This is a genomic window from Paenibacillus sp. FSL F4-0100 (assembly GCF_037993005.1).
Classification (GTDB): Bacteria; Bacillota; Bacilli; order Paenibacillales; family Paenibacillaceae; genus Paenibacillus_AQ.
The window spans coordinates 1,526,372-1,584,042 of sequence record NZ_CP150303.1; the positions used below are offsets into that span (position 1 = coordinate 1,526,372).

Annotated in this window: 54 protein-coding genes (1 of these 54 cut by a window edge); 40 read left to right on the forward strand and 14 right to left on the reverse strand. The window is 51.3% G+C overall.

Annotated features, from left to right (window positions below; all coding sequences use genetic code 11):
- Positions 1-342: 342 nt before the first annotated feature.
- From MHH48_RS06660 to MHH48_RS06685, 6 genes are all read left to right on the forward strand, one after another.
- On the forward strand, positions 343-1,386 hold the full coding sequence (locus MHH48_RS06660; RefSeq protein WP_076322823.1) for a BMP family protein: 1,044 nt from the start codon (positions 343-345) through the stop codon (positions 1,384-1,386).
- Between the two features lie 69 nt (positions 1,387-1,455).
- The gene (locus MHH48_RS06665) at positions 1,456-2,949 is read left to right on the forward strand and encodes an ABC transporter ATP-binding protein (protein ID WP_076322824.1); all 1,494 of its coding nucleotides are present in this window, start codon (positions 1,456-1,458) and stop codon (positions 2,947-2,949) included.
- The gene (locus MHH48_RS06670; RefSeq protein WP_076322825.1) at positions 2,949-4,016 is read left to right on the forward strand and encodes an ABC transporter permease; all 1,068 of its coding nucleotides are present in this window, start codon (positions 2,949-2,951) and stop codon (positions 4,014-4,016) included. The genes MHH48_RS06665 and MHH48_RS06670 overlap by 1 nt, the downstream gene beginning before the upstream one ends.
- Positions 4,000-4,923, forward strand: coding sequence for an ABC transporter permease (locus MHH48_RS06675; protein ID WP_076322826.1), 924 nt, complete (start codon positions 4,000-4,002; stop codon positions 4,921-4,923). The genes MHH48_RS06670 and MHH48_RS06675 overlap by 17 nt, the downstream gene beginning before the upstream one ends.
- Positions 4,924-5,014: 91 nt before the next feature.
- A complete protein-coding gene (locus tag MHH48_RS06680) occupies positions 5,015-5,689 on the forward strand; it encodes a sulfite oxidase-like oxidoreductase (RefSeq protein ID WP_076322827.1) in 675 nt (224 codons plus the stop codon).
- A gap of 1 nt (position 5,690) precedes the next feature.
- Positions 5,691-6,422, forward strand: coding sequence for a nucleoside phosphorylase (locus MHH48_RS06685; RefSeq protein ID WP_076322828.1), 732 nt, complete (start codon positions 5,691-5,693; stop codon positions 6,420-6,422).
- A 115-nt stretch (positions 6,423-6,537) separates the two neighbouring features.
- On the opposite strand, the gene MHH48_RS06690 is transcribed toward MHH48_RS06685, so the two are convergent.
- On the reverse strand, positions 6,538-7,008 hold the full coding sequence (locus MHH48_RS06690) for a DinB family protein (RefSeq protein ID WP_076322829.1): 471 nt from the start codon (positions 7,006-7,008) through the stop codon (positions 6,538-6,540).
- A gap of 246 nt (positions 7,009-7,254) precedes the next feature.
- Here MHH48_RS06690 and MHH48_RS06695 point away from each other — a divergent pair, with 246 nt between their 5' ends.
- The 16 genes from MHH48_RS06695 (at position 7,255) to htpG (ending at position 27,659) form a co-directional block, all read left to right on the forward strand.
- Entirely contained in the window at positions 7,255-7,773 is a 519-nt protein-coding gene (locus MHH48_RS06695; protein ID WP_076322830.1) for a TetR/AcrR family transcriptional regulator, read from the forward strand.
- A gap of 130 nt (positions 7,774-7,903) precedes the next feature.
- On the forward strand, positions 7,904-8,899 hold the full coding sequence (locus MHH48_RS06700; RefSeq protein ID WP_076322831.1) for an NAD-dependent epimerase/dehydratase family protein: 996 nt from the start codon (positions 7,904-7,906) through the stop codon (positions 8,897-8,899).
- A gap of 208 nt (positions 8,900-9,107) precedes the next feature.
- Positions 9,108-9,575: an RNA polymerase sigma factor gene (locus MHH48_RS06705; RefSeq protein ID WP_076322832.1), complete on the forward strand. Its 468-nt coding sequence runs from the start codon at positions 9,108-9,110 to the stop codon at positions 9,573-9,575.
- The gene (locus MHH48_RS06710; protein WP_076322833.1) at positions 9,572-10,780 is read left to right on the forward strand and encodes a hypothetical protein; all 1,209 of its coding nucleotides are present in this window, start codon (positions 9,572-9,574) and stop codon (positions 10,778-10,780) included. Before MHH48_RS06705 ends, MHH48_RS06710 begins: the two co-directional genes overlap by 4 nt.
- Before the next feature lie 21 nt (positions 10,781-10,801).
- Entirely contained in the window at positions 10,802-10,999 is a 198-nt protein-coding gene (locus tag MHH48_RS06715; protein ID WP_076322834.1) for a hypothetical protein, read from the forward strand.
- 170 nt (positions 11,000-11,169) lie between these two features.
- Positions 11,170-11,787: a TetR/AcrR family transcriptional regulator gene (locus MHH48_RS06720; protein WP_076322835.1), complete on the forward strand. Its 618-nt coding sequence runs from the start codon at positions 11,170-11,172 to the stop codon at positions 11,785-11,787.
- Positions 11,762-12,454: a hypothetical protein gene (locus MHH48_RS06725; protein ID WP_076322836.1), complete on the forward strand. Its 693-nt coding sequence runs from the start codon at positions 11,762-11,764 to the stop codon at positions 12,452-12,454. Before MHH48_RS06720 ends, MHH48_RS06725 begins: the two co-directional genes overlap by 26 nt.
- A 278-nt stretch (positions 12,455-12,732) precedes the next feature.
- Entirely contained in the window at positions 12,733-14,439 is a 1,707-nt protein-coding gene (locus MHH48_RS06730) for a trehalase family glycosidase (RefSeq protein ID WP_076322837.1), read from the forward strand.
- A gap of 338 nt (positions 14,440-14,777) precedes the next feature.
- The gene (locus MHH48_RS06735; protein WP_256720546.1) at positions 14,778-16,580 is read left to right on the forward strand and encodes a sensor histidine kinase; all 1,803 of its coding nucleotides are present in this window, start codon (positions 14,778-14,780) and stop codon (positions 16,578-16,580) included.
- A complete protein-coding gene (locus MHH48_RS06740; protein ID WP_083659670.1) occupies positions 16,558-17,733 on the forward strand; it encodes a response regulator in 1,176 nt (391 codons plus the stop codon). Before MHH48_RS06735 ends, MHH48_RS06740 begins: the two co-directional genes overlap by 23 nt.
- 141 nt (positions 17,734-17,874) lie before the next feature.
- Complete coding sequence (locus MHH48_RS06745) at positions 17,875-19,152, forward strand: sugar ABC transporter substrate-binding protein (protein ID WP_076322839.1); 1,278 nt, start codon at positions 17,875-17,877, stop codon at positions 19,150-19,152.
- 23 nt (positions 19,153-19,175) lie between these two features.
- On the forward strand, positions 19,176-20,183 hold the full coding sequence (locus MHH48_RS06750; RefSeq protein ID WP_076322840.1) for a sugar ABC transporter permease: 1,008 nt from the start codon (positions 19,176-19,178) through the stop codon (positions 20,181-20,183).
- A complete protein-coding gene (locus MHH48_RS06755) occupies positions 20,180-20,992 on the forward strand; it encodes a carbohydrate ABC transporter permease (RefSeq protein ID WP_053489640.1) in 813 nt (270 codons plus the stop codon). The genes MHH48_RS06750 and MHH48_RS06755 overlap by 4 nt, the downstream gene beginning before the upstream one ends.
- 148 nt (positions 20,993-21,140) lie before the next feature.
- On the forward strand, positions 21,141-24,239 hold the full coding sequence (locus tag MHH48_RS06760) for a glycoside hydrolase family 2 TIM barrel-domain containing protein (RefSeq protein ID WP_076322841.1): 3,099 nt from the start codon (positions 21,141-21,143) through the stop codon (positions 24,237-24,239).
- A 53-nt stretch (positions 24,240-24,292) separates the two neighbouring features.
- Positions 24,293-25,534: an MFS transporter gene (locus MHH48_RS06765; RefSeq protein ID WP_076322842.1), complete on the forward strand. Its 1,242-nt coding sequence runs from the start codon at positions 24,293-24,295 to the stop codon at positions 25,532-25,534.
- Between the two features lie 247 nt (positions 25,535-25,781).
- Entirely contained in the window at positions 25,782-27,659 is a 1,878-nt protein-coding gene (gene htpG / locus MHH48_RS06770) for a molecular chaperone HtpG (RefSeq protein WP_076322843.1), read from the forward strand.
- Between the two features lie 112 nt (positions 27,660-27,771).
- Here the strand turns inward: htpG and MHH48_RS06775 are convergent, their stop codons facing one another.
- From MHH48_RS06775 to MHH48_RS06790, 4 genes are all read right to left on the reverse strand, one after another.
- Positions 27,772-28,398 carry a DUF3298 and DUF4163 domain-containing protein gene (locus MHH48_RS06775; protein ID WP_076322844.1) on the reverse strand — a complete coding sequence of 209 codons (627 nt, stop codon included), beginning with the start codon at positions 28,396-28,398 and terminating at the stop codon, positions 27,772-27,774.
- Between the two features lie 245 nt (positions 28,399-28,643).
- Entirely contained in the window at positions 28,644-29,795 is a 1,152-nt protein-coding gene (locus MHH48_RS06780; RefSeq protein ID WP_076322845.1) for an MFS transporter, read from the reverse strand.
- A gap of 49 nt (positions 29,796-29,844) precedes the next feature.
- On the reverse strand, positions 29,845-30,390 hold the full coding sequence (locus MHH48_RS06785; protein WP_076322846.1) for a PadR family transcriptional regulator: 546 nt from the start codon (positions 30,388-30,390) through the stop codon (positions 29,845-29,847).
- A 449-nt stretch (positions 30,391-30,839) separates the two neighbouring features.
- Positions 30,840-31,226: a helix-turn-helix domain-containing protein gene (locus MHH48_RS06790; protein WP_076322847.1), complete on the reverse strand. Its 387-nt coding sequence runs from the start codon at positions 31,224-31,226 to the stop codon at positions 30,840-30,842.
- A gap of 243 nt (positions 31,227-31,469) precedes the next feature.
- Between MHH48_RS06790 and MHH48_RS06795 the strand changes: the two genes are divergently transcribed.
- Both MHH48_RS06795 and MHH48_RS06800 read left to right on the forward strand, forming a co-directional pair.
- Positions 31,470-32,015 (forward strand): NAD(P)H-dependent oxidoreductase, encoded by a 546-nt coding sequence (locus MHH48_RS06795; protein WP_076322848.1) that lies wholly within the window; start codon positions 31,470-31,472, stop codon positions 32,013-32,015.
- Positions 32,016-32,197: 182 nt separating this feature from the next.
- The gene (locus MHH48_RS06800) at positions 32,198-32,728 is read left to right on the forward strand and encodes a GrpB family protein (RefSeq protein WP_076322849.1); all 531 of its coding nucleotides are present in this window, start codon (positions 32,198-32,200) and stop codon (positions 32,726-32,728) included.
- 13 nt (positions 32,729-32,741) lie between these two features.
- Here MHH48_RS06800 and MHH48_RS06805 read toward each other — a convergent pair whose 3' ends face one another.
- The 4 genes from MHH48_RS06805 to tnpA form a co-directional block, all read right to left on the reverse strand.
- Positions 32,742-33,803: a response regulator gene (locus MHH48_RS06805; RefSeq protein ID WP_076322850.1), complete on the reverse strand. Its 1,062-nt coding sequence runs from the start codon at positions 33,801-33,803 to the stop codon at positions 32,742-32,744.
- Positions 33,781-35,649 carry a sensor histidine kinase gene (locus MHH48_RS06810; RefSeq protein ID WP_076322851.1) on the reverse strand — a complete coding sequence of 623 codons (1,869 nt, stop codon included), beginning with the start codon at positions 35,647-35,649 and terminating at the stop codon, positions 33,781-33,783. The genes MHH48_RS06805 and MHH48_RS06810 overlap by 23 nt, the downstream gene beginning before the upstream one ends.
- 184 nt (positions 35,650-35,833) lie before the next feature.
- Complete coding sequence (locus tag MHH48_RS06815; protein WP_076322852.1) at positions 35,834-36,889, reverse strand: RNA-guided endonuclease TnpB family protein; 1,056 nt, start codon at positions 36,887-36,889, stop codon at positions 35,834-35,836.
- A 4-nt stretch (positions 36,890-36,893) separates the two neighbouring features.
- Positions 36,894-37,292, reverse strand: coding sequence for an IS200/IS605 family transposase (gene tnpA, locus MHH48_RS06820; protein ID WP_076322853.1), 399 nt, complete (start codon positions 37,290-37,292; stop codon positions 36,894-36,896).
- Positions 37,293-37,615: 323 nt separating this feature from the next.
- Between tnpA and MHH48_RS06825 the strand changes: the two genes are divergently transcribed.
- From MHH48_RS06825 to MHH48_RS06875, 11 genes are all read left to right on the forward strand, one after another.
- Positions 37,616-38,977 (forward strand): sugar ABC transporter substrate-binding protein, encoded by a 1,362-nt coding sequence (locus MHH48_RS06825; protein WP_076322854.1) that lies wholly within the window; start codon positions 37,616-37,618, stop codon positions 38,975-38,977.
- A 29-nt stretch (positions 38,978-39,006) separates the two neighbouring features.
- The gene (locus tag MHH48_RS06830) at positions 39,007-39,972 is read left to right on the forward strand and encodes a sugar ABC transporter permease (protein ID WP_076322855.1); all 966 of its coding nucleotides are present in this window, start codon (positions 39,007-39,009) and stop codon (positions 39,970-39,972) included.
- Between the two features lie 60 nt (positions 39,973-40,032).
- Entirely contained in the window at positions 40,033-40,857 is an 825-nt protein-coding gene (locus MHH48_RS06835; RefSeq protein WP_076322856.1) for a carbohydrate ABC transporter permease, read from the forward strand.
- Between the two features lie 61 nt (positions 40,858-40,918).
- Positions 40,919-41,785 (forward strand): sugar phosphate isomerase/epimerase, encoded by an 867-nt coding sequence (locus MHH48_RS06840; protein ID WP_076323158.1) that lies wholly within the window; start codon positions 40,919-40,921, stop codon positions 41,783-41,785.
- Complete coding sequence (locus tag MHH48_RS06845; protein ID WP_076322857.1) at positions 41,782-42,792, forward strand: Gfo/Idh/MocA family oxidoreductase; 1,011 nt, start codon at positions 41,782-41,784, stop codon at positions 42,790-42,792. The genes MHH48_RS06840 and MHH48_RS06845 overlap by 4 nt, the downstream gene beginning before the upstream one ends.
- A gap of 54 nt (positions 42,793-42,846) precedes the next feature.
- Positions 42,847-43,875 carry a Gfo/Idh/MocA family oxidoreductase gene (locus MHH48_RS06850; protein WP_076322858.1) on the forward strand — a complete coding sequence of 343 codons (1,029 nt, stop codon included), beginning with the start codon at positions 42,847-42,849 and terminating at the stop codon, positions 43,873-43,875.
- A gap of 17 nt (positions 43,876-43,892) precedes the next feature.
- Positions 43,893-44,684 carry a glucosamine-6-phosphate deaminase gene (locus MHH48_RS06855; protein WP_076322859.1) on the forward strand — a complete coding sequence of 264 codons (792 nt, stop codon included), beginning with the start codon at positions 43,893-43,895 and terminating at the stop codon, positions 44,682-44,684.
- Positions 44,677-45,840 carry an amidohydrolase family protein gene (locus MHH48_RS06860; protein WP_076322860.1) on the forward strand — a complete coding sequence of 388 codons (1,164 nt, stop codon included), beginning with the start codon at positions 44,677-44,679 and terminating at the stop codon, positions 45,838-45,840. The genes MHH48_RS06855 and MHH48_RS06860 overlap by 8 nt, the downstream gene beginning before the upstream one ends.
- Positions 45,841-46,500: 660 nt before the next feature.
- A complete protein-coding gene (locus tag MHH48_RS06865; RefSeq protein WP_076322862.1) occupies positions 46,501-47,154 on the forward strand; it encodes a response regulator transcription factor in 654 nt (217 codons plus the stop codon).
- Positions 47,151-48,548, forward strand: a complete 1,398-nt coding sequence (locus tag MHH48_RS06870) for a HAMP domain-containing sensor histidine kinase (protein ID WP_076322863.1) — start codon at positions 47,151-47,153, stop codon at positions 48,546-48,548. The genes MHH48_RS06865 and MHH48_RS06870 overlap by 4 nt, the downstream gene beginning before the upstream one ends.
- Before the next feature lie 83 nt (positions 48,549-48,631).
- On the forward strand, positions 48,632-49,525 hold the full coding sequence (locus MHH48_RS06875; protein ID WP_076322864.1) for a hypothetical protein: 894 nt from the start codon (positions 48,632-48,634) through the stop codon (positions 49,523-49,525).
- Positions 49,526-49,607: 82 nt separating this feature from the next.
- On the opposite strand, the gene MHH48_RS06880 is transcribed toward MHH48_RS06875, so the two are convergent.
- Positions 49,608-50,555 (reverse strand): YafY family protein, encoded by a 948-nt coding sequence (locus MHH48_RS06880; RefSeq protein WP_076322865.1) that lies wholly within the window; start codon positions 50,553-50,555, stop codon positions 49,608-49,610.
- Positions 50,556-50,666: 111 nt separating this feature from the next.
- On the opposite strand from MHH48_RS06880, the gene MHH48_RS06885 reads away from it, so the two are divergent.
- The 3 genes from MHH48_RS06885 to MHH48_RS06895 all read left to right on the forward strand — a co-directional run bounded on the left by MHH48_RS06885 (position 50,667) and on the right by MHH48_RS06895 (position 52,272).
- The gene (locus tag MHH48_RS06885) at positions 50,667-51,155 is read left to right on the forward strand and encodes a DinB family protein (RefSeq protein WP_076322866.1); all 489 of its coding nucleotides are present in this window, start codon (positions 50,667-50,669) and stop codon (positions 51,153-51,155) included.
- 44 nt (positions 51,156-51,199) lie between these two features.
- Positions 51,200-51,439, forward strand: coding sequence for a Type 1 glutamine amidotransferase-like domain-containing protein (locus tag MHH48_RS06890; protein ID WP_076322867.1), 240 nt, complete (start codon positions 51,200-51,202; stop codon positions 51,437-51,439).
- A gap of 164 nt (positions 51,440-51,603) precedes the next feature.
- Positions 51,604-52,272 carry a DUF4097 family beta strand repeat-containing protein gene (locus MHH48_RS06895; RefSeq protein WP_076322868.1) on the forward strand — a complete coding sequence of 223 codons (669 nt, stop codon included), beginning with the start codon at positions 51,604-51,606 and terminating at the stop codon, positions 52,270-52,272.
- Positions 52,273-52,432: 160 nt separating this feature from the next.
- On the opposite strand, the gene MHH48_RS06900 is transcribed toward MHH48_RS06895, so the two are convergent.
- From MHH48_RS06900 to MHH48_RS06910, 3 genes are all read right to left on the reverse strand, one after another.
- Complete coding sequence (locus tag MHH48_RS06900) at positions 52,433-53,884, reverse strand: erythromycin esterase family protein (protein WP_076322869.1); 1,452 nt, start codon at positions 53,882-53,884, stop codon at positions 52,433-52,435.
- Between the two features lie 162 nt (positions 53,885-54,046).
- Positions 54,047-54,244: a helix-turn-helix transcriptional regulator gene (locus tag MHH48_RS06905; RefSeq protein ID WP_009594955.1), complete on the reverse strand. Its 198-nt coding sequence runs from the start codon at positions 54,242-54,244 to the stop codon at positions 54,047-54,049.
- 25 nt (positions 54,245-54,269) lie between these two features.
- Complete coding sequence (locus tag MHH48_RS06910) at positions 54,270-54,785, reverse strand: DUF6773 family protein (RefSeq protein ID WP_076323159.1); 516 nt, start codon at positions 54,783-54,785, stop codon at positions 54,270-54,272.
- Positions 54,786-55,215: 430 nt separating this feature from the next.
- Between MHH48_RS06910 and MHH48_RS06915 the strand changes: the two genes are divergently transcribed.
- The gene (locus MHH48_RS06915) at positions 55,216-56,112 is read left to right on the forward strand and encodes a putative RNA methyltransferase (RefSeq protein WP_083659671.1); all 897 of its coding nucleotides are present in this window, start codon (positions 55,216-55,218) and stop codon (positions 56,110-56,112) included.
- A gap of 111 nt (positions 56,113-56,223) precedes the next feature.
- Complete coding sequence (locus MHH48_RS06920; RefSeq protein WP_076322870.1) at positions 56,224-56,649, forward strand: VOC family protein; 426 nt, start codon at positions 56,224-56,226, stop codon at positions 56,647-56,649.
- Between the two features lie 85 nt (positions 56,650-56,734).
- Here MHH48_RS06920 and MHH48_RS06925 read toward each other — a convergent pair whose 3' ends face one another.
- A protein-coding gene (locus tag MHH48_RS06925) for an S-layer homology domain-containing protein (protein WP_076322871.1) crosses the window boundary here: on the reverse strand, positions 56,735-57,671 show its 3' portion. 113 nt of this gene lie beyond the right edge of the window; only the last 937 of its 1,050 coding nucleotides appear in the window; the start codon falls outside the window, past its right edge; the stop codon is at positions 56,735-56,737.

Genomic DNA, 57,671 nt, shown 5'->3' on the forward strand with positions numbered 1-57,671 from the left:
CGGATCTTAGAACATTTCATATATTTGCAGGGGATGCCTTTAGGCATCCCTTTCTGCGTGAATGAAAAGGAAAAGCAGCATATAAGCTGCCGAAAATTTGAAATTAATGCGTTTTCATGCTGATCTCGGCAGAAAACGCTTGCTCAAATGTTGGCAATTTCCGAACATTCTCGACATTTTGATAAGGTAATGTTCTGTGATATCGGCAGTTTTCCGCCAAGTTTTTGCTAAAAAACACATTAAACTACATAAAACGCTAAAATTTTTGTTTTGACATCTGCTTGTCTATACCATAGGATAATAGTATAAAAAAGTGCTCATCTAGGAGGATAAGGTCAGGAAATGAAAAAGACATGGTCAATTCTATTAACACTCGTATTATCCGTTGGATTGCTTGCAGGTTGCGGCAATAATGATAAGTCTACTGACAATGGTGCAGCTAATGGCGGTTCAGAAGGATCTCAAGATAAGAAACGCATTGCACTTGTTCTCCCTGAGAAGATCGGCGTGAATCCTTTCTTTGCATTGATGGACGAAGGATTGCAGAAGGCCGCTGCCGATTTCAATGTCGAAGTGAAAACGATTGAATCAACAGACCCGGCTTCGATTGAGCAAAACCTGCGTACGGCGGTTGCTGAAAAATATGATTTGATTATCACATCCACCTTCCAAATGGAAGATGCACTGAAGAAGGTTGCACCGGAGAATCCGGACGTGCCTTTTGCCATTATCGATACGGTAGTGGATTTGCCGAATGTCCGCAGCGTCGTATTCCGTGAACATGAAGCAGCTTACCTGCTTGGTGCAGCAGCTGGATTGGCTACGAAGACCAACAAGGTTGGCAACGTGGTTGCAGACGACATTCCGATTATGCATAAATATATGACCGGCTTTGCAGAAGGTGCAAAATCGGTAAACCCTAACGTTGAAATTTTCGTTAACTACGTCGGCGGTTTCACAGATCCGGCTAAAGCGAAGGAACTCGCACTCCTGCAGAACTCCAAAGGTGCCGATTTCGTTGCAGGCCTTTCCGCTGTTGGTGATTTGGGCGTATTCGAAGCCGCGAAAGAGAAAGGCTTCTATGCTTCAGGACAAGATACGGATAACACGGGCACGGATCCCGAGCACGTTGTGCTTGCTCAATTGAAAGGTACAGACGCTGTTGTCTACGAAACGGTTAAAGACTTTGCAGAAGACAAATACTCATTCGATATTCGTGATTACGGTCTGAAAGAAGGCGGCGTGGGTCTTACTTACGTAACCCATGAGAGCAAAACACCGCTTAACCCATTTATTGGACAAGACATCGTAGATCAGCTTAAGGTGATTTCCGACGATATTATCGCCGGAAAGATTAAAGTAACCAACGCATTGGAACAAAATTAGTTCTCACCTGGACCGGCTGCACATGAGCAGTCGGTCTTTCATTCAGAAGCGAAAGGAAGGCATGACTCGATGCTACTCCAGATGGACAATATTACGAAAAAGTATGGCGAGTTTAGCGCAAACCGCGGCATTGATTTTTCGCTGCGTGCGGGTGAAGTTCATGCGATCGTCGGGGAGAATGGTGCAGGCAAAACAACGCTGATGCGGATATTGTACGGGATGGAGCAGCCAACCTCGGGTACGATTCGGCTGAATGGCAAGGAAGTTTCGTTTGCAAGCCCGCTTGACGCGATTCAGGGCGGCATCGGTATGGTGCACCAGCACTTCATGCTGTTTCCTACGTTTACAATCGCTGAGAATATCGTGATCGGCAATGAGCCGGGATCAGGTGCCAGGTTTGACCGCAAGCAAGCCGTGAAGATTGTTGAGGGGCTTTGTGATCAATACGGAATGAAGGTGGATCCCCGCGCAATCGTAAGCAGCAGCGCGCCTGGCGTGCAGCAGCGGGTTGAAATCTTGAAGGTGCTGTATCAGGGCGCCGAAATCATTATATTGGATGAGCCAACGGGCGTGCTGACGCCGCTCGAGGTACAGGAGCTCCTGGATGCCATTAAACAGCTCTCCAAACAGGGAAAGAGCTTTATTCTGATAAGTCATAAATTGAACGAGGTCCTTGATGTGGCCGATCGCATCACGGTGCTTCGTGACGGCGCCGTCACGGGCGTTGTGGAGAAGGGGAATACCGATGCCCATCAGCTTTCCCGTCTCATGGTCGGACGCGAGCTCATGGAGCTGGATCGTAAGCCGATCACGCCAGGTGAGAAGGTGCTGGAAGTCTCGGACGTTTCGATCCGCGGAACGAAAGGAAAGCCGGTTCTGGACGAAGTGAATATTGAAGTCCGTGCGGGCGAAGTTGTCGGGATTGCCGGTATTTCCGGCAACGGGCAGTCAGAGCTACTTCAGGTAATTTCCGGTCTGGCTCAGCCGGACAGCGGGCGGATTGCCGTTTCGGGCAAGGACGTAACCGGTATGTCGACAAGAGAAATACGGGAGCACGGATTAGCCCATATTCCGGAGGATCGCTATGTATGGGGTGCTAATCGAACGGCAACCGTGATGGATACCGGGCTTATGGGGCACCACCGCCGCTTGCAGAAGGGCGGCTTCCTTAATCTGAAGGACATTCGTTCGTTAGTTTCCGGATGGGTTCAGAAGTTCTCGATCAAGACGGGCTCTCTGGAGACCAGCACGCAGTATTTATCCGGCGGCAATCTTCAGAAGCTGATCGTCGCACGGGAACTGGAGCAGGGAACCCCGTTCCTGATCGCTGCCGAACCGACGCGCGGCGTCGACATCGGGGCCATGGAGACGATCCATGGCGAGCTGCTTAAGCGGCGTGAAGAGGGGACGGGAATTCTGCTGGTATCGTCGGAATTAACGGAAATTTTGAAGCTGTCCGACCGGGTTCTGGTTATGTTTGAAGGCCGGATCGCAGGCGAACTGTCAGCGAAGGAAGCGACAGAAGAGAAATTGGGACTGCTGATGGCGGGAGGAACCTTGTAATGAATAAATGGACAAAATTTACGCTTCCGCTGCTCCAGCCGATTGCGGCCATCATTGTAGGGCTGCTCGCCGGAGCCATTGCCATCATGATTGCTGGTGGCGATATCCTGCAGACTTACGCGGAGATGTGGAAGGGTGCCTTTGGGGGCATGTATTTCTTCACGAATACGTTGTCCCGGGCGACTCCGATTATTCTGATTGGTCTGGGTGCGGCGTTTGCATTCCGTGCAGGGTTCTTTAACCTTGGCGCGGAAGGTCAGATGGTGTTTGGCGCGCTTTCTGCCGCATTGGTCGGATTGTACATGCCGGGTCCGGGCTGGCTGGTGTGTATCGTTGCCATCCTTGCCGGTGTGATCGCAGGCGGATTATGGTCGGTGATGGCCGGATATTTTGATGCCCGGTTTCGGGTTAACCTGCTGATTTCTACTCTGCTGCTGAACTATGTGGCCGTGTTGTTTGCGGGTTATCTGGTCGCCTATCCGCTGAAAGACCGTTCAGGTTCGGCGGCGATGGCGCAATCCGAAATGCTGGATAACAGCGTCTGGCTGCCGAAGCTAATCTCCGGTATGCCGCTGCATGTAGGCTTTGTGCTCGCGGTGCTGGCCGCATTGATTATATTCGTACTGTTGAAGCGCTCCGTGATCGGTTACGAGGTACGGATGCTTGGCGGCAATCCGCTGTTTGCCCTGTTTGGCGGCGTTAAGCGCGGACCGATGATGCTTGGCGCCATGTTCTTCAGCGGCGGCTTGGCCGGTCTTGGTGGCGCCGTTGAAATTCTGGGCTCCCAGTATCGCTATATCGATGGTGCATTATCTACGGCCGACTATGCCTGGACGGGCATTATGGCTGCATTGTTGGCAGGATCGCATCCGATCGGCACGCTGATTGCCTCGATCTTTTTGGCCGCGCTGCAGACAGGCGGTATGGGCGTGGAACGGAATACGGAAGTGCCGCTTGAGGTAGGAGCGATTATCCAAGCCGTGCTGATTCTGTTTATCTCCGCCCGATTCACTTACAGCTTCCTGAAGCGCAGAAAGGGGAACAAATCCGATGGAACAGCTGTTTGATATTGCCTTAATCAACTCGGCCCTCCGGGTGCTCACTCCGATCTTGCTTGCGGCCCTCGGCGGTGCCCTGTGTTCGCGCGTCGGACTGTTCAACGTCGGTTTGGAAGGCTTTATGCTGCTTGGCGCTTTTTCCGCCGTGGTGGGGAACCACTTCTTCGGCAACGTCTTTTATGCGATTTTGTTCGCGATTGTGATCGTTTCGATATTCTCTTTTATATTTGCTTATCTCAGCATCAATCTGCAGGCGAACGTCATCGTGGTCGGTATCGCGATGAATGCGTTGGCGGCTGGATTGACCACATTTAGTTTACGGGCTATTTTTGATGTAAAAGGTGCATTTTATGACAATACGATGGTCGGGCTGCCGAAATGGAACATTCCGATTATCGAGGATATTCCGGTGATCGGTCCGATACTGGCGGGTTTGACGCCGCTTGTCTATCTGTCGTTTTTGATTGCGGGCCTCATGTGGTATTATTTCTATCGCACGAAGAGCGGCTTCCGGTTCCTGGCTGCCGGCGAGAATCCACTCGCTGCCAAAAGCGTGGGCATCCGTGTAAGACGGTATCAGTATGGAGCCGTGCTGGCGAGCGGTGTGTTGTGTGCGCTTGCCGGTGCGCAGCTGTCGCTTGGCCAGGTGACGATGTTTACGGAAGGCATGACGGCTGGACGCGGCTTTATTGCGCTCGTAGCCACGATGCTGGGCCAATCGGGTCCGCTTGGAGTAACGGCCGCAAGCCTGCTGTTTGGCTTTATGGATGCGCTCAGCATAAGGTTCCAGGGACTGGCGCTGCCTACGCATTTCACGCAGATGCTGCCTTATGTCGTCACGATTCTGGCGATGTTCTTCTTTAAGGACAAAAGCTTCCAGCAGGATGCACTGAAGCAGGGCTCAAGCTCCAGATAGGTGCGGATGCTGCGCCGTGACAACAAGAGAATTCGCCATCTTAGACGATCAGCGGATGCGAAAGCGATCAAGCGTAAAGGAGATGAACTTGGTGCACAAAAAAGCAGAACGTTTGAAGAAAATGAAGCCGGTGGCGGTGGGCAACCTGACCGAGGAGCAGCGTGCCAAGCTGCCGCCGGGGCAGACGCTGACCGAGAAATTCCCCATTTTGCACGAAGGGGAGGTTCCTCATTACGACATGTCGGAGTGGACGCTCAAGGTATTCGGCGAAGTCGAAGAGGAACGGACGTTTTCTTATGAAGATATCATGGGGCTGCCAACGGTGACCGTGAATACCGATATTCACTGTGTCACCCGCTGGTCCAAATTCGATACGGTTTGGGAGGGAGTCCTGTTCCGGGATTTCCTGGCGGGGCTGAAGATCAAGCCGGATGCCAAATACGTCATGTTTCATGCCGATCCGGATTATGATACGAATGTACCTATCGAGGATCTGCTCAAGGACGATGTGCTGCTGGCCTATCGCTTTAACGGCGAGCCGCTGACGGACAAGCATGGCTGGCCGCTGCGCACGGTTGTGCCGCATCGCTACTTCTGGAAGAGCGCCAAATGGCTGCGCGGCATTGAGTTTATGAAGGAAGACCGCCCAGGCTTCTGGGAACGCAACGGTTTCCACAATGAAGCGGACCCGTTCAAGGAAGAACGGTTTAGCGGCGAGGCACTGGATATACCTGAAGACGAATGGACACATAAGGAGTTTGACTAATATGTTGATGCCTATTTTGCAAGTGAACTCAGAGGATATACCTGAATTTGTGATTGTCTGCGGCGATCCGAAGCGTGCGGAGACCATTTCCCGCAAGCTTACAAACGCGCGCGAACTCGCGTTCAGCCGGGAATACCGCACCTTCGTGGGGACGTATGAAGGCGTCGAGCTTGCGGTAACCAGCCACGGCGTTGGTTGTCCGGGAGCTGCGGTTTGCTTCGAGGAGCTGATCCGCGCGGGGGCAAAGACCCTGATTCGCGTGGGCACGGCCGGATCGTATCGGGCGGATACCCCTGCGGGAAGCCTTGTCGTCAGCACCGCGGCGATCCGTACGGATGGCCTGACGAAGCAGCTGGTGCCAGACGGCTTTCCGGCAGTTGCGGACAGCCAGGTAGCGGAAGCGCTGTACGAATCCGCCCTCGCGATCGGTGAGGGCGTGGTGCGCAAGGGGATTACCGTAACCCTGGACGTGTTCTTTAACGGCGTTGAAGAAGTACCGCACCAAAAGTACAAAGCAGCGGGAGCGCTAGGCGTAGAGATGGAAATTGCGGCGCTGTACGTCGTTGCGTCGATCCGCGGCGTTCGCGCCGGTGCGATTGTAGCAATGGACGGCTTTGCCGACGCTGATCTCGCGGCCGAGTACGACCCGAACACGAATGTGGTCGTTGACGCGGTGGAACGCGAGATTACCACGGCCTTGCAGGCTGTGGTGAAGCTGGCGAAGCAGGGTTAGTAAGGGCAAGAAAGCCGGATTTCCTGAGTGCAGGAAATCCGGCTTTTTATTTTGAGTAGGATGCATCTAGAGAAGTATGAGGAACTTGCAGCTGCAAATCCAGTCGTACCTATCGTTACTGCTTTGGCGGCTGGACAGTGAAGAAGGGAACCTTTTCGATTCCTACCGCCCGCACGTAAGTGAATAATTGCCCTTTATGGTGGATTTCGTGGTCGACCATGTTGCCCAGCCAAACTATTCCAGGGACAACGAACCCGTTAAAGTCGAGCGGCTGCTCGAGCTGGCTGTCAGACAATTCAGCAAAAACCGCTGTAGACGATTCGGTTGAAGCTTGCACGATATTTCTAATGTCATCGATGGTTTCGTACTCGGTGGAAATCGAAGGCGGAGAGAACGAGCCTTTTGCAATGGAGCGCAGGAACATATCCGAGGACGCTGCAATATGAACAGCTAATGCACCCAAGGTATAGGCGTTCTCCCACGGTTTATAATCCAAATGCTCGCTCTTTACGTCCTGCAGCAGTTGCAACAAGACCGTACGGTGTCTATGCCATCGTTCGAATTGCTGTTGGCCTTCATGACTCATGATTCATCCTCCTTGATCGATTGCAGAATAAAGTGTTTAAATATGCGCCCGCCTTATTCACGGTTTATAAAACAGTTCGATAAGTAATAGCGGATTCCTTCCCGATGCGCAAGTTATAGCCAGATGTTGTATTTGATCATTTTGGAAAAAAGCAGTTGCAAAAAGAAAGGAGGCCGTATATACTAAGCTCAATTAGTGATTGGTCAATCAATAATAAAACAAGATGAGTGAAGGAGGGTGGTAGAAATGGCTAGAGCGTCAACCTCTGCGAATCGGCGGAATGATATCGTGGCGGCAGCCATCGGAGTGTTTGCAGAGATTGGATATTATCGCGCGACCACGGCTCAGGTTGCCGAACGGGCAGCGATATCCCAGCCTTACGTCTATCGGTTCTTTACCAAGGAGTCACTGCTCGTGGAATCGCTGGCTGTTTCCTGGGAGCGCATCGTGGAGGCATTTCAAGCGGTGATCGAATCCGCTTCTCCAGAGAATCTGGAGTTGGGTTTGATTCAGGCCTACGAAGGGATTGTGCAGTCGCATCGCAGTGAGATCCTGCTCCAGATGCAGGCACAGACGATTCAGGAAGCGCCGATCCGCGAAGCGATGCAGCAGGGAATGAATGAGGTGAAGGACCTCGTGGAGAATGCTTTTGTGCGGGCGGGGTTTGAGGATGCCGATAAGAAAACCTCCGATTTTCTGGCCCGGGGCATGCTGTGCAATGTAGCCATGGCGATGGATATGCCAAATATGATGCCTATAAGATAGATCATGTCCAGGCGCGTTTTGTGCCACACCGCGTACCGTATGGGTAGTGCGCGGTGGAAGAAGGGCATTTTTTTAAAAGAAATTGTAATTGGTCAATCAATAACGATATGGGATAAGGGAGAGATTGATGATGAAAAAAGCGATTGTTTTGGGTGCAACAGGTGGGGTAGGAGCTCCATTAACCGTGGAGCTGGTAAAGCGTGGGGTCCAAACGGTGGCCTTCGGCCGCTCCTCGACGAAGCTGAATGAGCTGGCGGAGCAGTTGGACCATTCTCCTCTGCTTACGCTGGAAATTGGAGATGCGTTTAAACCCGAGGATATTCTAAGAGCCGGGGAAGGAGCTGACGTTATTTTTCACAGTGCCAACATTCCCTATCACGAGATGGAGTCCAGGCTGCTGCCGCTGGGTGAATCGGTTATGACAGCAGCAGAGAAGCTGGATGCAAAGGTTGTTGTCGTTGATGGAATCTATCCTTATGGCAGGCGCTTAATGGAAAAGGCGACGGAGGATCATCCCAAAAAACCGCATACCCGCAAGGGCAAAGTGAGATTGGCCTACGAGCAATTGATATTCTCGTCGCGTTGGCATAAGGCAAAACCTCTTATCGTACGGCTTCCCGATTATTACGGTCCCTCTGCGCAGGCATCTTACCTATCGGTAACGATGGAAGCTATTGCGGCAGGCAAACCGACCGCTTTCATCGGCAATATGAGCGTTCCCCGTGAGTACGTCTATTTGCCGGATGCCGCGCGGATGATTGTGGAGATTGCAACAAGAGAGGAGTCCTATGGGCAGAACTGGCATATCCCCGGACCGGGCGTAATTTCAGGCCATGAGCTGGTACGGATTGCACAGCAGGCTGCCGGAAAGCGCAAGACTGTGATGCCGCTGGGACGAATTGGGCTATCTTTGATTGGATTATTCAATCCTGTGATGAAAGAGGTGGTTGAGATGCTGTATTTGACCGAGGAGCCTCTGGTGCTGAGCGGTGAAAAATATGAACGCTTGATAGGGCCGATTCAATGGACGCCCCATGAGCAGGCAATTACGGCAACGATGAGGAGTTTAATGGACAAACAAGCTCGAGAAGCAGAAGACGCAAAGCGTAGTGCAGCCACGATATAACGATATATTACAGATTTTTTTTACGGAAAATAGTAATTGATCAATCAATAATATTGATTGGGATTAAATAGAGGCAGACACGCTGACTGCGTTGACGGTTGGCGTGTTTTTTATGGGCTCGAAAAAAATTTCGAGAATATCCATCAGTTTCATTTGCCCAAACGTTATATTAACAGAAAAGACAAAACGAAAAGTGAGAGGTTGGCTAATGGAAGTATGTGATCTCTATGAAAATCTGAAGGACGATGTCCGGCGTTATGCCAGATCCATTGCCAAGCATGCTTATGAAGCGGATGATCTGGTCCAGGATGCCTTTATGAAGGCCATTAAGGAGCCGAATCTGGCAGCTCTGCCCCTTCACAAGCAAAAGGCCTGGTTCTTCAGAGTCGTCAAAAATCGCATGATCGATATTAGCCGCCGGGAGAAGCGGCTCGTATCGTGGGAGGATGATCTGGACGTCGCCGAGCTCCCCGTTTCAAGCCGCAATATTGAAATGACGGAATGGCTCGCCCGTTTGCCGCAATCGCAAAGCGATATTGTGTTTAAGCGCTTTTGGCTCGGGATGTCCAGCCAGGAAATTGGTGAGCAACTGGGCATGCCGGCAGCCACGGTTCGGTACAAATTGCAAACTGCCATTAAAAAATTGAGAAAACTATGGGAGGAAGATATGAAATGAGCAGAATAATCGAGAATGTAGGGATGTTGGATCTTACGCAGGCAACGGAGGAAACCGTAACAAGCATCGAACGGATCGGAAACGTGGGACTTGTAATCTACCGGGCAGAGACGGCACACCTGCTCACGCTGTTGAAAAATGCAGGCAATATCGGCAAGACGCTTGAAATTCCGGAGGGGCACCGTTATTACAGCGGCACGCTGCGATTGGACGAGGAATATTTTCAGCTTCTGGAGCAGCCGGACCGCGTGTTCGTTAACGGCACGGTCATTATCGATAAAGAAGTATCTCTTGAAGTATTCCAGAACGGTACGCTGCACCTGGTGGTCAACGGCCAGGTCTATGCTCCCCGGCATCTGGCCGGAGCTGTTACCGCTGCGTTGATCAAAGCGGGAGGAGCCAGCGCGGAAATACACGCGTATCAATACGAGCCCAGGTTCGAGTCCGGGAAGGTTCAATTGAATAATGCGTATCTGGCCTCCAGCAACGAGCCCATGGAGCTGGTGTTGAACGGCATAGTTCAGCTGGATAAGGAACTGGATATGGAGCAGTTCACGGCCCGAATTGAAAGTATCCGCGTTAACGGCAAGGCGGTTATTCATGAACATCAATCTCCTTATTTCTACGAAAAATTGAAAACGATAAACGGCTTGGTCGAGGTGATCCCGGCAGGCTTCGAATATGTAACCAAACCCGTAAGGCTAAACGCGAGAACCGCTCGGCGCTTTAAAGACCATAAGCTCTACACGAATAAGCCGCTCATTCTCGAGGCGGACGTGACCCGGGATGCCTTCAGCCAGGCCTTGTTAGAGATACAGTCGACTTCGTTCATCATTTGCAGCGAGGAGATCGAGGATTTGGTCTGGGAGCGCTGTCCCAACCTGAACACGGAAATCGTAAGTTATGAGCGGCTCTTTGTTTTCATCAACGGCGAGGAGACCTGGTCGAGGGATCAACTGCTGGCTTTGGGGCAGCCGGCTAGCTTTATCGTTGACGGGACCCTGACCTTTGACGATGACGTGACTGAGGAAGACATTAAGGCTTCGCTGTCCTCCCTGGATCTTTTCGGCGAAGTCGTTGTAGGGGAAAAAAGAATTAAAGGCATTTTGTACCCTTACCTTCGGGTAAACAATGGAAGTATCATAGTGAAGGGGACGGAAGAGGCGCTTGCAGGTATTGGTAATGTCGGAATGTTGTCGCTATAAAATGAAATGAGGAATGAAACCATGAATATCAATAATGAAGATATTGCCAAACAGCATGTTCGCGATCTCCGTCAGGAATTGGAACGATGCAGGATGGCAACGAAATTGCGATCTAAACGCAATCAAGCGGCCAACACCGCAACGACTGCACGTACAGTCGATGGAAAGTGGAAGTCGCTGCTTAATACCATCATCATGATGGGAAGAAGAATGCTCTAATCGGTTGAGCCGGTTATGGCACCAAACGAATCTATACGAATCGTCGATGCGATAAGCGTCGGCGATTTTTTTATTTTTAACTACCGATAGTTAAAAAAATATTGACACTTTCCATTCTTAGATTTAAAATTCTACCTATCGGTAGTTAAAAAAAGGAGTAGGATCATACGTTGAAAAAGAAAGACTTAACATCACTGCAGATCGTTGAGGCCGCCATCGGATTGTTTGCGGTTCATGGCATCGAGAAGACCAGCCTTGCGATGATTGCCGGCGAGGTGGGTATTACGAAACCGTCGATCTACTACCATTTTGCATCCAAGGATGAACTGGTGGAGCGCGTCTTTGATTATATGTTCAGCGATTATCATTTCGATCATTATTTCTCCCTGACCGAAATGAACGAGCACAACTTCGCGGAGAAGCTGTACCAAGGGGGATTGCGCATGTTTCCGGAGGAGGAAGAGGCTTTTGTGCGGGTCATGCGCCTATTGAATGAGTTCATGCTGACCGCAAATCGGAGTGCCAATTACGGCCAGCGGGTGATAGCTATGCAGCAATCGTTCCTGGACGGCTTTCGGGAACTGATGCGGTTAGGAGCAGACTTCGGGATCATTGAGCGGCAGAATGCAGATTCCAAAGCGTATGTTCTGGCACTGGTCATTGATAATATCACGAGTTATATCATGATGGATATTCGATTGGATTACCAAGCGATATGGAGGGAAGCGGTGAACAGTACCCTCAGGAAAGGAGCGGATATACTTGAATCACGGGATGGAATACAGTGACCTTGGATTATCAGCTTCTGACCGGATCCTGATTTGGGCGGTACCGCCGTTATTAGGCGCGGTTGTCGGCTGGTTTATACCTGCAATCGCGGATTGGGCAACGGGCCTCGCCTGGGTGCCTTTTCAAGGACCGCTGGAGTTAATCGCATCTATACAAGGACCTTGGGTCGTCATCGTAACCGCTATTCTGGGCTTGCTTGCGGGCATGGTACTCTCCCACATTGCCATTAAAGAAAGCCTTGCCGTTCGCCTGTCGGATCAAGAGATCAGACTTCGCATGCATGATGCCGAACAAACGTTTACGAGAGACGAGGTTTCTGCGGTCTTTCTGGATGGCAAGCAGCTGGTCCTGCTGGGCACTGAGGGGCAGGAACTCTACCGGGAGAAACCCGAAGCCAAGCGGGATGCCGTGGCCGAAGCCTTCAAGCGGCACGGTTACTCCTGGAGAGACCGTGATCCGTTCGCCGATCATTATGTCCGATGGGTTGCCGATTCGCCGGAACTAACGCCCAGCCTGAACGCGCTCTTCCTGGCACGGGAGAAGGCGATGGAGAACGAGGAAAAAGAGGATGCAGCCGATCTGCGCCGGGAACTATCGAAGCTTGGAATTACGGTGCGGGATGACGGAAAAAGACAATATTGGCGGCAGCACGGCCAGCGGCCATAATGGCCTTAGGAAGCAGTCGTAATTGTCCCGATCATACGCTACACACACTCATCACGCCCACCGCCGATGCCGCGATCATCGGCGGTTTTTTATAGGATCTTGCGTCACTGTTGGTTGCCATGACATTTGTCCCCCCTCTTATCGAACAAAATGACACCTCCCTCGCTCAAGCGAGCCTGCGGCAAACAATATCCCTCTATCGGCAAGACATCCGGCAGTCCTCTCTTCCCATGAGAAGTCTTACAATGAAAGCGATACCTCAGCGAAGGAGATGTCTTATGAATTTTGATCTGAATATCGTACCTTTCAGCCGAAGAGAGTCCTTCTTGGCAATTTCCCTCCTGCCCGCGGCAAAGGACCGCAGACCAGGACTTTACCTGCGAACCGTCCGCGGAGGAGATGACAAGTTTGGCGAGGCGTTTCTGATAGAGCTGCTAAACCGGCAGAGCGAGCCGGTTCCGTTTGAACCTATGGCATCACCCGACAAAATCAGGCTAAAGGCCTCCGATTCGGAGGGTCATGCGGACATTTGTTTATCGGACTCCCGGACCGTCCGATTCCGCTCGGAAGGCTGCGGCATCCGGCTTACCTTTTTTCCAGCAGCGTATGATTACGCCTATGAGACCCATCCGGACAGCTGGGAGGTGAACAGCTTCACACATGGCTGCCGCTTCATGCTGACCCGGCTTGCAGGCCAGATGGGCATGGAGGTCGAATGGAACGAGATTAAGAGCTCGCGGGTGACCGCCGACTTCTCCGTGGACGCGTTAACTAATATGGCGGAATTTGCGGTAGAGGAGTTCATGACCGTCATGACCCCGCGCAAGGAATGGGAGTCCTTCGACGAGGCGGTTCATAGCGTCCGGGAAGATTATGCCGCATGGCTGAACAACACCCTTACCGTCTCTGAGCGGTGGCAGGAAGCAAGGGAGCTCGCGGCCTATATCACCTGGTCCTGCGTGGTTCCGGCAGAAGGCTGTCTGACCCGCCCAGCCATGTATATGTCCAAGAATTGGATGACCAACATCTGGAGCTGGGACAACTGCTTTAACGCGATGGCCCTCGTGCGGCATCAGCCGGAGCTGGCCTGGGATCAGTTCATGATCTTTTTTGACCGGCAGGATGAGAGCGGCCTGATCCCTGACTTCGTGAACGATAAATACGAGCTTTGGAATTGCAACAAACCACCGATTCACGGCTGGACACTGGCCTGGATGATGCGTCGGACCGATTTCATTAAGGAGACCCAACTGCGCGAGGTCTATGGCCCGTTATCCAAATGGACGGAGTGGTGGTTCACGCACCGGGACCATGACGGCGACGGCATTCCCCAGTATAACCACGGCAACGATTCAGGCTGGGACAACAGCACGGCGTTTAATAACGGCATTCCCGTCGAGAGCCCTGATCTTGCCGCCTATCTCATTATTCAGATGGAGACGCTGGCCGAAATCGCAGGTTTGCTGGGCCTGACCGAGGAGTCGAGCCAATGGAGACAGAGAGCGGACGATACGCTGGACCGCATGATCGGGCACTTCTGGAAGGATGGCCGGTTCACGGCCTGTCGCTCGGGAACGCATGAGGTATCCGAGGGAGACAGCTTGCTGCTGTTCGTTCCCATCCTGCTGGGAAGACGCCTTCCCGAGTTTATTCGCAAGGCTCTACTGGAAGGACTTCGGGATGAAAGCCGATTCCTGACAAGCAACGGCTGGGCTACCGAGAGCGTAAGCAGCCGCTATTATAAGGCGGACGGATATTGGCGCGGGCCGATCTGGGCTCCTTCCACGATGCTGCTGGTGGAAGGGGTAGCGGCAGCTGGGGATATGGAGCTGGCGACGGAGATTGCGCAGCGGTACTGCCGGATGGTCAGTCTCAGCGGCATGGCCGAGAATTTTGATGCCCTGACCGGTGCGGGGCTTCGTGATCGGGCGTTCACCTGGACCTCCAGTGTATTTTTGATTCTTGGACATGAATACACCCTATAAGTGCGTGTTCAAAAAGGTCGATTTTCAGCACCGAGAAGGTTGGATGAAGCTAGGGACGTCAGGAGCGGAGTGTACGTTTTGGGTACGTGAGCACCGGAAGTCCCGGCTGAATTCAAGATTCGATGTCGAGCTGCTTCCTGATTCGCTTCGTGATCAAAAGCGGACTTTTTGAACAACCTCTATAACGATGACGGACAAATACTTCTTCCCGGGCTTTTGCCTAGCGGGGGAGGTGCTTTTTCCGTTTCCTCTCCGTTTCCAGTTGCCGCCTAATTACAAGCCCTTTGTTCGGGTTTATAATGAAAGCGGTATCAAGGACGGGTTAGCAGTCCTGCCGCATGGCGAACGAGTGGACGAAAGTTTCACGATACGATACGACAACGGGGAGAGTAACCATGAATCTTCAGGGGATCAAAGATCGAGTGGGCCGGCTGTTCACCGGCACCTATCACAGTATACGAACGAAGCTGCTTACTTGTTTTTTAGTCGTCACCCTGATTCCGCTGTTCTCGCTTGGCGGACTTTCCTATTATCAATCCGCTAAAGTGATTAACTCCCAGTTCGGCAAATACGGCGATAATGCCGTAGCGCAGCTGGAGCAGCAGACCAGTTCGGCATTAGGGCGGATGAAGCAGACGGCGGAAACAATTTATTCCTATTTACTGGACCCGAGCCATTCGGGGATCGGAGCCGGGACGCCATCCACATACGGCGACATTATGGAGAAGAACGACTTCGAATCGTTATTGAAGTCTCTTCGGACGCAGCTGACAGCGGGAATTTATATCATTACGACCTCCGGCTATTACTATGGGGAGAACAATCTGGATGTGAATAAACTCGGCAATATCCCGATGTGGAGCACAAGGCCGAAGGCCTATGCCGGGACGTATTGGCTCGGTTTTTACAAACAGGATCATTCCATTAAGAGCAGTGATAGCGATAACGTGCCGGTCATCGGGCTCGCCGTACCGATCCACCACCCGGACAAGGCTCAGGACGGCAGCATCATCCTCATTGAGGAGAGTGCCGAGGAGCTGCTGCGCAGTTATGCCAAGTTCGAGGCCGACACGCACGCCCACCTGCTCATTACATCGCCGGACGGCACGATCGTGTATGAGACGGATGCTCCGTATACGCCCCATGACAACGATGTGACCTGGTCCCGGACGCTTGGCGTCAACCAATGGACCATGGAAGCCAGAGTTCCCGCTAAGGCTTTCTATCAATCCTCGGGCGTTATCCGGGCGAACACGATGGTTGTTGCCATCGTCTCCTGTTTGCTCGCTTTTGGCATTGCTTATCTGTTCTCCTCCCGGTTCACCTCACGAATTCGGACCTTGAAGGACTCGATGCAGAAGGTGAGCTTTGGCAAGCTGGATACCCGTACGCCAATCGAGGGCAGGGATGAACTGGGCAGTCTCGATATGAGTTTTAACCGGATGGTTACGGGCGTGCAGACACTGATTGGCGAAGTGGAGCAGAGCGAGCGGCTGAAAAAAGAGGCGGAGCTGCGTGCATTCCATTATCAGATCAACCCCCATCTGCTGTTCAATACACTCAACTCCATCCAGTGGAAAGCCAGGCTGCAAGGCGCGGAGGACATCCGTCAGATGCTGTATCATCTGACGATGGTGCTGGAGGGGAATTTGGATATCTCGCAGGAGCTGGTCACGTTGAACAGGGAGCTGCGCATGATCGGTCACTTTTTGAAAATCCAGGAGATCAGGTACGGCGAGGTGTTCCGTTATATGCTGGATTGCGATGAGGCGTTTCTGCCTTATTTGATTCCACGGATGACGCTTCAGCCGCTGTTTGAAAACATTTTTTTCCATGCCTTCACCGATGGTCAGGGAGAGATACATGTCAAGGTCGAGGAGGATCATGACGAGCTGGTGCTTACGCTTCGCGATAACGGGGCCGGCATCAAGGAGGAGAAGCTCGCTCAGTTATTCTCGCCGGAGATGAAGCGGAAGGGACGCGGCGGGCTTGGCGTGCGGAACGCCGATCAGAAATTCAAGCTGCATTTTGGTCCGCTATACGGACTGAAGGTACATTCGATTAAGGGAGAAGGAACAACGATCACCATACGCTGGCCGAAAAAGGAGGAGTCTTTCGATGATGAAAGCAGGGTACTTTAAGGTGTTGATTGCCGATGATGAGAGCATTGTGCGTAAGGGACTCCGCTCCACGGTGCCGTGGGACCGATTCGGGATGGAGGTTGTGGCGGACAGCCCCAACGGTCAGGCGGCTTGGGAGGCGTTTCTGGAGTTTCGCCCGCAGGTCGTCATTACGGATATCGTCATGCCGGAGATGGATGGAATCGAGCTGTCGCGCAAGGTGAAGGAGGTCGCGCCGGAAACCCGAATCATTCTGCTCAGCTGCCACCGGGATTTCGAGTATGCCCAAGAGGGGATGCGGCTTGGCGCCTCGGGATATCTGCTGAAAACCGCCTTCGAGGACGAAGAACTCGAAGCGATGCTGGGAAAATTCCAGCGTGAGCTGTCCGATACGCCGTCCTACGCGCACGAGTTGGCAGAGCAGATTTCTGCTCACCTGTTTGCTTGGCTGAACGGTCATAGCGATCGTTTCCCGGGAGAACTCCGGCAGCTCTGCAGTCGTGTGGGGCAGGGGGAGTGCAAGCCCATCTCCCTCTATCTGATCAAGACGGCGGGCTGCAGCAGCAATTGGGAGGGGCTGCTTCAGGAACAGGGCTCCGACGAGCCGGGTTTGCGCTGCAGCAAGCTGATTCACTACGGCGCGGACAGCTGCTATTGGGCCGTACCGGAGGAGTTTAAGGGAGCGGCTGACAGCTTGCTGGTGGAGATCAAGAGCCGGTGCGGGAAGCTCACATGGAATTCGCGGGAATGTCTTCACGATTCGGAGGATGTGCAGGCAGCTTTTCAATCCTTGCATAAGGAAGCCGAGCTGGAACGGGTGTACGGTCTTAGCGGGGAGCAGTGGCCTGAGCCGATTCTGCACGCGGTCCATCTCCTGCATGAACATCCCGCGGACGAGTGGTCGGCAGCGGAGCTGGCCCAGAAGGTGGGGCTGAGCCGCAGCCATTTTTCGATCCTGTTCAAGAAAACGATTGGCGACAGCTTTATCACATTCCAATATAAACGCAAGCTCCGCCTCGCCTATGGCCTGCTGCGCGAAACTTCCTTAACGATGCAGGAGATCGCCGAGAAGACCGGGCTTGGCGACAGCAAATATTTCAGCAAATGGTTCAAGCGCTGCACAGGTCAGACGCCAAGCCAATACCGTGCCGAACAAAAAGGGGAATCATTGTAAACAAATGAACACCCAAGGGCGAAAGTTCGAACAAAAATACGATCATCTGCGAATCAGCGCACGTTTTGAACCGCTTTCATCCGAGTTATGATGAAAGCGGTTCAATTCATATCAACTCAATACTTTAGGGGAGCTGACAATATGAAAAAGAAAATGTCATGGATCGCGTTGGTTTCGGTTATGACGTTAATGGCATCCTTGCTGGCCGCATGCGGCGGCAGCGGCGGGACCGGAGCATCGAAGGAGCCGGATGGCAAGGCATCGGGCGCGGCGACAACGCTTCGCTTCGCTACCTGGGATACGGGAGATGCGCTGAAGATCGAGCAGGAGATCGCCAAGAAGTTCGAGGAATCGCATCCTGGCACGAAGGTTCAGGTGGAGGCTTATGCCGACGGATTCGATCAGAAGCTGGCCGCCGGTTTTGGTGCAGCCAATCCGCCGGACGTGATGTATATGTGGGATTTTCCGACGTATCACCAATCCCTGGAGCCGCTGGACGGCTACGCGTATAAGGATGAGGATTTGAATATCGATGATTTTTACCAAGGATTGTTTAACTACGGCAAGATCGATAATCAGCTATACGGAATCCCGGCGGGCTTTACGACCCGGGTGGTGTACTACAACAAGAAGATGTTCGACGATGCGGGCATCGCCTATCCGAGCGATGGATGGACATGGAAGGAATTCCAGGAGAATGCCCAGAAACTGACGGATAAATCCAAGAAGCAGTATGGCTTCGGCGTACGAGCCGAGAACGATACGTATGACCTGCAAGGGTTCGTATGGAGCAACGGCGGTTCCTTCATTTCCGAGGACGGCACAACGATTGAAGGCTACATGAACAGCAAGGAAACGGCGGAAGCCATTCAGATGCTCGGCGATATGCTCAAGAACGGCTCAGCCGTCCTGACTGGAGGCAAAGGGCAGCAGAGCGGGGAGGATATTTTCAAAGCCGGCAAAATTGCCATGTGGGAGAGCGGTATCTGGCCGCTGGAATCCTTCAGGGAAGCTGGAATCGACGTGGGTACGGTGGAAATGCCGGCCTTCGAGGGCAAGCCTGTAAAGGGCGTATTGGCCGAATCCGCGCTGTCGATAGCGAAGGATTCCAAGAACAAGGATCTGGCGTGGGAGTTCATTAAGTTCTACGTATCGGATGAAGCGATCAAAATGCGCGTGGCCGACCTTCCGGTCCGGGTCAGCGTGGTGAACGAGCTGAAGAAGGATCAGGATCCGCTCTACAAGCCGTATTACACGATGCTGGAGCGTTCGGACAATACGCCGGCCTTCCTGCTGAATCCGAAATGGAACGAAGTGAACCGCCAGCTGTCGGCAGCTGTGGAATCCGCCATGTTTGGCAGCGATGCCCAGGAGGTTCTGAACCAAGCGGTGAAGGATAGCGAACGCTATTTGAAATAAACGAAGAAAGAAGGTTCGCGAATATGGCCCATACTGAAGTGCCTTACTCACAACAGCAGACAGCGGCCCCGAAGCGACTTGGACCAAAACGTTGGGGTGGGGCCGTGCCCTACCTCTTCATTTTTCCATGGATATTCGGTTTCCTGGTTTTCACGCTTGGTCCGCTGCTGTTTTCCCTCGTCATTTCGTTTTTTGATTGGCCGATCGTAGGCCAAGTGACTTTTGTCGGCATCGACAACTATGTGGAGATGTTCTCGAACGATCCGTTGTTCTGGAAATCGCTGATGGTTACGTTAAAGTTCGCGGCTTTGTTCGTTCCGCTGAACATCATCGTGGCTTTGGGACTCGCCATGCTGCTGAATCAAAAGGTGAGAGGGAGTGCATTCTTCCGCACCGCCTTCTACCTGCCGTCGGTCATTTCCGGCGTTGCCCTCGCCATGATCTGGTCTTGGGTGTACAGCGGGGATTACGGGATCCTGAATTTTTTCTTATCGCTTGTCGGCATCGAAGGCCCGGACTGGCTGAACGATACGAAGTGGTCCCTGGTCGCCATGGTTATTGCAAGCCTGTGGGGACAGGGCTCGATGATGCTTATTTTTCTGGCGGGTCTCAAAGGCATTCCGAAGGACCTGTATGAGTCGGCCTCGATAGATGGAGCGGGCAAGATCAGGCAGTTCTTCAATGTGACCATCCCGATGATCACGCCGACCCTGCTGTTTAACCTGATTACGTCCATCATTGCGGCCTTCCAGCAATTGACGCTGGCGCTTCTGCTTACGGGCGGTGGCCCGCTGAAGTCGACGTTTTTCTATGCGATGTACATGTACGAGAATGCGTTCAAGTATTTCAAGATGGGTTATTCCGCAGCCAATGCCTGGTTCATGTTCCTGATCGTGCTAACGCTGACGTTCCTCGTGTTCAAGTCTTCGGAGGCCTGGGTGTTCTATGAGGGCGAGATGAAGAAGGAGAAGGCGAAGCCAAAGCGTAACAAAGCAGGCGTACCTGCCGGCAGAGAGGGGCGTTCCGCATGAAAAAAGTAATCACGTACACACTGCTCATCTTGTGCTCCCTGCTGTTCATTGCGCCGCTCTTCTGGGCTATCACGACAGCACTGAAGTCGCAGCAGGAGCTGTATCTGTTTCCTCCAAAATGGTTGCCTTCCGTGTGGAGATTCAGCAATTTCGCGGAAGCCTGGAGCATTCAGCCGTTCAACCTGTTTTTGAAAAATACGCTGATCGTGACGCTGCTGTCGACGCTCGGGCAGCTCATATCGTGCACGCTGGTGGCATACGGGTTCGCCCGGTTTCAGTTCAAGGGACGGGATGCGCTATTTTTGATCGTGCTTGCCACCATGATGATTCCGTGGGAAGTGACCATGATTCCACAGTATATGGAGTTCAACTACCTGGGCTGGATCAATACGCTCAAACCGCTCATCGTACCTTCCTGGTTTGGTTCCGCCTACTTCATTTTTCTGCTGCGCCAGTTCATCATGACCTTGCCGAAGGAGCTGGATGAAGCGGCAACGATTGACGGGGCGGGCAAAATGACGGTTTTGCTGCGGATCATCGTGCCGCTGATGGGACCCTCGCTCATTCTGGTGGCCGTGTTCCATATGATGAGCTGCTGGAACGATTATCTGGGTCCGCTCATCTTCCTGAATGATCAGACGAAATATACGCTGACGCTGGGGTTATCCCAATTCAAGGGTATGCACGGCGTCGATATGCAATCCATTATGGCGATCACCTGCCTGATCTCGATCCCGCCGCTGGCCGTATTTTTCTTTGCGCAGCGTTATATCGTTGGCGGCATTGCCACGACGGGGATCAAGGGTTAAAGGTGCCGGTGATAAGAGGCATCCACGATTGATATGAAGCATGAAACAGCATCAGAACATAGAAATGCGTGTTTAAAAAGTCATGGAAAGATGACTTTTTGAACTACCTCTAGAAGACTAGACTGCTTGGGAAAGGATGGAGAGATATATGAAAGACCATCGTATCGGCCGCGACTGGGATGACCTAAGCGTGCTGGAACGGAACCGGGCGAAAAGCCGGGCCTATTTCATTCCGTTCGCGGATGCGGACGGAGCGTTAAGCTATGACAGAGGCAGTTCGGCTTGGTACCAATCGCTGAACGGGGTGTGGAAATTCCACTATGCCGAGGAGCCGGAGACAGCTCCTGAAGTTTTTTATGAAGAAGATTACGATGTATCGGCCTGGGATGACCTCCCGGTTCCGGGGCACTGGCAGCTGCAGGGCTACGGCCATCCTCATTACACGGATTTGTACTATCCATTCCCCGTGGATCCGCCGCATGTGCCAAATGCGAATCCGACCGGAAGTTACGTACGCGAGTTCGAGCTTCCGGAGCATTGGGACGGCAGGAAGATTTGCGTCAAATTCGACGGGGTGGACAGTGCGTTTCATGTGTGGCTAAACGGGTCGTTTATCGGCTATAGCCAGGGAAGCCGGCTGACCTCCGAGTTTGATCTGACGCCTTATGTGAAGACCGGCGTAAACAAGATATCGGTTCGGGTATACCAGTGGTCTGATGGAAGCTATCTGGAAGATCAGGACATGTGGTGGATGAGCGGCATTTTCCGGGATGTGTATCTGGTAGCCGAGCCGTCAGCGCTTCGCATCAACGACTTCCGCGTAACGACCGATCTGGATGCGGAGTATCTGAATGCCAAGCTGAACGTGCGTTTGGAACTGGAAGGAAGAGAGCATGGCTCCGTCCAGTTGCGGTTGTTGAATGGAGCCGGAGTGGAAGTAGGGTCAGCCGGGAAGGATGTCTCGCACTCCGCCGTGGAGGACTTTGAGATCAAGGTAGCCGGTCCGGATTTATGGAGTGCCGAGTCCCCGGCACTGTACCACTTGGTGATCATCTTGCAGGATGCTCAAGGGGGAACGCTGGAGACGGTGGCGCAGCGCGTCGGCTTCCGCTCCATTGAAGTGAAGGACGGACAGCTCCTGGTAAATGGCAAGACAATCCTGCTTAAAGGCGTCAACCGCCATGACCATCATCCGGATACGGGCCGAACCGTCACCCTGTCCACGATGCTCGAGGACATCCGTATGATGAAGCAGCACAACATCAATGCCGTACGGACCGCTCATTACCCGAACGATCCCCGGTTCTACGAGCTGTGCGACGTGTATGGGCTGTACGTGATGGAAGAGACGGATCTGGAGACCCACGGCTTCGAGCCGCTCGGCAACATTTCCCGCTTGAGCGATGATCCGGAGTGGAAGGAAGCCTATGTGGACCGTGTCCGCCGAATGGTGGAACGGGATAAGAACCATCCGTCCGTGCTATTCTGGTCCCTCGGCAACGAATCCGGCTTCGGCTGCAATTTCCGTGCGATGGCGGAATGGTGCCGGGAGAATGATCCAACGAGGCTGATTCATTACGAGGAGGACCGCGAAGCCGAGGTGTGCGACGTGGTGAGCACCATGTATTCCTCCGTCGAGAAGATGGAGGGATTCGGCAAAATGACTGATCATCCCAAGCCGCATATTCTGTGTGAATTCGCGCATGCGATGGGCAACGGGCCCGGCGGTCTGCGTCCCTACTTCGATACCTTTGAAGCGCATCCCCGCCTTGCGGGCGGTTTCGTGTGGGAGTGGATCGATCACGGGCTGAGCAGAAGGACGCCGGACGGCAGGATGGATTATGCATACGGCGGTGATTATGGCGATGTTCCAAACAACAGCAATTTTGTTATTGACGGTTTGGTCCGTCCGGACCGGACGCCTTCACCTGGACTTCTGGAATACAAAAAGGTCATTGAACCGGTCCGCATGTCGATGCGAAGACACGGTGTGCTTCATATCATGAACCGCTATGATTTCATTTCGCTGGATCATCTGGTGGCCCATTACCGGGTGTTGGCCGATGGACAGCTTGTCCATAGCGGAGCGCTGGAGCTTCCCCGCATCGATGCAGGCACAAGCACGGAGTTAAGCCTCCAGAAGATTTTGGAGCAAGCGACAATAGGCGTGAGTCCTTATGCCGAGCTGTGGTTTGAGGTATCCCTCTCGCTGGCTGCGGACTGCCGCTGGGCGGAACGGGGACATGAGGTGGCATGGTCCCAGTTTCTGCTGCGGGAATCGTCCAAGCCTGAATTCGAGCAAACGGCCGCATTGCGGCGGGGACCACTACAGGTCACCGAGGAGAAGCACGAGCTTAAGGTGGGAAATGGCAGCTTTCAGCTGTCACTCGGTTCGCTTCATTCCGGATTTGAGAGCTTATTCCTGCATGGCAAAAGAATCACGCTTGGCGGACCGGCGCTGAATTTCTGGCGTCCGCCGATTGATAATGATATGTACGTGCTGCCGGATTGGCGTAAGGCCCATCTGGACCGACTCTCCGAGCGGATCGATCATTTCGAATGGAAGCGACTGGACCAAGACAGCGTGGAGGTGCGGCGGATTTCCCGGATTGCGCCGCCGGTATATGATTGGGGCTTCCGCTGCGAAACGACCTATACGATCACTTCCAGCGGCCTGATTATCATGGATGTGAAGGGTGAGCCGATCGGCACGCCGCCCGCCATGCTGCCGAAAATCGGATTGCAAATGCAAGTCGCGGGAGACATGGAACATGTCCGGTGGTACGGCAGAGGACCTGGGGAAAGCTATCCGGACAGCCTGGAAGCGGGACGGTTCGGGGAATACCGCAGCACTGTGGACGGCTTGTTCACGCCGTATATTTATCCGCAGGAGAATGGGAACCGATCGGATGTCCGCTGGATCTCGCTCGCGGATGGCGCTGGATTGGGGCTCCTCGCCGTTGGCGAGCATTTCTTGAATTTCAGTGCAAGCCGGTACACCGACCAGGATGTGGAGTCCGCGGCGCATGCCAGCGACCTTGTTCCACGCAGCTTCATTACGCTGAATCTGGATTACCGACAGAACGGACTAGGCAGCAACAGCTGCGGTCCGGCACAGTCTCCGGAGCATTCGATCAAGCCGGAGCCGTTTTCGTTCCGCATTCTCCTGAAGGCATACGCTGCCGAGGATACCGATCCGGTAAGACTGAGCCGGCGGATGCGCTCGGAAGCGGAATTATACAAGTAACCGACTGATTTCATTTCAGATCGTGATCGGATTTTCTGGAGAAGGGGAATAACATGTCCTTTTACATCAAAGACCTGCTGCAGCTGTCTACGGGGGTGCGCCGCTTCCTTATAAGCGAGGCCTTCTACGGCATTGGAATCGGCCTCTATACACTCGTCCTGAATCTGCATCTGCTTTTTCGGGGGCTAAGGGAGGACGAAATCGGCGCGTTGGTGTCGATGGGCATTCTGATCATGGGCGTGCTCGCCATTCCGGTATCTCTGCTCGCCAACCGGACCGGAAGGAAAAAACTGCTGGTTACCGGCGTATTCTTTATCGCCGCAGGCAATGTGCTGTTTGCTGTCAGCGATGATTTGCTGTGGTTCTATGCCGCTCAAATATTGGTGTCTACCGGCTTGACGCTTGTGGAGACGACGGAGATTCAGCTTCTCTTCCATTATTGCCGTTCCCGTAAGGAGGAGGCCCGTGCTTTTTCCTTGATGTTTGCCGTCTTTACGGCTTTCACGGGTCTCGGAACGCTGGCTGCCGGATATATCTCGAAGGGATTTGAAGGAAGCAGGGGCTATGAAGTGTCACTTCTGCTGACCGGGCTGGTGCTTGTGCTTCACGGCATTATCCGGGCATTCTGGCTGCCTTCTGAGCGCAGGGACTTGGATGAGGAAGCGCCGACGGCTTCATCTTCTAAGGGAATATCCAGGTTAACGGGGCCTCTGTCGTCCGGGACCTTATGGCTGTTCGCCGTGTTTACGGCGCTGCTCGGCGGCTGTATTGCCATGACTGGCTCATTCTTGAACGTCATCGTGAAGTTCCGCCTGGATTGGATGGATGACCAGGTATCTTTAATTCTTGCCATCGGCGCGATCCTTCTGTTTATATGCTCATTGATGACACCGTACGTCATGGAGCGGTTCGGTTATAACACGGCCATTATCTCGGTATTTATCGTTAATATGTTGCTGTTTGCCGCTCTATACATGATTCTCCCCGTATGGCTGTTTGTCGGGCTGTTTCTGCTGCGGGGCGGTGGCGTGACCATGCTGTCCAATCTGCTGGACAGTCTGCTGATGTCGGCTTTCAATGAGAAGGAACGTAATCTGTATGCCGGCATGCGGTCGGTATTTCGGAGTTTAGGCTCGTCCGGGGCAACCTTTGTTGCCGGACTGATCCTGGCTCGGCAGGATTATCGGCTTCCCTTTCTGGCCACGGCCGGCGTGCTGCTCCTATGCGGCCTGTATTACGTATGGTGGATTCGTCCGGTCTTATCCAAGAGATTAAACAGCGGTATCGAGCCATGAATGAAGGGCCGTCTAAAAGGGGAATTCCCTTTTAGGCGGCCTTTTTGCTGATTGCAGCATGCTGTGTTCATATTCATCTTACGGCGTCGGCTTCACAGTTACAGGTTGAACCCGTATTTGTTCGAAGGAAAGTCTTTAAACATATTGACATCAAAAATTGGTACATGTTTAAATAGAAGAAGTGTTAGCACTCTGCTGTAAAGAGTGCTAAAAGAAACCTCGTTCAGATTGGAAGGGAGATTTTTTCATGGCGAAAAAACAGTTTAAAGCTGAGTCCAAACGGCTGCTCGAGATGATGATCAACTCCATCTATACGCAGCGTGAAATTTTTCTGCGTGAGCTGATTTCAAATGCCAGCGACGCGATCGACAAGATTTACTATAAAGCGCTGACCGACGACAACTTGACCTTTAACAAAGAAGATTACTACGTTAAGATTACCGCAGATAAAGCAAACCGTACGCTGACCATTACCGACACGGGGATCGGGATGACAAAGGAAGACCTCGAGAACAACCTCGGCATCATTGCGAAGAGCGGTTCCCTTGCATTCAAGAGTGAGAACGAAGCGAAGGACGGCCACAACATTATCGGCCAGTTCGGCGTTGGCTTCTATTCGGCTTTCATGGTTGCCGATGTCGTTACCGTGACCAGCAGAGCCCTCGGCAGCGACGAAGCATTCAAGTGGGAATCGGAAGGCGCGGATGGATATACCATTACGCCGGCCGAGAAGGATTCTGTCGGAACCGAGATCGTGCTTAAGATCAAAGAGAACACGGAAGACGATCAGTATGACGAGTATTTGGAAGAATATCGTCTAAGAGCGATCATCAAGAAGTACTCGGACTTCATCCGTTATCCGATCAAGATGGATGTGAAAACGCAGCGTCCGAAAGAAGATTCCGAGAATGAGTTCGAAGAAGTTCAGGAAGAGCAGACCATCAACAGCATGGTGCCGATCTGGCGCAAGAATAAAAGCGAGCTGACCGACGCGGATTACGAGAATTTCTACAATGAGAAGCGCTACGGCTTCGATAAACCGCTCAAGCACATTCATGTCAAAGCGGACGGCGCTGTTGTATACAATGCGATTTTGTTCATTCCCGAGAATACGCCATTCGATTATTACACCAAGGAATACGAGAAAGGGCTTGAGCTGTATTCCAACGGCGTCCTGATCATGGACAAATGCGGCGACCTTCTGCCGGATTACTTCAGCTTCGTGAAAGGGATGGTCGATTCCGAGGATCTGTCGCTGAACATCTCCCGCGAGATGCTCCAGCATGATCGTCAGTTGACGCTGATCGCGAAGAACATCAAGAGCAAAGTGAAAAGCGCGCTGCAGGGCATGATGAAGGACGAACGAGACAACTATGAGAAGTTCTTCGCCTCCTTCGGCAGAGGTCTGAAATTCGGCGTCTACAACGATTATGGCATGAACAAGGAAGATCTTCAGGATCTGCTGCTGTTCACTTCCTCCAAGGAGAAGAAGCTGGTTTCGCTGGATGAGTACGTATCGAGAATGCCGGAGGATCAGAAGTATATTTATTATGCTTCCGGTGATTCCATCGACCGGATCGAGAAGCTACCGCAGACGGAAATGGTGCTCGATAAAGGTTATGAAATCCTGTACTTCACCGATGATGTTGATGAGTTTGCGATCAAGATGCTCATGAAATACAAGGAGAAGGAATTCAAGTCGGTATCCAGCGGCGATCTTGGCCTCGATTCCGAGGCGGACAAACAGGAGAATGAAGCCGAAGAGAACGACAATAAGGAACTGTTTGAAGCCATGGGCAGCCTCTTGGCCGGCAAGGTGAAATCCGTTAAAGCTTCCAAACGATTGAAATCCCATCCGGTATGCCTGTCCACGGAAGGTGATGTCTCGATTGAGATGGAGAAAATCCTGAAGGCGATGCCGAACGGACAGGATATCCAAGCCGATAAGGTGCTGGAGATTAACACGAATCATGAGGTGTTTAAATCTCTGAAAGCTCAGCAAGCGGATGAGGATAAGCTGAAGCTTTACACGAATCTGCTGTACAATCAGGCGCTGCTGATCGAAGGCTTGCCGATTGCCGATCCGGTGGAATTTACGAACGATATTTGCAAAATCATGGTGTAACCGGCGCAGCTGGATTATAAGATAATAACAAACAAACCTGAAACTCTGGTGTAAGGTACCAGGGAATCGGGTTTGTTTTTTTGTACATCTAATCTCAGTGCAGTGTAGATCGTTACACCACGTCCGCGGCAAGATCCGATAACAATCCGTTCTCGGCTGCCAGGCCTAAAAGGTCGTACACCGATACTGGGAACATCGGAAAGCCGACATAGTATGGGGTGATGGCATATAGCGGATAGAAGATGACCAGTGACTTATCCGCAAGATAGAAGTCCTGGTTCGGCGAAACGGTAACCGGACTGTTCTCCAGCACGGGAATGCCGCGTTCCTTGATCTGACGGATCACCTCGACGGCCAAGATGGCTTGATAGCCCGAGCCTGGGCGGAACAGATCGGATAAGGCATAGGATTTTCCGGTGGCCGTGGCAAAGGTCAGGCCTTTCGTCACCGTATACCCGTGCGCCATATGTTCGGAGTAGGTATAGTTCGTCAGCACGAGGCTAAGAATGCCGCGCTCGTTCGTTTTGATCTCAAAGTTGCCCGTCGTTTGCGGGTTGGTGCCGGTCTGAACCTGCTGCTGTTCACGCTGCATATCCTGGATTTGAAGAATAATGGCCCGGTTGATGGCTTCTTCCGCCCCCGGATTCATGAGGCCGTATACCTGCGGATAATGAATCACGAGACCGGGTGCCGTATGCGTAAGGGTATGGATACTTACCGGGGGTACATATTGCACCATGCGTACATTCGCTCCAATCTAACATCAGATACGTTAGGCTATTCGGAAGCGGGCGCGGAGGTTACGAAGCTGGCAGGAGCGGAGACTTGAGACTTGGAGGCTTCTAAGGCTCCGTCAACCCGGCGGAAGGGCTTCGGATAGGCAGAATGCTCCAATGCGAAAGAAAGCTCTAATGCGAAAGAACGCTCCAATGCGACAGCGGTAGTCCAAGGCCGCGGGCATGTTTGTTGTAAATCAGCTAGCCTTCACTCCTTGTCTGTAACGCCAGACGTAAGCAATCTTCTTACAAAGATCGTGAATATGACTAAGGAAACGACTACCGATGCTGCTGTAACCGTGAACAAATACGTATAGCCGATACGCTCGGAAACCAAGCCGAGTATAATGGCGCCAAGTCCGATGCCGAGATCGAATGCCGTCATGAACGAGGCGTTGGCTGCCCCTCTCCGGTTCTCCGGAGCAATGCGCAGGGTCGCTGCTTGAAGCGCAGGCTGAGCCGAGCCGAAGCCGATACCGTACAGAATGGCGGCCGTAATCAGCCCGGTCAATCCGTTTGACATACTTAAGACGATCAGAGCCGCCGCTGTCACGACAAGGGACGGAATGATGACAGCCGCTTCGCCGAAACGGTCCGACAGCTTCCCGGCAAAGGGTCTGATCAAGGTAAGAGCGACGGCGTACACCAGGAAAAAGGTTCCCGGATTGACCCGGATGGACTCGGCAAACAGCGGGAGGAAGGTCGTGATCCCTCCGTATGCGACTGCCAGGAAAAAGATTGCGACCGTGACAGGGAGAACGGATTTCTCGACTAACTGAATTCGCCCTGCCGAAGGTTTGGCTTGATAAGGGGCTCTAGTCATGTAGGCCAGTATAAAGGCAATCAGAGAGAGTCCGGTAGCGACAAGGAACAACATCCGAAACGAATACCCGCTGACGATAAAAGTACCCAGCATGGGGCCGATGGCCATCGCAACCGTCATCGCCATACCGTACCAGCCCATGCCTTCCCCGCGGCGGGAGGTTGGGATTAAATCCGTAATGACCGTTCCGATGGAGGTTGTCGAGAAAGCCCAACTCGCGCCATGCAAGATCCGCAGCGCAAGCAGAAGCAGAATGCTGCCAACCCAATCGTAGAGATACATCGAAAGAACAAAGAAGATAAGACCCCAAACGTAAAAAGCTCTTCTGCCGTATCGGTCCACCAATCCCCCGACCATCGGGCGAAAGACGACCGCCGTCAGCGTGAACGCACCGGCCGCCAAGCCCACCTGGGATTCGGAGCCGCCTAAATGCTTGATATACAGCGGAAGCGTGGGCAGCAGCAGATAGAAGCCCGTAAACAGAAATAACATCCCGACCGTCATCTGAATAAACGGTTTCGTCCATAAACGTTCCATCCTGTATCCCTCCTTATTTCGAATTTCTCAATGTGAAAACATCTGGACTCTAGTCTTCTTCGGATTTAACAGTCGATATTTCTTTCCGGATCCACTCGATATTCGTCATTCCTATCTGCTTCCGGTGATCGAGTACCCGCAGCAATTGAAGCCGCTGTTTCTCAGGATCAGGTTTATAAAACGTGATCTCCGCTTCAAAGTCCGTCACATGTTTCAGGTTGGTCTCCAGATAAATCAAATACTGCTCTAGACAATCGAGCCGAACCTTCTTCGGAACATACCGGAAATAGACCATTTTAAAATGGAATATCTGCTCCGTATCCATGTTGTATTCCAGGGGGTTCTCCATGAGCTCGAGAAACTTCTTCCGTCCGGAATCGGTGATCCCGTAGATTTTGCGGGGGCGTTTGCCTCCGCCGGATTCGTCCAGACGAAGATGGATCCACTCGTGATCCACCATCCGGGAGAGCAGGGGATATAACGTTCCGGAACTAATCTGACGGTAAGGACCCCCTGCATTTTTTAATATTTCTTGAAGCATATACCCGTGTTTATCCCCGGTCATCAATTCACCCAACACAAAAATTTCATACATATGAGCGCCTCCAACAATATGTCGTTACGATATAAATATATATCGTAACGACATAAATATGCAATACCTGGATAAGATTTTTTGCAATCGTTCTCCAAACGACGGTAACTATGACATGGCGCTTTAAGATAGTGATAGATGAAGTGAAGCAAGAGGAGCGATACATTTAATCTGCGTCAGACACAAAAAATAGGAAGAGAGGGATTAGCGGTTTAAAACGGAGTCTTATAAAAACTGATCCCTGTTAGAACTACCAGCTTAGAGGGGACCTAACAAATGAAGCCGATCTGAGTAGGATCGGCCGAAGAGTGCGCGAGGGGGATGGAGGTCAATTGCAAATTGAGGAATATAGCAGACTAGGATTCGTGGTGCACAGCAGGGAGTAGATGCATGCGTTCGTATAGGCGAGCAGTGCCCAGCATGAGCATTAAGGGTTTTGCTTCCTGTGTTTACAGTCCGCCTGCGTTTTTCCCATGACTTTCACCTTGTTGTCCGTTGTTCTTCTCGACATAATCCAAATGTTGAAACCCCCAGGTACACATGTCGGTCAGAACGCTGCCCAAGCTCTTTCCGTGCTCCGAGATGGAATACTCCACCTTGGGCGGAATCTCCTGATATACCTTGCGTACGACCAGCCCATCCTGTTCCAGTTCGCGGAGCTGATTTGTGAGCATGCCTTGGGTCACGCCCGGAAGCAGACGCCGGAGCTCCCCGAACCGTTTGGTTCCGTCCTGCAGCAGTATAAACAGAATCAGCGGTTTCCACTTGCCTCCGATTAATTGCAGCGTTGTCAGGATGCCTTCGGTGTTAGGCCGTTCATGATCGCTTGTTCTCATATTCTCATCTCCCATAGGAAGTGTCGGTTTTTGTTCATGTGATGTTAGTAATGTAGCACAGTATTCCGTTTAAACCCAGTACTATTCTTATTCGTACTTAGTATGTTTTATCGTACTATGCATGGGATGAATAGGTACGCTGAAACCGACTAAGTACATAAAAAGAGCGTACTTTTCAACGAAGCCGATCCGAAACATAATGGGGGTGTCAAACAAACCAAATGAGACAGGAGAGACTTGAATATGAAAATTATGGTGATTGTGGCTCATCCGAATTTAGACAACTCGCGTGCGAATCGAGCGCTGATGCAGCACAGCAGGCTGTATGCGAATGGAAATGTAGATATCCGGGATCTTTACAAGGAGTATCCGGACTGGAATGTCGATATCGAGCGCGAGCAGCAGCTTCTTCTTCAGTATGATCGGGTGGTGTTCCAATTCCCTTTTTACTGGTACAGCTGCCCGCCCCTGCTGAAGAAATGGTTCGATGACGTGCTGACCTTCGGCTGGGCGTTCGGACCGGAAGGCAACAGTCTGAAGGGCAAGGAGTTTATGCTGGCCACGACGGCAGCAGGCACGGAACAGGAGTATCAGGCAGGTGGGGACAATTGGTACACCGTCAGTGAGCTGCTGCGTCCGATTCAAGCCACGTTGGACCGGTGTAAAGTCCGTTATTTACCGGCCTTCGCGACCTATAACGTGGAGCGGGTAAGCGATGAAACCCTCCAGGCGGAGGCCGACAGATATGCCAATCAGGTTCTAGCACCTGCAGCCGAAAGCCGATACTGAGGCTCGCTTCTCCGTTAACCGATAGAAGATTGGCTCTTGCCGGCCGAAACCATTAAGGGCATGATAGAGTCATATATGACATGACCTGAAGCAGTTCTTATGCTCTTTTATGGGGGCCCACTACTATTAGCTTGAGGCAGCTTCATAAGCACATGCGCACCAAATTGGAGGGAGGAAGCTTTATGACGATTGATGAAGATATTCATTTGGAGCCCTATGACAAGCAGTGGGCGGATCGGTTTTGCGACGAACACCAGACGTTAATCAGGGAGATCGGCCCTTATACGTCCGCCATCGAACATTTCGGAAGTACATCCGTACCGGGGATGACGGCTAAACCCATCATCGATATTCTGGTGGGCGTGGAGCACGCGTTGCATACGAATGAAATCATCCCCAAACTGACCGCTATGGGTTACGAGGACTTGGGCGAAGCCGGGATTCCCGGCCGTTTATATCTGCGCAAAAGAGGTAAGCATGCCTATAATGTTCACATTGTGTTATACCGTGGCGACATTTGGAATCATAACATCATCATCCGGGAGTACTTGCGAGCACGTGCCGTGGAAGCCGAGCGTTACAGTGAGATCAAACAGCGTATCGTTTCGCAAGGAACCCGGACCTTGCTCCGATATTCCGATGAGAAGAATGCGTTCGTTGAGCAGCTTCTTGCTAGAGCGAAAGTATGGATGAATGGTGTGCAATCCGAATAAGCGTCTGGTAACTCTATCCTCCATTCATGGCCTTGCACTGCTTTCGGTAAGCGGAAGGGGTGAGGCCATGAAATTTTTTGAACGTCTTGCTGAAATGGACATAGTCCGAGAAGCCGACGCGGTAGGCCGTTTCCTCGGCGGAAAGCTCAGACTCCGCCAGCAATTCCCTCGCTTTTTCCATGCGAACCTGCACCAAGTATTTCACGAAGTTCATATTCGTTTCGCTCTTGAAGGTACGGCTTAGATACGTGACCGACATCCCCACTGAATCAGCCACCTCCTGTAAGGACAAATCCTCCATCGCGTAATTCTCTTCAATGTATCGCTTGGCTTTCTGAATATTGTGGCGAGACCCTAAATTTCGGGAACCCTTAATCAGCGCCAGCATTTCCTTGACCTTATCCTCGATTTGACGGCGGCAGGCCATGGGATTGTCCTGTGGCCATTGATCCTCGCCGATATCCACCGCAAGAAGCAAACCGCGTTCTTCAAGCGCAGCCAGCAGATCCTGCATCAGTATATGGGCGTATCGTGACAAGCTCACTTCTTCGGGTCCCCTCGTCTCAAAAAGAGCCATGATCTGGCGGATTTGTTCCAATGCTCCCTGCTCATCGGCAGAATACAGCAGCTGGGCGAGCCTGGCTTTATGGCGCTGCTGCGCAAGCGTCCATTCCGTCTGCCGGGAGAATCGCGCTTTCCGGTTATCCAGTTCCCTGCAGGCACGTTCCAGTGTTGTATGGAACTGCGCCGGGTCGATGGGCTTCAGCAGGAAATCCGATGCGCCATAGCGCAGCGCCTGACGTGCAAATTCGAAGTTGTCGTGGCCTGAGAGGATAATAAAATGCATCTGTGGATGGGATTCCCGGACACAGCGGATAAATTCCAGTCCATCCATTTCAGGCATGCAAATGTCGGTCACGATAATATCGGGCCGGCTGTTCTCTAGCATCTGCAGGGCTTCAACCCCGTCTTCGGCTTCGCCGGTGACCACAATTTGAAGACCGGACCTCTCAACAAGCTTTCGCAAACTCAAATGAATGGCGTATTCGTCATCAATCATCATTAACCGGTACATGGTGTCCCTCCTCGTTAGTCCTATACGGCAGTCTAATCTCAAATATCGTGCCTTCCAAGGGCACGGCCTCCACAAGGTGCAGGCCATACTCGTCACCGAAGGTAAGCTGAAGTCTTTGATGCACGTTTAAGAGCCCGATGCCGCTGGTCGTTTCCTCCCCGCCGTTACGCAGCATGTCTTCACCCGGCTTCTCTCGGGTTTGCAGAATTCGCCTGATCTGCCACAGCGTTTCCGCTGTCATGCCAATCCCCTTGTCCCGGATCATGATGGCAAAATAGCCCGCCTCCGCACGGGTGCTTATCCCGAGGTAGCTTGGCTTCTTGCCTCGGTATCCGTGTATGAACACATTCTCTACGATCGGCTGCAGCGTCAGCCTGACGGCATTTACGCGATCCAGGTCCCGTTCGTTCACATCCATATCAATCTGGAGTCTGCGGAAACGGGCGCTTTGAAGATCGAGATAATACTGGACATGCGTCATCTCCTCCCGCAGCGGCACGACAGACCCGGCATGGCCGATATTGTAACGGAACATATGGGCCAGCGCCCGCGTCATACGACTGATCTCCATATGATCGTCCGCAATGGCATATGAATTAATAATCTCCAGTGAATTGTACAAAAAATGCGGGTTGATGTGGGACTGCATGGAGCGGAGCTCGGATTCCTTCTGCTTGATCATGAGCTCCCGTTCCTTCAGTTGGGAATCCTGGACCTCCCGAATCAGCCGCTTCAGCTCTCCCGTCATGCTGTAAAAGCTCTGGAATACGGCGGTCATTTCATTGTTGCGGAACCGGTTCATTTTGGTAGGAAGCACAAAATCACCCCGCTCGACGCGGGCCATCAACTTCTGGAGCATGGATAGCGCTCTCGTCAAGGAGAAGGAGAATCCGCCTACAAGCGCCAATGCAATGATCAAGAGAATGGCTGCGGCCGCAAGCGAGTAATTACGCTGGGTGATCAAACCGCCGATGAGATTGTTCAGCGGCAGGTCGGCGACGACCGTCCAGCCAGTGATCTGTGAGCGTTCATGCAGGACCATCTTTTCGGTACTGGAAGCTGCGTCTTGATGCCGGAAGAAGGAGGAGTCCCGGTTTTGAATATGCGTTAACAGCCCCGGTTCGACTTGGGTTCCGACCCGACTCGGATCCGGGTGGTAGATCATCTGCCCATCCGTGCCCATGATCCAGACGTCAAAGCCGCCCAGCGAATCATTAGAGCAGATGGCTCCGATTTGCTTCAGATTGAGATCGACAATCAATAAGCCTTTATAGAGAAAGGAAGAATTGTCATAGAGCTTCCGGGCCACGGTAAGGGCTGGCGTGTTTCCTACCCGGCTGAGGCCGATGATTTGAAAATCGTTGAATTGATCCAGCTGCGCTTGAAAGGAACGGTTGCGTTTGCGGATTTCACTCATATCGAGCAGCCCCGGCGCGCTTTCGTAATCGGTGATTTGTCTCTTGTTCTCGGCGACGAGCGAAATTCCGATAATATCGGACCGGCCGTAGATCATCTGGGCAAACAAGTCGTCCTCGACTTTTTTGGCAAGCTGAAAGTACGCATAGGGGGTAAGCTGGGTGGTCGAGAGAAATTGCTGGATTTGCGGGTTGTGGATAAAGGGATAGGTGGAGTTCTCCAGATTGGAAATATACGAATCCAGTGAGACGTTGGTTTGCTCGATGATACGCTTGTTAGCGCCTGCGGCAAACTGTTCAATCGCTTCGGTAGACGACTGGTACCAGAAGCTGCCAAGCAGAAAGAAGGGGAGGCCAATGAATAGGATGATCAGAACGAACAAACGTTGGTTAATGGTCAGATTACCGGTGGAAACGCCTTGGATGTTCATCGCTCTTCCGCCTTCCTCGCATTGAAGTAGGGAATTTGAGACTCCCACGGCAAAGCCGCAAGCTGACACCTTCGGTATCATTGGGATTCTTGGGTGGTAGTCGGTCGTGCATTTCTGCTAACCGTAGTTCCCCCAAGTTCAGGGCTGTCTCATCAGCCCGTCCTAAGACAGTGCATATAGCATCTTAGGCTGACAGACTGTTCCCATCTGCCACAGGTTGATTCATGATATTGATCGCTCCAACCCGATCACGATGAGCGTGGAATCCGCATGAGCATTCGTACCTTCTGTCTTTTGCTTTGTTCTTCTCCCCACAGGCAGGACAAGATTGCGAAGTGTAGGCAGGATCTACCTCCACAACCTTAATGCCGACAAGCTTTGCTTTGTAGAAGATGAATTGCCCAAGCTGATAGAATGTCCAACTATGCAGATTCTTTGCGTTTTTGCGGCTTGTTCTTGCCGTCTTGCGAATATTCTCTAGTCGTTCAAGCTTGATGATTGACACACCTTCCTGGGCGGCTGTATCGACAATTTGCCGACTAATCTTATGGTTTTGATCTTTCATCCAACGTTGCTCTTTATGACCTAGCTTACGAATGGCAGACAATTTTTTGAGTTTTCCTAATTTACGCCTACGTTGCTCATGCTTTCTTCGTATGTACTTGTTTTGTCTGCCGTTTCCAAAGAATCGGGTTTTACCTGTAGAAGTTACAGAAACAGCAGGAACTTTTAAACCAAGATCAATTCCCATGATGTTTTCGTTGCTTGTTACACTTGTTGGCACTTCTACCGAAATTTGAGCGTACCATTTCCCTGACTTTTCAATGATACGCATCAATCCAAGTTTAGCTGTTCTTAACAGCTCCATATCTCTTCTAGTCGCTGTAGCACGAAACGTTGTTTTCTTCGTCTTTTCATCTACAACGATAGGGAAAGCAACTGTATTTTCGGATACCGTGTAGTTTTGATTGTTAACGAAATATACAGGTTTTTTAAGAATGGGACGAACACCAAGTTTCTTGATTTTACTGAAAACACTTTTGGCATCACGAATCGCTTGATTACAAACCGCAGACGGAAGAATGGTTTCTACATCTTTTGTAGTCATTTTCGGAAATGCCCCCAGTTGTTCAGCCCGTTCGGTTAGTTGATTGACTACCCGAATGTACTCATTTCCCAATTGACCTAGAATGGCTGGTTGATCAGGAAATATGCGTATCTTAACGGTTAAAACTTGCATGTGTTCACCCCCTTTTCTTTTGTTCTTCAACATAACGCTTTACGGTTTCGCTTGATACGTTTCCAGCTGTACTAACGAAAAAAGAACGTGTCCACAGACTAGGCAAATGAGCAAGATGCTCAAACTCCTGCCTTAATATTCGAGAGGTCACTTCTTTCACTTTTGCCATAACGTCTGATGAAGAATCGGTGGGAAGACAGTTCAGGAACAGATGGACATGATCGGGCATCACTCCCATTTCCACAATAATCCAGTTATTCTGATGGCATATTTCAGCTAATAGCTCCTTGAATCGAATTTCCACTTGTTTTACTAACACTTTTCTTCGATAACGAGGGCAGAAAACAAAATGATAGTTAATGAGAGATACCGTCGTAGCTGTACGTCTATATTCTTGTCCCATAAAACAATTCTATCAGTTCAACCGCACAACTGAAACGATTAAACAAAAAGAAAAGCACACACGCACACGTGCTATGTGTTTGCCCTTCCCATCCATGAAGGGATGTTCTGGCAAAGCCGACTGAAAGCCCACGATTAAAACCGTGGGCTTTCAGTCGGCAATCAATGTAAGGAACATTGTAGCAAAAAAATACAAGTTGTAAATAAAAAACCATGATGCCGCAGCAAGAAATCACAAGTGGGCTAAGAAAGCACATGGGCGCATTCGGTCGTTATCAACTACAATCGCATTAATCCATTTCAAACAATAGGGGGCGAGGATTTGTGAAAAAGAGAAAAGGGCTTTACAGCTGGTTAACGGCCTTATTGCTGATAACCGTTATAGTAAGCGGTTGCAGCAATGCTGATGAAGGAAAGGGCGGTACTGCCACACCCGGTACCGGAGGCGATGAAGGGAAAAAGGTAGAAATCCTGCTCGGGTATTATTCCAGCGACAGCTCCGATACGAAAATGAAGGAGCTGATCGAGCAGTTCGAAAAACAGCATCCGAACATTAAGGTGAAGACGCAAAGCGCGCCATACGGGCAGTTCTATCAGAAGCTGGATACGCAAATCGCGGCCGGCCAAGCGCCGGACGTATGGCTGTCCGACGGCGTCTACGTCATGAAATACGCCCAGCGGGGCGCCGCCAAGGATCTGACGGATTGGATCGCAAGAGACCTGAAAGCCGACGAGTACTACGGCCTCGATTTTAATAAGGACGCGGACGGGCGCTATTGGGGCGTGCCGCAGGGCATTCAGGTCGGCGTGCTGTTTTACAACAAGGAGCTGTTTGATAAAGCAGGCGTAACGTATCCTTCGGATGAATGGACCTGGGACGACCTGAAATCGTCGGCAGCCAAGCTGACGGTGGATGCCGGTGGAAAAACCGCCGAGGACAGCGGGTTTGACGCTGCAAGTGTGAATCAGTTCGGGCTGACGTTCTTCAGCATTACCGAAGGCTGGTTCTCCGTGATGAAATCCTACGGCGGCGGTGTCCTTGACGAGAAAGCGGAGAACTCCATCATCAATTCGCCGGAGAACAAGCAGGCGTTCGAATGGATGGTCGACGGCATGCAGCGCGGCATCATTACGGATCCGGTCGACCTGAAGAGCTTCCAGAGCAATACCGCCGTGTTCCCAAGCGGATCTGCAGCCATGCGGATCGGCATCTATGCCCGGGTGCAGGCAGCGAATGAAGCCGGCCTGAATTACGATGTGACGCTGCTGCCGAAGGGACCTGATGGCAAGCGAGTGTCCCCGGTCATCGCCAACTCATGGGTGATTAATCAGAAGTCGAGCGACGAGAAAGCCGAGGCTGCCTGGGAGTGGATTAAATACTGGGCTACGGAAGACGATGTGCAGAAGCAGTGGACTGAACTGGGTGAAGCCGTGCCCGTCAAAAAATCCGTAGCGGAATCCGAAGTGTTCCTCAAGGCGGGAGAGCAGCCGGCTAACCGCCAGGCCTTCCTGGATAGCCTGGAGTTCGCACAGACACTCGACAATAACGCGGTCTGGGAAGAATGGGTAGGCAAATTCAACGAACATGCGGAGCGTGCCTTCCTTGGGGATGCAACTATCGATCAAGCGCTCAGCGAAGCGGATGCTGCCGTTCAATCGATTCTCGATGATTTTTATAAAAAATAAAACAAGGGTGGAAGAAAGGCGGGAGTGAAATGGGCAATACATTAAACGACAATGCAGCACTCAAAGCCGATCCGATGCCGCACGGAAAGCCCGCCCGAAAACGGAAATGGGATCATGAGGGGAGATGGGGGCTGCTCATGGCCTCCCCCTATTTTCTCCACTTTATCATCTTTGTGGCAGGTCCTCTCGCCGCATCCCTGTACTTCAGCTTTTCCGATTACGATATGCTGAATCCGCCCGAGTGGAGCGGACTGGATAATTTCCGGCGCATGGCCGAGGATTCGATGTTCTGGCGTTCTCTGTGGAACACCTTGTATTTTGCGGTTCTGTTCGTACCGCTCCAGACTTTTCTCGCTTTAGTACTGGCTGTCGCGCTAAACCAGCGTTTGAAAGGGCTTAAATGGTTTCGAATGGCCCATTTTATTCCGGTGATCTCCTCATGGACCGTCATCCTGTACGTCGCCGACGCCATATTCAACCCTCGCTTCGGTCTGGCGAACACGCTGCTTGCCAAGCTGGGGCTGGTAGGGCAAGGCTGGCTGCAGGATCCGAAGCTGGCCATTCCGCTGCTTGTCTTCATCGCGGTCTGGAAAGGGATCGGCTATATTATGGTCATTTATCTGGCGGGTCTGCAGAGCGTTCCCGGGGATCTGTATGAAGCCGCGGAGATCGACGGCGCAGGAGCTCTGCGCAAATTCCGCTACATTACGGTTCCGTTGATCTCGCCGACCACGTTCCTGGTTGTCATTATGAGCACGATTTCCACCTTCCAGGCATTTGAACAGATTTATGTACTAACCGGCAGAGGCGACATCAGCTCAGCGGGAGGCCCGAATAACTCCAGTCTGGTCATGATGCTGTATTTATATCGTGAAGGGTTCACGTTTATGAGGATGGGTTATGCTTCCGCCATTGCCTGGGTGCTCTTCATGATCCTCTTCCTGTTGACGCTGATACAGCTCAGGGGTCAGAAGAAGTGGGTGCACTATGACTGATCAAGCAGTCAAGATGGAACTGCAGATGTGGAACCGCATCGGAGGAAGGAGGAACCTCACATGAGAAGAAAGCTGCTGGGAAAAAGCATCGGTTACGTGCTGATCGGAATCAGCTCGCTCATCATGATCGTGCCGTTTCTGTCGGCGCTCATGAATTCATTGAAAACCTACAAGGAATATACAACCGTTCCGCCCCGCTGGATTCCCGAGGTATTCCAATGGTCTAACTACGCGCAGGTGTTTCAGCTTGGGAATATTGGCGGCTACACGTTAAACAGCATCTTCGTAGCCGTATTGTCCGTCGTCGGCGCCCTGATCTCCTGCTCGATGGTCGGGTATGCGTTCGCAAGACTGCGCTTCCCGCTGAAAAGTGCGCTGTTCGTGATGGTGTTGGGAACGATGATGATTCCGGCGGTGGTCATCATCATCCCGCATTTTATCATTTTTAATAAGTTGAACATGCTGGATACGCTCACGCCGCTGTGGATTATCGAATGGTTGGCTCAGCCGTTTGGCATTTTCCTCATGCGACAGGCTTTTATGAATATACCTAAAGAGTATGAGGAAGCGGCCAAGATGGAGGGCTGCAATCCGTTCCAGATTTATCTGCGGATCTTTATTCCGATGGCCAGGCCTACGCTGGCGACGCTGGCGATCTTTACATTCATGGGCAAGTGGAACGAGATTTTGACGCCTGTCATTTATTTGACCTCGAATGAGAAGTATACGCTGCCCATCGGCATTCTCTCCTTATCAGGCCAATGGACCGGCAATGAACAGCTTATGATCGCGGCCGCACTGGTCAGTCTCGTTCCGATTCTGCTGGTATTCCTGTTTGCCGAGAAATATTTTGTGCAGAACCACAATATGGCCGGGATTAAATAATGGAGTGTTATCATCGGCCCGGGAAGGGGCCATGTCTGTGAAGGAAAGGATGAAAGACAAGATGAAAATAGCGGCATTCAGTGGATCGTTAATCGATTACAGCATCCATGAAGCGATGTCGATCACGGCCGGGCTTGGTTTCGACGGAATCGAAATTGCCTGCCGCGAACCGCACTTAAGTCCGGAAGCTTCGCTGCCGCGGGTTCGCGAAATGAAGGCTGTTGCGGAAGTTCATGGCTTGGAGATTCCGGCATTGGCAGGTTATATGGGATATTTCTCGACAAGCGGAGATGCGGAATGCGCTGAGGCTTATGATCAGTTTATGGGACTGCTTGAACGCGCAGTGATGTTGGAGGCGGGCATGATCCGGATCTTTCAGGGAGGGCCTAATGCCTTCCTGGCGGAGGATTATCATTATGCCAAGGCGGCTTTCTGGATTCGGAAATGCGCGGAGGAAGCCCGGGCTGCGGGAAAACGGATCGTGTTGGAGATTCACAATCAGAGCCTGGTAGAGACGACAGATAGCGCTCTGCGACTGCTGGATTTGATCGGCGATGATCAGGTTGGCCTGATTCATGATGCAGGGAATATGTACATCACGGACACGGAATTTGGGGAAGCGTCGGTCCGGCAGCTCGGAAGCTATTTGTTCCATGTGCACATCAAGGATGAACGGCGGATCGGGCAAGGGGGCGCGCCGGGAACGTTCAAGAATTTGACCCGACACGGGGAAGAGTTCTTCCTGCAGTGCCGCCTTGGTGAGGGAGAAGTGGATCACGGCGGGCTGCTCAGGGGACTTCGGGAACAGCGGTACGCAGGTTGGCTTACGCTGGAATGCGCAGCACCCTATCCGCCGAAGGAACGGCTCGCTTATGATCTGCTCGTCATCAAGGAATGGCTGCAGGCTGTGGAGGTGTCGACAAGATGACGGGGAAAGCGCGGAAATTTGGAATCATCGGCTGTCAGCATGCCCACATCGGCATGTTTATCGAGGAGATGCTGGCCCTGGGCTACGAATGTGCAGGAGTATACGAACCGGATAATAAGCCGTTAGCCCGTACTCTTGCCGACCGGTACGGCCTGGAACTTACGGGGGATCGGGAATCGCTGCTGAGCGATAAAGGAGTGAGTGTTATCGGCTGCGCGGCCATTAACCATGAGAAGATGGATGTCATTGAGCTGTGCGAGCTCCATGGCAAACCAATCATGATCGACAAGCCCGCCGTGACGGATCGGGCGGGGCTGACCCGGCTGCGCGGCGTTCTGGAGCGGGGAAGGATCGAGGTAGGCATGATGCTGACCGAGCGTTTCCGCCCTTCTCTCCACACCGTTCATCGGATGATCCGGGCGGGTGAATTGGGGGACATTGTTCATATCTCGATGCGGAAGCCGCATCGGCTGAATCCGGAATCCCGTCCTTCCTGGCATTTTGACAGAGCGCAATCCGGCGGCATCATCAACGATCTCTTCGTGCATGACTTCGACCTGTTAAGGTGGCTGACGGGCCGGGAAGTGGAGACGACATCCGGTTATCTGGCGAAGCATATCCTGCCGGAATACCCAACTTTCTATGATGCGGCCGGCGTGCAGGTAATCATGACTGGCGGCATAACGGCACAGCTTTATGCGGACTGGCACACGCCCGTCGGCAGCTGGACTTGGGGTGACGGACGGATCTTCATTACAGGAACGCGCGGCATGGCCGAAATTCGACTGGAAGGCGATCCTTTGCTGTCAAGCGATGAGGTTGCGCTTGTGATCACCGATCAGGAGCTGCGCTCTTTGCCTTTGGCACCGCCTCCCCTCTCCCTTGCACAGGATTTCCTGAACCGGGTGGAGGGGGAAGAGGGCATCATCACGCATGACGATATTTATAAAGCCTCGGAGGCTACGGTAACGGCCGATGAGGAGGCTCGGATCCTGATCCGGGAATAGGGAATGTATGCGGCTTTCACCGCAAACAGAACGTATTGAGGAGGCGTAGGATACATGACAAAGGAAAAGCTGCCCGTCCGATTCGGTATCATCGGCTGTGGGATTATTGCGGATATTCATGCGCAGGGCATATTGAATACGGAGGAAGCTGAGCTTGCCGCCGTATTCGATACGAAACGGGAATCTGCGGTCAAACTGACTGAAACGTACGGAGGAGTTATCTGCGACACCTTGGAAGAACTGCTGGCACGCGAGGATGTGGAGGTAGTCTGTATCTGCACGCCAAGCGGCATGCATGCAGAGCAGACGGCGATGGTTGCCCGGGCAGGCAAACATGTGCTGGTGGAGAAACCGATGGCCATACGGCTTGACGATGTGGAGCGTATGATCGAGGTATGTGCGGAGAATGGTGTGCTGCTGGCAACCGTCTTTCCGAGGCGCATGTCCCCGCAGGCCGGGTATGCCCGGCAGGTCATTCAAGAAGGACGGCTTGGGAAGCTTAGCTTATGCTCGGCGTATGTCATGCTGTACCGCGATCAAGCCTATTATGACAGTGCGGGCTGGCGCGGGACCTGGGCGATGGATGGCGGCGGGGCCATGATGAATCAGGGAATTCACACGGTGGATATGCTGCAATGGCTTGTCGGACCCGTTTCGTCCCTATCTGCGAAGGCCAAGGCCGTGCTGCGCAGCATCGAGGTGGAAGACACCGTTATTGCTGCGCTTGAATTTGCGAGCGGCGCGCTGGGCGTGCTGGAGATCACGACGACGGCCTGCGACGGGAAAGGGCAGCGGCTCGTCATCCATGGAGAGAAGGGTGTGATCGTCATTGAAGAAGATACGATCGTATCTCTTGAGATCGATGGCCAGCAGATTCAGCTGCCTGAGTTCGAACCGTTTAAAGTTATACCTGACGGACACCGGCTGCAAATTCGAGATATGGCGCTTGCCGTTCGCGAAGGCCGCGAGCCTGTAGTCACCGGGAAGGACGGCCGACATTCATTGGAGATTATTCTCGGCACATACGAAGCTTCCCGGCAGCACAAGGAAATCAAACTGCAGACCGAAACACCGGTATTGTAGGGGATGGAGGTGACTTTATGATGTCTCAGCGCAGCATAAAGCCTGTTCTTGAAGACGTTCAAGATCAACTGAAGGTCCACGTTTATGACCAGCGCGAAGCGATGGGGAAAGCGGCGGCCGCCGATATCCGCGCGGCCATGCAGCGCCTTCTGGCCGAGAAAGAGCGCATTCGCATCGTCTTTGCGGCTGCCCCATCCCAGAATGAATGCCTTGCGGCGCTGGTTCAATCGGAAGGATTGGACTGGAGTCGGGTCACGGCTTTTCATATGGATGAATACATCGGCCTTCCTCCGTTGGCACCGCAGCGATTCGGGAACTTTCTGTCTCGGCAGCTGTTTGATCTGGTATCCCCAGGAGAGGTGCATTTGATCGACGGCATGAATGATCCTGAGGCGGAGTGCGACAGATACAGAGGATTGATTACTGCTGCGCCGATCGATATGGTGGTCCTGGGTATTGGCGAGAATGGGCATATCGCCTTCAACGATCCGCCCGTTGCCGATTTTGCGGATCCGTTATGGGTAAAGCGGGTGAAGCTGGACGAGGATTGCCGCCGACAGCAGGTGAATGACGGCTGTTTCGCAAGCTTGGAGGAGGTTCCGGAATACGCCCTTACGCTCACCATTCCGGCGTTAATGTCAGGTGCCCATCTGTTCTGCGTCGTTCCGGGTGCAAGCAAGCGGGCAGCGGTACAAAGGACGCTGCACGGCGATATACACGAGGCCTGTCCTGCCAGCATTCTTCGAAGGCATGCGGATTGCACGCTGTACGTGGACCGGGAGTCGTATGGGGAAATCCGGAATGGATAGCCATGCCCATGTTCGTGTGGGCCGTCATTACACAACAGGTGAGCGGATAAAGCTAACATGGACTCCTGACGGCCGGATCGAGCAGATACTTCCGCACGATGGTGACGAGGACGCCTGGATCGCTCCCGGACTTGTTGATCTTCAGATTAACGGCGGGTACGGCCATGATTTCAATTCCTTGCCGCTCACAACGGAGACGGTCATCCAGGCAACCCGGCGTTTATGGGAAAAGGGTATAACGCTTTACTACCCAACCGTCATTACCAATGGCGATGAAGAGATCGAACATTTGCTGCGGGTTATCGACGCCGCTTGCCTGGAAGATGAAGCGGTCGGTTCCACCATTGGCGGGATTCATTTGGAGGGCCCCTTTCTTTCTCCGGAAGAAGGGCCCAGGGGAGCCCATGATTCACGGTACATCAAAGCGCCTGATTGGGCGTTGTTTTCAAGATGGCAGGCGGCATCGGGAAATCGGGTTCGGATCGTGACGCTATCGCCAGAGTGGCCGGAAGCTGCCAGGTTTATCCGGTCGTGCGTAGAGGCGGGGATCACGGTATCGATCGGGCACACCGCCGCGACGCCAGCGCAAATTCGGGATGCCGTGGAAGCGGGAGCGACGATGTCCACACATCTTGGAAATGGCGCGCATCTGACGCTGCCGCGCCATCCGAATTATATATGGGAGCAGCTTGCGCAAGATCAGCTGTGGGCCGGGATCATCGCGGACGGGTACCATCTGCCGGACTCGGTCATCAAAGTGATGCTCCGCGCCAAGTCGTCCAAGGCGCTGCTCGTCAGCGATGCCGTCTATTTAAGCGGTATGCCGCCAGGCGAATACGAGACCCATATCGGCGGCAATGTCGTATTAACACCCGAAGGCCGATTGCATCTCGCCCGCAAGCCCGAGCTGTTGGCCGGTTCGGCCATGATGCTTGCCGATGCGGTATGGCGGCTGGCTCAGTCGGGGCTGTGCACGTTTCCTGAAGCTTGGGACATGGCTTCAACGCTGCCAGCGCAGGCGATGGGGAAAGCAGACCATTATGGATTAAAGAGAGGGGCGCAGGCCGACTTCGTGGTGTTGGAGAAGGAAGAGGGAAGTCTTCGCATTGTGGAGACGGTCAAGGGAGGCCATTCGGTTTACCAAAGGGAATGTTAGATGTTAAAATATAGAAAACGAAACCGAAAAACCCAGATTGCGATCTGGGTTTTTTTCCTTATCACGGAACAAGGCGGAGAGATGACATGACATTGAAATGGAGAGTTCCCATTATGCGTAAAATCTCAGCATGGACGTTTATTCTGCCTATCCTCTTATTCACAATTGAGATTTTATTTGTCCGCGACGGGCACTGGTTTCACTATTACGGACTTCTGTCCACTGTCTTTCTTCCACCATTCGGGATCGCGCTATCCATACGTTCCTATGGAATAACAGACTCGAACAAGGACCTGCTATTAATAGCCTGCAATGTGCTTGCGTTATTCTCTTATTTTATCTACACTTTTTTAGGATATCTAATGCTGGGTCCATAGGAGGGCATGTTGGTGTACCAACATAGAGGCAGCTACGGGTAAGTTATTGATCATCGAATATCTATTGGTTGGCGGGGTCTATAGCCTTTATCAGTGGAGGGAATGGAAATTATCTCGGGAACAATATGAATCCGATCGGTTCGCATAAGATGAGGCTCTAACCATCAATATTTAGTTTGGCACCTCCGAGTGGGCGGATGGTGTTTTTTTTAGATTCGCTTTTACAACTCTATTACAAAACAATAATAATATGATTGTAGAAGTAGGGGGAGGGGGAATAATTGTGGCAGCGATTTTAATAGTTGAGGATGAAATATCAATCAATGAATTGATTAAACGAAATTTGCAGCTTGTGGGGCATCAGTGCACTTCGGTTTTGGATGGTGAAGCTGCGATTTCTGAAATACAATGCCATAACTATGATCTGATCATTTTGGATGTGATGCTGCCTGAATTTGACGGGTTTGAAGTGTTTAAAGAAGTACATGGCACTCCCACTATTTTCTTAACGGCACGTAACAGCTTATCGGATCGAATAACGGGCTTTTCCATGGGGGCTGACGATTATTTGACCAAGCCCTTTGAAATGCTGGAGCTATTGGCTCGTGTCGAAGCGGTGCTGCGGCGAACCCAAAAAAATAAAAAATGCTTTGAAGCGGGAGAGGTGAGGATTGATTTTGATGGCCGTCAGGTATTTTATAAGGGAGAGCTTGTGGAATGCACACCGAAAGAATATGAATTGCTGGAAGTGCTTGTAAACAACCGCAATATTGCATTGTCCAGGGAGCGGCTTCTAGAGCTCGTGTGGGGCCATGATTATGAAGGCGAAACCCGGACGATTGATGTTCATATCCAAAGACTGAGGAAAAAATTAGGTTGGGAGCACGTGATCAAAACCGTCTATAAGCTGGGTTACCGCTTTGAGGTAAGCCGATGAAATATAGAACCTTTTTAACGACGCTTGTGCTTTTTCTGTTCTCCTTCAATCTCGGGATATTTATCATTTCTGTCGCTTCATTCAAAGATACGGTTCATCGAGCAGAAGAAAGAAGTTTGGGCGAACATTATTTTATTACGTCTGCGCTTATAAAGGATTTTCGTGCAGTGGAGAGCCGCGGAGTTCATATTGAGGGCTCATTGGCTTCTCTGCTCCAACCCTACAGTTATCTGTCCGGGGATCAGAAGGTTAAGCTGGCGCTTTACAAGGGCGAACAGCTTGCCTACTCCAATCGGCTGGAAATGGTATTGCCGAGCCGTTTTTTGGAGCCGCCGAAGGACGGAAATCGTTTGGTTGCGATGCAAAAAACAGGTGGCCATTCCTATGTCATTGTTTCGGGGAAGCTTCCTGCGCCATATGATTCCTATACCATGGTCTATCTTTATGATGCGACAGATGCCATCTCCGCATGGAAACATATGAAAAATGTGCTGTTTTTCGCAGGATTTATTCTTTCCTGTCTGCTTGCGCTTGGTCTTATGTTATTACTTAATCGAATATTCAAGCCACTGTCGCAGATTTCCCAAACCTCCCGTAATATCGCAGCGGGTGCATATGAAACCAGGCTTCCGGTATCCGGGCGTGATGAGCTGTCCGAAATGGCACAAAGCTTCAATCATATGGCGTATGAAATCCAGCGTCAAATGACGGAGCTTATCGACGCCGCGGACAAAAAGCAGCAGTTTATTGATAATTTTGCCCATGAACTCCGTACACCCTTGACTGCAATCTATGGATACGCCGAATATATGCAAAAGGCTGCCCTGACTGAGGACGAGAGGCTGTCCGCGATCAGCTATATCATGTCGGAAAGCCGGCGTATGCAGACGATGTCCTATCAATTACTCGAACTGGCGAATCTTAAAAACGATGAGATTGGCTGGGAAGCACAGAAAGTAACCGGTATCTTTCGATCTGTCCAACAGACACTGCATAGTAAAATTACGGAAAAAGATATACAAATCGAGTTTATTTGTGAAATAGATGCTGTGTGGGGAGACGCCTGCTTGCTGCAAAGTCTGTTTGTCAATCTGATTGACAATGCGATAAAGGCATGCAGCACGGGCGGACATATCGTAGTGCGTGCCGCCATAGAGGCCGGAAAGAAGACGGTTTATATCCAGGATAACGGAAAAGGGATGAGCGCTGAAATACTCCGGCATATTACAGAACCTTTTTATCGCGGAGAGAAATCACGAAACCGCAGGGACGGCGGCGCCGGATTAGGCTTGGCCATCTGTCAACAGATCGTCTTGCGTCACCGCGCGGAGCTTGCGTTTACGAGCCATCCCGGGGAAGGAACGACAGTCAACATAATTTTTACAACTTCATAATGACTTGGTGATGGTTCTATAATTTGGCTATTCTATACTGCTTATTGTGATCACAAACCAAAACGATGGAGGAGTGAATTCAGATGAAAACAAACAGATCAGAAAGAAAAAAATTTAAAAAAACCATATTAGCGGCTACAGCGATTATTGGGGCCAGCACATTATTGTTCCAGGGATTCACACAGGCAGCGACGGCGACGGAATTCAAAAAAACAAATACGATCCCTACAAGTTATTCGAATTATGCAGCCGGATCATCCCAAGCGGTGCCAAACAGCTTGCCGAAAGGCTACCAAAAAGCGAATTACAAGATAGGAGCCATTGATCTTGAATATTACCGCAACCAGAAGCCGACCAGCAAGGACATGCCAAAAGAAGAGGCGGCGGAAATTGGCGCACGGGTCCTGTGGGAAGTATTCGGCCTGAACCTGGAGGGTCAGGTGATTGAAATGGGTTACGAGCAGCCAGCCGAAAGTCTCCCCCGTTCGAGATGGTACGCTGATGTGCTCGTGAACGGTAAGCGTAGTTATTCTTTCTCTGTGGATTCGGTAACAGGAGAATTATTTGACATTGTCCACGGTAGAACGCTAGATAAAAAGGTTTCAGTAGCTTTTGATCCGGCACTTGATAAAAACCCGCAGGAATATGTTGCGCTGGCGAAGAAACTGGCGGAGAAATATAACGTTGTTCACGGTCCAATCAAGTCGGTTGCATATAACGGCCAAGGCTACAGCGACAATGATCCGACGATTTCACTTGATATCAAAGGCGAAGATGGGGAAATAGCTTTGATGACTTTCTCACGATATGACAAGGCGCTGCTCGGTATCGGTTATAACGGGTCATATAAGCCATCACTGGAATTCAGTGAAAGGCTCATGAAGCGGGTGGAGGAAAAGGCCAAAGAGCTTGAAAAGTCAGTTCCCCCAACCAATGAGAACGAAGGATCCTTTCTGAGGGTTTTGGATTTGGATTGAGATATGTTCTTAAAATGGTAAAGTGAAGTTTCAGCCTGTAAGCCGCCACGATGTTGGCGGCTTTTTTTTTAGAGATAATTCTCTAACCATACTTCGCCATCATCTCTGTGAGTATCCCCTTAATGCGATTCACCAGCTCCTGCGGCTCCTTCACGGTGGCTTCATTTCCTAATCCGATAAAAAATTTAGCAAAATACAAAAGCTCGCTCGCAGGGACATTCTGATCGAGCCGTCCGCTTCCATCCGGCCGCATGTCAATGAGGGGAACAGGACACAATTCGGATTCACTGCGCTGAACGCCTTCCCGGCTCAGATCAACCACCATCCGGACATAGACCGATTTCTCTGCCCCGTATTCCCTCCAATTGCCCAGATGGATATGGCGGTTATCCCGCGGCTCGATTCCGGTTGTATCATAGGCCACGGACTTCATGCGGTCACAGCGGAACAGGCGAAAATCATCGCGCAGAAAACAATAAGCGGGACAATACCAGAAGCCATTGCTTGCATAAATGCCCACGGGCTGGATACTTCGCTCGGCATAGCCTTCCCTGCTCTCGTATAACACCGTAACGACCCGCTGGTCGACGGCGGCATCCAGAAGAACGCCGAGAGATTCAACCTTCTGCTGCCTTGTATGCGTCAGAAAATCCACCCGGTTCTTCATCTGGTCAATCCGCTCGCGCACATCCCCGGGCATGTAATAATAAAATTTTTGAAGTGCGGTAGAGGACTCGGCTTCAAAGGGAAGAAATAGATAGTGACGCAGGGCGTGGCTGGCAAAAAACATCGCGACGGCTTCTTCCTCGCTAAAAGCGATTGGCGGAAGAATTCGTTCCTTCAGAACCTGATATCCGCCGTGCGGTCCTACCTCGGAATAGAGTGGAACGCCCAGCTCGCTTAGCTCCTGCAGGTCCCGCAAGATCGTGCGAGAGGACACGCCGAATTGATCGGCCAATTCCCTGACCGTGAATTTCCGCATCCGGTTCACGGTCATCATCAGCTCCATGAGACGTTTGGATTTGGACATAAGATCAGCTCCGTATCGTTTGATGACTATGACAATAGTTGTCACCATTATACGCTATACTGGCTGTAGAATCCAGAGACCCCTTATAACTAAAAAATGGAGTGATGAAACGTGAGTCAATTGAATGAAATGAAGCAGTTGTTATTTGAGGAACTGGAGCTTATCGTTAGAACCAGTTCGAATCTGATCGGCAAAATTTCGCCAGAACACTGGGATCACAGACCTGCCCACAATATGAGGTCGCTTCAGGAGCTGGTTTACCATCTCGTTTCGGTACCTGCTACCGATTTATTGATTCTGCAAGAGAAGAGTGAAGCGGAGATTCGGGAGCTGGAGGCAAGCATTGCTGCAGACGGCGTAGACAAGGACAAGCTGATTTCCTGGATGACGAAGGGACTTGCGGATGTAAAGTCATACATGAATGGGTTGACGGATGAAGAATTTATGCAAAAGAAAACTAAACCCTTCTATTTGGAGCACGGTTCAACGCAAGCCAAGTGGCTGATTGAAATCGTCACGCATGCCCAGCATCATCGGGCGCAAATGTTCAATTACCTGAAAGCCCAGGGCTATGAAGTGAGCATGTTCGATTTATATTAAAGTTAAAGCACGGATATCCAGCGATAATTAAAGGAGAAGTAAGGATGCTGAATATGTTTTTAACATCTTCGTTTAAAGATGTTGCTGATCTTTTTAGAGAATTCGTTGCTGATGATCTGAAAGGCAGGAGTTTAACGTTTATTCCTACTGCGAGTATTCCAGAAGAAATCACCCACTATATTTATACAGCAAAAGAAGCATTCGAAAAGTTGGGAGTCGTCGTTGAAGAGCTTGATATTTCTGCAGCACCATTGCAGGAAATCAAAGAAAAGCTTCCAAGTTGAAAAAGATAAAATAGTTGTTCGTTAAAATGATATTCGATTCGATGATTGATGGGATGGCAACTGCCATCCCTTTTTTTATCTTATACATAAATATTTTTCACTTGAAAGTGACGCAGCGTCATCTTGTACAATGGTTTCAAAGGTGAAAAGGGGTTGAGAAAGATATGAAACGATACGCAGCTGCAATTCTATGTGTCCTATGCGTGTTATTGCTCAGTGCATGCAATTCCACGGACGAAGAGGAGGCTCTTCAACGCGTAACGCTTGAGGAGGTTGAAGTGCTGGAGATTGACCATGGCAGCACGACCTTGTTCGTCGAGACAGCGAATGTGGAAGCATTGGAAGTTTCGCTGCTCAGAAACACCAAGTCCGCTGGGGCTGTTGTTGATCAGGATGGCAATCGGGTAAAGATTCGTTTAGATAACGACATCACGCGGATGTTGAATATCGGCAGGATGCCGCAGCTTAGCGTGAGAATTCCTGCGGACTATGCAGGGAAGGTCGTAATTGATGGTTCTTCCGGCAAAGTAACGGGAACTGGGTTGCAAAATCATAGCCTCGAGGTGAAGGGGAAAAGCGGGAATATCTCACTTGCGTTCACCCGTTTGAATAACGATGTGGAGGTATCGGCGACAAGTGGAAACGTGAACATCCAGCTGGATGAAGAAACACCTGATGTGACATGGATGCTGCAATCCGGAAGCGGACATCGGTCCATTGCCGTTCTGCTCCAGGACAGGAAGGAGAGCAATCGGAAGACGGAAGGGCGATCCGGTCATGGCAAGCATGAGGTGAAGCTCAAAACCTCCTCGGGGAACATCTCGATAAAATAATCATGCAAGAACAGAGCTTAAGAAAAAAACAAGCATCCCCGTACTCGTCCTTTGCAAGAGTTCACAGCTTTTACGACTCTTGAAGCAGACCATAAGAGGATGCTTGGCATGTTAACCTATTCAAGTTTTTTATATAACAAAGAAGAATGATAGCACTTATTTATTCTTCAGCAGGTACAGAAGCCTTGGATGAAGCGGAGGATCTCATATATTGCGGCGGGTTTACGTCATCAATAAGCAGAATACCATCGTATTGATCACGGGCAATCAGACTTTCGGGGATCATGCCCCAGCTGTAGGCAAAACGCGGCTCGAACATCCAGGAGTTACCCGCCTCACGCTTCTGGTATCGCAAATCAACGAAGGTATACGGCGCACCTGCGGCCGACAGGATCGATTCAATGGAGCCTGGTTCTGCCGGCAGAACGTCATGCGCATTGCCCATATTATCTGCGGTTTGTCCGCTGGCCGGATACAAGCCGAGTACGTAACTGTATTTTTTCATTTCGTCCGAGAGTTTTTCTCCCATTAGAGTAACCGGATATGGCGTACCCATGACCTCGGTTTGAGCCTTGCGGATGTGGTCGTTATGTCCCCAGACGATGAATTTCTCCGTTGGATAGACTTCGGTAGCCAGCCACATGAGATTATCGTGCATCGCCTGATCCCGCCATTCCATCGATTCCAGGAACGGTGCATAATCCCCGCTTTCCATGCCGAGGGTTGATTTAATGGAGAGCTCCACATACTCCCGGGCTACCCGAATCCGGTCGTTCAAACTTCTTTCAAGCAGCAAGGACAGCTTGGGGTTATCCGGATATAGCTGCTTCAAATGAGCCTCGTTTGCCTCCATCTTTAAGGATTTTATAGCATCCTTGTATACTTGGATCAGCTGACTTTTCTCTTTGCGATAAGCGGCAAGATCCGTACCAAGAGAGTAGTCTGACAATTTCTTCTCAGCTTCCGCAAGGCGCTTAGCCATGGTCTGATCCTGCAGCCATTGCCCATCCAACAGTGGGTGCTGCAGCTGCATGTCAAAACCGGTCAGCACGAGCGGCTGCTTGCTCTTTTGTGCTGTTTTCATGTAGTCGAACAACGGCAAAACTTCCTTGGACCACCAGACACCGAAGATGGAATCCTTCATGGTCGACTCGGGGCTCTGTTGTCCTGCTTTACCATATGCCAAAGAAGTATTGCTGAGTCCGCTTTCGAAGGCAAGCACGTTATAGCCCATTTCCTGATGCAGGAACTGGATTAAACGGGTCTTGGCCAGATTGAACTCGGCAACGCCGTGGGAGCTCTCGCCGAGGAACACAAAACGTTTATCTTGCAGCAAAGGTTTTAGCATTGCCAGATCCTTATATTGGTTTGGACCGCCCGCCGTGTCGGCGGGCTGAATCGTATCCAATCGGTATACGTGGTCTTTAGCCCAGTCCTCCCACTCGGCAATCTTTTCGTCAGAGGTTCGGGCCGTTTTCACTTCTGTAACCTGACCTTGGATGGTATCCGGGGTGGAAGCGTAAATTTTTCCGGCAGGGATTAGGGATGTCCCCACAAGGGAAGCGGTGAGCAGAAACACGGTGAATGCTTTTCTAGCGTTATGTAGCGGCATGCAGGATCACTCCTTAGATGATTTGTTGTATGATTTTCTAATTGAATGGACGTATAGCAAAAAAAGATATTGTCATGATTACCTTGGGGAACACAGCATCACCTCCTTAACATAGACATAGTTACCGTGATTTTGCTGGAGAACTGCACTGCTGTATTAGCCTTAGTCCTCTTCCCAGAACAGATCATTAAGAGTACGAGATAGCGCTTTGCATATGGCAACGCACAGACTGAGGGACGGATTATATTTACCTAACTCGATCAGACCAATGGTTTGTCTGGAGACACCCACGATCTGGGCTAATTCTTCTTGCGACAGATCCTTCTCAACCCGGGCCATCTTCAGTTTGATGTTTTTCATACGGCAGTCACCCTGATATCCCTTTCTACGAGTCGAACGGATCGTTCTGCGACATTTTCTGGCTCACCTTGTTGGCACCATAGTGGATCACCAAATTCACTCCAACAAAGAGGGGGATATAGATGATCAGTGAGACGAAGAAAACGATAAAGAAGTATTTGATCTCGGTCGCACTGCTGTTATTGCCAAACAGAATCGCGCTGCGGATACCGAAAAAAAGAGCAAGTGCGATACCGATAACGAGTCCCCATATCGCTGTACGCTTACTGAATGAAACTTTGCTTCGCTGGTCATGGACCTCCACTTCATCCGAATAAATTCCCATCGCCACACTGCGGATGCCGAAATATATGCTTCCTCCCAGCATGATCAGCATTTCCAGCCATACGGATTCCGTTCGGGGCAGCGCAAAAGATTTAATAATGACGGAAATGCTGCAAATGATCATGATCAAGGTATACACCTCTTTATATAACTTGTTCTTCAGATTGACGATACGCTCATCCTCAACCGTGCTCTTCTTGAACCAATTCACACTCATCATTCCTTCCATTTTGGTTAACAATCGTTCCTGAGATTTCTTGATACATGGATTGTAATAGTATTTACGTCTTTTTGCAATATATATATGCCATTTTGATTTTAATATTAGTCAATTTGGGAAATAAAAGTATATTCATTCTCGGGTAAACATCATACCGCACAGGGCTGCCTTTTTCTTGATATATTTTGCTAAGCTGCACATTAGGTTTACAACACTTCTCAGCGTGTTACAATTGGAATTGGGCAGTTCTCTTGCCCGAATTGATTGATACTAGGAGTGTGTTCGTTCTCATGATCCATTTCATTCGCTACGATAATGTGAGGTACAGATTCAAGTAGGCTCGGCCCTTTTTTTTGTGATTGTGGCTTGAGTTTATTTTTCTGTGCCTTTTTCATTGCGTATGATCGAATGAAAGGGTGATATTGCTGTGTCCAGAAATGAAAGGTTATTAAAAAAAGCACAATGGCTATCGATGCATGAGAAGATGTTTAGATGCCCGATCTGCGGCAGTTCCATGAGGGTTCAGCAGCTGGCAAGCTTGGTGTGCGAGAAGCTCCATAGCTATGATATATCCAGACAGGGGTACGTCAACCTGCTATCCCATAGAGCCAAAACTAAATATGATAAGGCTTTGTTTGAGGCACGAAAAATGATTAACAGCAGCGGGTTCTTTGGCCCGATGATTGAAGGAATTTCGAATCGTCTGATCCGGATGCAGAAACAGAAGCTGTCGGAATCTGGCAGGCCTCTGAGACTGCTCGATGCAGGATGCGGGGAAGGCTCCCATCTCTCGGCAATTGGACATAACCTACAGGAGCAGGGGCATGAGCCTAACGTTATTGGTGTGGGCATGGATATTGCCAAAGAGGGAGTCGTATTGGCTGCCAAGACATATTCGGACCCTATGTGGTGCGTGGCCGACCTGTCTCAGTGCCCGTTTGCAGACGAACAGTTTAATTACATTTTGAATATTCTGTCTCCTTCTAATTATTTGGAGTTCAGGCGATTGCTTACGAGTGACGGAATGTTGGTGAAGGTAATTCCGGGGAGCCTGTATTTGCAGGAGCTTCGAGCTTTGTTCTATACAGGTACAGGTAAAGAGACGTATTCCAATGACGGCACCATGGAGCTGTTCAGCCGTCACTTTGAACGGATCGAGTTCGAAGAAATTCGGTATCGCGTCGTTCTGGATTCCGAGCAGATGAAGCAATTGATTCATATGACGCCGTTATCCTGGAGCGTTTCGTCTGAGGTTATTGAACGGATGTCAGGTGGAGAGATGGAGATAACCGCCGACTTCACACTTCTGTATGGATGGAAATAAGGTAGGTATTTTTCCAGCCTTAGATTTCCGTCATATTTTACTAAAGTGTCCACAGTGGGAGATAATAGGAGTTATCTTTGATAATATGAAAAAAAGGTGGTTAACGATCACATGACACTTCGAATGAATCCGTATCTCTTTATGGACGGGAACGCTAAGGAAGCTATTCAATTCTATGAGAAGGCTTTGGACGCCAAAGTCGTCATGGTTCAGACTTTCGGCGAGATGCCGGCCAACCCGGACTTTCCGCTGCCGGAGAGCGCGCGGGATCGGGTATCCCACGCAAATCTTATCGTCGGAGAGACGGTTTTGATGTTATCCGATACGTTTCCCGGGCAACCGGTCCAATCCAGCAATCAGGTCCAGATCTGCATCATGACCGATGCAGCCGAGCGTGCAAAGCAGGTATATGAAGCACTGCGGGAGGGTGGCAAGGTGGTTATGCCGCTGCAGGAAACCTTCTGGAGCCCGGCCTACGGGATCGTTGAGGACAAATATGGCGTAAATTGGAATATCTCAACCGAAGTTGAAGCGTAGAAGTAGATTTTATACCTAATAAAAAGGGCACTGACGATTTGCCGTCAGGGCCCTTTTTCAATTATAGCAAATCCAGTTTCCTAAATTACGCCCGCGTTCCATCCCACCACTTATAGTAGATATGGACATGCCCGGCAGGGCTTGCCACGAGCGGATCGATAACGAGTGTCTTGCCGCTTACCTTCAGCTCGATCACCTTCTTGTTCTTCTCGGCGGAATCCACCTTTGCGAGGAAGGAGGAATCGACCTGGAAGCCATACAGCTGGAGGAGCTCGATCAGCATGCTGCGCTGCGTTTTATCGGTGGCATTGGAAAGCGCGATTCCACTGAACTGCATAATCTGCGGCTCGAATTGAACGGACACGGCGTAATCCGTTTCGCCAGTTTGCTTCGTGCTGGTCATCACAATTTTGTTCGACCCGTCGTCATAGATGCGGTATCCGCTGTAGTTCGAGAATACCTTCTGACGAATCACGAGATACATCTCGTCCCGATACACATCCCAAGGCGTTGGCAGCTTCGGAAGCATCGCCTCCGCACTTGGTACGGTAGGACGATCGTACAGGTTCGACATTCCGCGATCGGTCAGGTTTTTGATCAGCTGAAGCACTTCGGCGCGCGTAATGGTGCCGCTTCCTACATATCCTTCAATCGTGTTTTCGCCCTTAATCCGGCCTTGTGCGTACTTTTTACCCAAAACGTATTGAATCGCTTGATTCCCATCGTAGTTCACGCCATCGGCGCTGGATATCAGCTCGGCCACATGGGCCCGCGTTATGTATTGGCTCCGCTTGGTTTTGTCGGTGAATCCGTGTACAGGATAGTTCTTGAAGTGCAGAAAATGATAATATTTATCCGACCATAGCTCGGTCAAATAGTTCTCCTGCAGGTCTTTGCCTGTGATGCCGACAACCAGCATGCGGATGAATTCGGCCTCGGTCACATTCTGATTGGGCATGAACATTCCGTTGGCATAGCCGTTGACAATCCCTTTGTCGACGCCCCATTCGATGGTCGTTTTT

Bases quoted from the DNA above. Each gene is read 5' to 3' on its own strand.
- MHH48_RS06660 (WP_076322823.1), top strand. From the start codon at position 343: ATGAAAAAGACATGGTCAATTCTATTAACACTCGTATTATCCGTTGGA.
- MHH48_RS06665 (WP_076322824.1), top strand. From the start codon at position 1,456: ATGCTACTCCAGATGGACAATATTACGAAAAAGTATGGCGAGTTTAGC.
- MHH48_RS06670 (WP_076322825.1), top strand. From the start codon at position 2,949: ATGAATAAATGGACAAAATTTACGCTTCCGCTGCTCCAGCCGATTGCG.
- MHH48_RS06675 (WP_076322826.1), top strand. From the start codon at position 4,000: ATGGAACAGCTGTTTGATATTGCCTTAATCAACTCGGCCCTCCGGGTG.
- MHH48_RS06685 (WP_076322828.1), top strand. From the start codon at position 5,691: ATGTTGATGCCTATTTTGCAAGTGAACTCAGAGGATATACCTGAATTT.
- MHH48_RS06690 (WP_076322829.1), bottom strand. From the start codon at position 7,008: ATGAGTCATGAAGGCCAACAGCAATTCGAACGATGGCATAGACACCGT.
- MHH48_RS06695 (WP_076322830.1), top strand. From the start codon at position 7,255: ATGGCTAGAGCGTCAACCTCTGCGAATCGGCGGAATGATATCGTGGCG.
- MHH48_RS06700 (WP_076322831.1), top strand. From the start codon at position 7,904: ATGAAAAAAGCGATTGTTTTGGGTGCAACAGGTGGGGTAGGAGCTCCA.
- MHH48_RS06705 (WP_076322832.1), top strand. From the start codon at position 9,108: ATGGAAGTATGTGATCTCTATGAAAATCTGAAGGACGATGTCCGGCGT.
- MHH48_RS06710 (WP_076322833.1), top strand. From the start codon at position 9,572: ATGAGCAGAATAATCGAGAATGTAGGGATGTTGGATCTTACGCAGGCA.
- MHH48_RS06715 (WP_076322834.1), top strand. From the start codon at position 10,802: ATGAATATCAATAATGAAGATATTGCCAAACAGCATGTTCGCGATCTC.
- MHH48_RS06730 (WP_076322837.1), top strand. From the start codon at position 12,733: ATGAATTTTGATCTGAATATCGTACCTTTCAGCCGAAGAGAGTCCTTC.
- MHH48_RS06735 (WP_256720546.1), top strand. From the start codon at position 14,778: ATGGCGAACGAGTGGACGAAAGTTTCACGATACGATACGACAACGGGG.
- MHH48_RS06740 (WP_083659670.1), top strand. From the start codon at position 16,558: ATGATGAAAGCAGGGTACTTTAAGGTGTTGATTGCCGATGATGAGAGC.
- MHH48_RS06745 (WP_076322839.1), top strand. From the start codon at position 17,875: ATGAAAAAGAAAATGTCATGGATCGCGTTGGTTTCGGTTATGACGTTA.
- MHH48_RS06750 (WP_076322840.1), top strand. From the start codon at position 19,176: ATGGCCCATACTGAAGTGCCTTACTCACAACAGCAGACAGCGGCCCCG.
- MHH48_RS06755 (WP_053489640.1), top strand. From the start codon at position 20,180: ATGAAAAAAGTAATCACGTACACACTGCTCATCTTGTGCTCCCTGCTG.
- MHH48_RS06760 (WP_076322841.1), top strand. From the start codon at position 21,141: ATGAAAGACCATCGTATCGGCCGCGACTGGGATGACCTAAGCGTGCTG.
- MHH48_RS06765 (WP_076322842.1), top strand. From the start codon at position 24,293: ATGTCCTTTTACATCAAAGACCTGCTGCAGCTGTCTACGGGGGTGCGC.
- htpG (WP_076322843.1), top strand. From the start codon at position 25,782: ATGGCGAAAAAACAGTTTAAAGCTGAGTCCAAACGGCTGCTCGAGATG.
- MHH48_RS06775 (WP_076322844.1), bottom strand. From the start codon at position 28,398: ATGGTGCAATATGTACCCCCGGTAAGTATCCATACCCTTACGCATACG.
- MHH48_RS06780 (WP_076322845.1), bottom strand. From the start codon at position 29,795: ATGGAACGTTTATGGACGAAACCGTTTATTCAGATGACGGTCGGGATG.
- MHH48_RS06785 (WP_076322846.1), bottom strand. From the start codon at position 30,390: ATGTATGAAATTTTTGTGTTGGGTGAATTGATGACCGGGGATAAACAC.
- MHH48_RS06790 (WP_076322847.1), bottom strand. From the start codon at position 31,226: ATGAGAACAAGCGATCATGAACGGCCTAACACCGAAGGCATCCTGACA.
- MHH48_RS06795 (WP_076322848.1), top strand. From the start codon at position 31,470: ATGAAAATTATGGTGATTGTGGCTCATCCGAATTTAGACAACTCGCGT.
- MHH48_RS06800 (WP_076322849.1), top strand. From the start codon at position 32,198: ATGACGATTGATGAAGATATTCATTTGGAGCCCTATGACAAGCAGTGG.
- MHH48_RS06805 (WP_076322850.1), bottom strand. From the start codon at position 33,803: ATGTACCGGTTAATGATGATTGATGACGAATACGCCATTCATTTGAGT.
- MHH48_RS06810 (WP_076322851.1), bottom strand. From the start codon at position 35,649: ATGAACATCCAAGGCGTTTCCACCGGTAATCTGACCATTAACCAACGT.
- MHH48_RS06815 (WP_076322852.1), bottom strand. From the start codon at position 36,889: ATGCAAGTTTTAACCGTTAAGATACGCATATTTCCTGATCAACCAGCC.
- tnpA (WP_076322853.1), bottom strand. From the start codon at position 37,292: ATGGGACAAGAATATAGACGTACAGCTACGACGGTATCTCTCATTAAC.
- MHH48_RS06830 (WP_076322855.1), top strand. From the start codon at position 39,007: ATGGGCAATACATTAAACGACAATGCAGCACTCAAAGCCGATCCGATG.
- MHH48_RS06835 (WP_076322856.1), top strand. From the start codon at position 40,033: ATGAGAAGAAAGCTGCTGGGAAAAAGCATCGGTTACGTGCTGATCGGA.
- MHH48_RS06840 (WP_076323158.1), top strand. From the start codon at position 40,919: ATGAAAATAGCGGCATTCAGTGGATCGTTAATCGATTACAGCATCCAT.
- MHH48_RS06845 (WP_076322857.1), top strand. From the start codon at position 41,782: ATGACGGGGAAAGCGCGGAAATTTGGAATCATCGGCTGTCAGCATGCC.
- MHH48_RS06850 (WP_076322858.1), top strand. From the start codon at position 42,847: ATGACAAAGGAAAAGCTGCCCGTCCGATTCGGTATCATCGGCTGTGGG.
- MHH48_RS06855 (WP_076322859.1), top strand. From the start codon at position 43,893: ATGATGTCTCAGCGCAGCATAAAGCCTGTTCTTGAAGACGTTCAAGAT.
- MHH48_RS06860 (WP_076322860.1), top strand. From the start codon at position 44,677: ATGGATAGCCATGCCCATGTTCGTGTGGGCCGTCATTACACAACAGGT.
- MHH48_RS06870 (WP_076322863.1), top strand. From the start codon at position 47,151: ATGAAATATAGAACCTTTTTAACGACGCTTGTGCTTTTTCTGTTCTCC.
- MHH48_RS06875 (WP_076322864.1), top strand. From the start codon at position 48,632: ATGAAAACAAACAGATCAGAAAGAAAAAAATTTAAAAAAACCATATTA.
- MHH48_RS06880 (WP_076322865.1), bottom strand. From the start codon at position 50,555: ATGTCCAAATCCAAACGTCTCATGGAGCTGATGATGACCGTGAACCGG.
- MHH48_RS06890 (WP_076322867.1), top strand. From the start codon at position 51,200: ATGCTGAATATGTTTTTAACATCTTCGTTTAAAGATGTTGCTGATCTT.
- MHH48_RS06895 (WP_076322868.1), top strand. From the start codon at position 51,604: ATGAAACGATACGCAGCTGCAATTCTATGTGTCCTATGCGTGTTATTG.
- MHH48_RS06900 (WP_076322869.1), bottom strand. From the start codon at position 53,884: ATGCCGCTACATAACGCTAGAAAAGCATTCACCGTGTTTCTGCTCACC.
- MHH48_RS06905 (WP_009594955.1), bottom strand. From the start codon at position 54,244: ATGAAAAACATCAAACTGAAGATGGCCCGGGTTGAGAAGGATCTGTCG.
- MHH48_RS06910 (WP_076323159.1), bottom strand. From the start codon at position 54,785: ATGAGTGTGAATTGGTTCAAGAAGAGCACGGTTGAGGATGAGCGTATC.
- MHH48_RS06920 (WP_076322870.1), top strand. From the start codon at position 56,224: ATGACACTTCGAATGAATCCGTATCTCTTTATGGACGGGAACGCTAAG.